This window comes from Piscinibacter gummiphilus (genome assembly GCF_032681285.1).
In the GTDB taxonomy this organism is placed as follows: domain Bacteria; phylum Pseudomonadota; class Gammaproteobacteria; order Burkholderiales; family Burkholderiaceae_C; genus Rhizobacter; species Rhizobacter gummiphilus_A.
Genome location: NZ_CP136336.1, coordinates 5,024,722 through 5,077,751 on the forward strand (window position 1 = coordinate 5,024,722; position 53,030 = coordinate 5,077,751).

The 53,030-nt window shown below is 67.5% G+C and carries 63 protein-coding genes and 4 tRNA genes (2 of these 67 only partly in view); 16 read left to right on the top strand and 51 right to left on the bottom strand.

Annotation, left to right across the window (positions count from 1 at the left end; translation table 11 throughout):
• The 18 genes from rpoB to trpE all read right to left on the bottom strand — a co-directional run.
• Positions 1-82, bottom strand: the beginning of a protein-coding gene (rpoB, locus tag RXV79_RS23795) for a DNA-directed RNA polymerase subunit beta (RefSeq protein ID WP_316700568.1). It extends 4,043 nt beyond the left edge of the window; 82 of the gene's 4,125 nt are visible here — the first part of the coding sequence; it begins with the start codon at positions 80-82; its stop codon lies off the left edge, out of view.
• A gap of 311 nt (positions 83-393) precedes the next feature.
• A complete protein-coding gene (gene rplL, locus RXV79_RS23800) occupies positions 394-777 on the bottom strand; it encodes a 50S ribosomal protein L7/L12 (RefSeq protein ID WP_296726370.1) in 384 nt (127 codons plus the stop codon).
• Positions 778-820: 43 nt separating this feature from the next.
• A complete protein-coding gene (rplJ, locus tag RXV79_RS23805) occupies positions 821-1,327 on the bottom strand; it encodes a 50S ribosomal protein L10 (RefSeq protein ID WP_201810282.1) in 507 nt (168 codons plus the stop codon).
• 280 nt (positions 1,328-1,607) lie between these two features.
• Positions 1,608-2,318, bottom strand: a complete 711-nt coding sequence (rplA, locus tag RXV79_RS23810; RefSeq protein WP_296726366.1) for a 50S ribosomal protein L1 — start codon at positions 2,316-2,318, stop codon at positions 1,608-1,610.
• A 2-nt stretch (positions 2,319-2,320) separates the two neighbouring features.
• On the bottom strand, positions 2,321-2,752 hold the full coding sequence (rplK, locus tag RXV79_RS23815) for a 50S ribosomal protein L11 (RefSeq protein ID WP_296726360.1): 432 nt from the start codon (positions 2,750-2,752) through the stop codon (positions 2,321-2,323).
• 145 nt (positions 2,753-2,897) lie between these two features.
• Positions 2,898-3,488 (bottom strand): transcription termination/antitermination protein NusG, encoded by a 591-nt coding sequence (nusG, locus tag RXV79_RS23820; RefSeq protein ID WP_201810271.1) that lies wholly within the window; start codon positions 3,486-3,488, stop codon positions 2,898-2,900.
• Positions 3,489-3,492: 4 nt separating this feature from the next.
• Entirely contained in the window at positions 3,493-3,876 is a 384-nt protein-coding gene (gene secE, locus RXV79_RS23825) for a preprotein translocase subunit SecE (protein WP_316700572.1), read from the bottom strand.
• Positions 3,877-3,952: 76 nt separating this feature from the next.
• Positions 3,953-4,028, bottom strand: a tRNA-Trp gene (locus RXV79_RS23830).
• Between the two features lie 16 nt (positions 4,029-4,044).
• Positions 4,045-5,235, bottom strand: a complete 1,191-nt coding sequence (gene tuf, locus RXV79_RS23835; protein ID WP_316700562.1) for an elongation factor Tu — start codon at positions 5,233-5,235, stop codon at positions 4,045-4,047.
• A gap of 46 nt (positions 5,236-5,281) precedes the next feature.
• Positions 5,282-5,356: transfer RNA gene (locus tag RXV79_RS23840), tRNA-Thr, on the bottom strand.
• A 69-nt stretch (positions 5,357-5,425) separates the two neighbouring features.
• A tRNA-Gly gene (locus RXV79_RS23845) sits at positions 5,426-5,499 on the bottom strand.
• 63 nt (positions 5,500-5,562) lie between these two features.
• Positions 5,563-5,648 (bottom strand) — tRNA-Tyr (locus RXV79_RS23850).
• A 44-nt stretch (positions 5,649-5,692) separates the two neighbouring features.
• Positions 5,693-6,358 carry a uracil-DNA glycosylase gene (locus RXV79_RS23855; RefSeq protein WP_316700574.1) on the bottom strand — a complete coding sequence of 222 codons (666 nt, stop codon included), beginning with the start codon at positions 6,356-6,358 and terminating at the stop codon, positions 5,693-5,695.
• A complete protein-coding gene (gene trpC, locus RXV79_RS23860; protein WP_316700575.1) occupies positions 6,355-7,143 on the bottom strand; it encodes an indole-3-glycerol phosphate synthase TrpC in 789 nt (262 codons plus the stop codon). The genes RXV79_RS23855 and trpC overlap by 4 nt, the downstream gene beginning before the upstream one ends.
• The gene (trpD, locus tag RXV79_RS23865; protein WP_316700576.1) at positions 7,140-8,171 is read right to left on the bottom strand and encodes an anthranilate phosphoribosyltransferase; all 1,032 of its coding nucleotides are present in this window, start codon (positions 8,169-8,171) and stop codon (positions 7,140-7,142) included. Before trpD ends, trpC begins: the two co-directional genes overlap by 4 nt.
• Positions 8,172-8,183: 12 nt before the next feature.
• Complete coding sequence (ltaE, locus tag RXV79_RS23870; protein ID WP_316700577.1) at positions 8,184-9,194, bottom strand: low-specificity L-threonine aldolase; 1,011 nt, start codon at positions 9,192-9,194, stop codon at positions 8,184-8,186.
• Positions 9,195-9,201: 7 nt separating this feature from the next.
• On the bottom strand, positions 9,202-9,786 hold the full coding sequence (locus tag RXV79_RS23875; RefSeq protein WP_316700578.1) for an aminodeoxychorismate/anthranilate synthase component II: 585 nt from the start codon (positions 9,784-9,786) through the stop codon (positions 9,202-9,204).
• Position 9,787: 1 nt separating this feature from the next.
• Positions 9,788-11,272, bottom strand: a complete 1,485-nt coding sequence (gene trpE / locus RXV79_RS23880; RefSeq protein ID WP_316700579.1) for an anthranilate synthase component I — start codon at positions 11,270-11,272, stop codon at positions 9,788-9,790.
• Positions 11,273-11,643: 371 nt separating this feature from the next.
• Here trpE and RXV79_RS23885 point away from each other — a divergent pair, with 371 nt between their 5' ends.
• On the top strand, positions 11,644-12,234 hold the full coding sequence (locus RXV79_RS23885; protein WP_316704194.1) for a chalcone isomerase family protein: 591 nt from the start codon (positions 11,644-11,646) through the stop codon (positions 12,232-12,234).
• A gap of 1 nt (position 12,235) precedes the next feature.
• Here RXV79_RS23885 and gph read toward each other — a convergent pair whose 3' ends face one another.
• Positions 12,236-12,895 (bottom strand): phosphoglycolate phosphatase, encoded by a 660-nt coding sequence (gene gph, locus RXV79_RS23890; protein ID WP_316700580.1) that lies wholly within the window; start codon positions 12,893-12,895, stop codon positions 12,236-12,238.
• A gap of 6 nt (positions 12,896-12,901) precedes the next feature.
• Complete coding sequence (gene rpe, locus RXV79_RS23895; protein WP_316700581.1) at positions 12,902-13,588, bottom strand: ribulose-phosphate 3-epimerase; 687 nt, start codon at positions 13,586-13,588, stop codon at positions 12,902-12,904.
• A 35-nt stretch (positions 13,589-13,623) separates the two neighbouring features.
• Here rpe and apaG point away from each other — a divergent pair, with 35 nt between their 5' ends.
• Positions 13,624-13,998 carry a Co2+/Mg2+ efflux protein ApaG gene (gene apaG, locus RXV79_RS23900; protein WP_296726333.1) on the top strand — a complete coding sequence of 125 codons (375 nt, stop codon included), beginning with the start codon at positions 13,624-13,626 and terminating at the stop codon, positions 13,996-13,998.
• An 8-nt stretch (positions 13,999-14,006) separates the two neighbouring features.
• Complete coding sequence (gene cysE / locus RXV79_RS23905) at positions 14,007-14,804, top strand: serine O-acetyltransferase (RefSeq protein ID WP_316700583.1); 798 nt, start codon at positions 14,007-14,009, stop codon at positions 14,802-14,804.
• Between the two features lie 15 nt (positions 14,805-14,819).
• Here cysE and RXV79_RS23910 read toward each other — a convergent pair whose 3' ends face one another.
• Positions 14,820-14,954: a hypothetical protein gene (locus tag RXV79_RS23910; protein ID WP_316700584.1), complete on the bottom strand. Its 135-nt coding sequence runs from the start codon at positions 14,952-14,954 to the stop codon at positions 14,820-14,822.
• Between the two features lies 1 nt (position 14,955).
• On the opposite strand from RXV79_RS23910, the gene RXV79_RS23915 reads away from it, so the two are divergent.
• Positions 14,956-16,098 carry a murein transglycosylase A gene (locus RXV79_RS23915; RefSeq protein WP_413816711.1) on the top strand — a complete coding sequence of 381 codons (1,143 nt, stop codon included), beginning with the start codon at positions 14,956-14,958 and terminating at the stop codon, positions 16,096-16,098.
• A gap of 7 nt (positions 16,099-16,105) precedes the next feature.
• Here RXV79_RS23915 and RXV79_RS23920 read toward each other — a convergent pair whose 3' ends face one another.
• The 10 genes from RXV79_RS23920 to RXV79_RS23965 form a co-directional block, all read right to left on the bottom strand.
• A complete protein-coding gene (locus RXV79_RS23920; protein WP_316700586.1) occupies positions 16,106-16,519 on the bottom strand; it encodes a globin family protein in 414 nt (137 codons plus the stop codon).
• Positions 16,520-16,626: 107 nt separating this feature from the next.
• Positions 16,627-16,749: a hypothetical protein gene (locus RXV79_RS23925; RefSeq protein WP_296726320.1), complete on the bottom strand. Its 123-nt coding sequence runs from the start codon at positions 16,747-16,749 to the stop codon at positions 16,627-16,629.
• Between the two features lie 120 nt (positions 16,750-16,869).
• Positions 16,870-17,079, bottom strand: coding sequence for a DUF3606 domain-containing protein (locus RXV79_RS23930; protein ID WP_316700587.1), 210 nt, complete (start codon positions 17,077-17,079; stop codon positions 16,870-16,872).
• Positions 17,080-17,211: 132 nt separating this feature from the next.
• Positions 17,212-18,324 (bottom strand): GGDEF domain-containing protein, encoded by a 1,113-nt coding sequence (locus RXV79_RS23935; RefSeq protein WP_316700588.1) that lies wholly within the window; start codon positions 18,322-18,324, stop codon positions 17,212-17,214.
• Between the two features lie 112 nt (positions 18,325-18,436).
• The gene (locus tag RXV79_RS23940) at positions 18,437-18,844 is read right to left on the bottom strand and encodes a YbaN family protein (RefSeq protein WP_316700589.1); all 408 of its coding nucleotides are present in this window, start codon (positions 18,842-18,844) and stop codon (positions 18,437-18,439) included.
• Positions 18,845-18,903: 59 nt separating this feature from the next.
• Entirely contained in the window at positions 18,904-19,371 is a 468-nt protein-coding gene (locus tag RXV79_RS23945; protein WP_316700590.1) for a nuclear transport factor 2 family protein, read from the bottom strand.
• Positions 19,372-19,373: 2 nt separating this feature from the next.
• Positions 19,374-19,817, bottom strand: a complete 444-nt coding sequence (gene cynS, locus RXV79_RS23950) for a cyanase (protein ID WP_316700591.1) — start codon at positions 19,815-19,817, stop codon at positions 19,374-19,376.
• Between the two features lie 22 nt (positions 19,818-19,839).
• Positions 19,840-20,715: an ABC transporter ATP-binding protein gene (locus RXV79_RS23955; RefSeq protein ID WP_316700592.1), complete on the bottom strand. Its 876-nt coding sequence runs from the start codon at positions 20,713-20,715 to the stop codon at positions 19,840-19,842.
• The gene (gene ntrB / locus RXV79_RS23960; RefSeq protein WP_316700593.1) at positions 20,705-21,586 is read right to left on the bottom strand and encodes a nitrate ABC transporter permease; all 882 of its coding nucleotides are present in this window, start codon (positions 21,584-21,586) and stop codon (positions 20,705-20,707) included. The genes RXV79_RS23955 and ntrB overlap by 11 nt, the downstream gene beginning before the upstream one ends.
• A complete protein-coding gene (locus tag RXV79_RS23965; RefSeq protein WP_316700594.1) occupies positions 21,583-22,989 on the bottom strand; it encodes a CmpA/NrtA family ABC transporter substrate-binding protein in 1,407 nt (468 codons plus the stop codon). Before RXV79_RS23965 ends, ntrB begins: the two co-directional genes overlap by 4 nt.
• Positions 22,990-23,176: 187 nt before the next feature.
• On the opposite strand from RXV79_RS23965, the gene RXV79_RS23970 reads away from it, so the two are divergent.
• Entirely contained in the window at positions 23,177-23,953 is a 777-nt protein-coding gene (locus tag RXV79_RS23970; protein WP_316700595.1) for an SGNH/GDSL hydrolase family protein, read from the top strand.
• Here the strand turns inward: RXV79_RS23970 and RXV79_RS23975 are convergent.
• The 4 genes from RXV79_RS23975 to RXV79_RS23990 all read right to left on the bottom strand — a co-directional run bounded on the left by RXV79_RS23975 (position 23,950) and on the right by RXV79_RS23990 (position 28,231).
• On the bottom strand, positions 23,950-24,549 hold the full coding sequence (locus RXV79_RS23975; protein ID WP_316700597.1) for a M15 family metallopeptidase: 600 nt from the start codon (positions 24,547-24,549) through the stop codon (positions 23,950-23,952). The two genes, RXV79_RS23970 and RXV79_RS23975, sit on opposite strands and share 4 nt — an antisense overlap.
• 75 nt (positions 24,550-24,624) lie before the next feature.
• The gene (locus RXV79_RS23980; RefSeq protein ID WP_316700598.1) at positions 24,625-26,295 is read right to left on the bottom strand and encodes a YncE family protein; all 1,671 of its coding nucleotides are present in this window, start codon (positions 26,293-26,295) and stop codon (positions 24,625-24,627) included.
• Between the two features lie 212 nt (positions 26,296-26,507).
• Positions 26,508-27,314 (bottom strand): tetratricopeptide repeat protein, encoded by an 807-nt coding sequence (locus tag RXV79_RS23985; protein ID WP_316700599.1) that lies wholly within the window; start codon positions 27,312-27,314, stop codon positions 26,508-26,510.
• The gene (locus tag RXV79_RS23990; protein ID WP_316700601.1) at positions 27,311-28,231 is read right to left on the bottom strand and encodes a non-homologous end joining protein Ku; all 921 of its coding nucleotides are present in this window, start codon (positions 28,229-28,231) and stop codon (positions 27,311-27,313) included. Before RXV79_RS23990 ends, RXV79_RS23985 begins: the two co-directional genes overlap by 4 nt.
• Positions 28,232-28,352: 121 nt before the next feature.
• Here RXV79_RS23990 and RXV79_RS23995 point away from each other — a divergent pair, with 121 nt between their 5' ends.
• From RXV79_RS23995 to RXV79_RS24010, 4 genes are all read left to right on the top strand, one after another.
• On the top strand, positions 28,353-28,814 hold the full coding sequence (locus RXV79_RS23995; RefSeq protein WP_316700603.1) for a DM13 domain-containing protein: 462 nt from the start codon (positions 28,353-28,355) through the stop codon (positions 28,812-28,814).
• Between the two features lie 110 nt (positions 28,815-28,924).
• Positions 28,925-29,404 (top strand): Spy/CpxP family protein refolding chaperone, encoded by a 480-nt coding sequence (locus tag RXV79_RS24000; protein WP_316700604.1) that lies wholly within the window; start codon positions 28,925-28,927, stop codon positions 29,402-29,404.
• 28 nt (positions 29,405-29,432) lie between these two features.
• A complete protein-coding gene (locus RXV79_RS24005; protein ID WP_316700605.1) occupies positions 29,433-30,122 on the top strand; it encodes a response regulator transcription factor in 690 nt (229 codons plus the stop codon).
• 17 nt (positions 30,123-30,139) lie between these two features.
• Positions 30,140-31,414, top strand: a complete 1,275-nt coding sequence (locus RXV79_RS24010; protein ID WP_316700606.1) for a HAMP domain-containing sensor histidine kinase — start codon at positions 30,140-30,142, stop codon at positions 31,412-31,414.
• 253 nt (positions 31,415-31,667) lie between these two features.
• On the opposite strand, the gene RXV79_RS24015 is transcribed toward RXV79_RS24010, so the two are convergent.
• The 5 genes from RXV79_RS24015 to RXV79_RS24035 all read right to left on the bottom strand — a co-directional run bounded on the left by RXV79_RS24015 (position 31,668) and on the right by RXV79_RS24035 (position 35,734).
• On the bottom strand, positions 31,668-32,399 hold the full coding sequence (locus tag RXV79_RS24015; protein ID WP_316700607.1) for a sterol desaturase family protein: 732 nt from the start codon (positions 32,397-32,399) through the stop codon (positions 31,668-31,670).
• A 15-nt stretch (positions 32,400-32,414) separates the two neighbouring features.
• Positions 32,415-32,717 (bottom strand): Mpo1-like protein, encoded by a 303-nt coding sequence (locus RXV79_RS24020; protein ID WP_316700608.1) that lies wholly within the window; start codon positions 32,715-32,717, stop codon positions 32,415-32,417.
• 22 nt (positions 32,718-32,739) lie between these two features.
• Complete coding sequence (locus RXV79_RS24025) at positions 32,740-34,284, bottom strand: methyl-accepting chemotaxis protein (RefSeq protein ID WP_316700609.1); 1,545 nt, start codon at positions 34,282-34,284, stop codon at positions 32,740-32,742.
• 142 nt (positions 34,285-34,426) lie between these two features.
• Positions 34,427-34,750: a thioredoxin family protein gene (locus RXV79_RS24030; RefSeq protein WP_316700610.1), complete on the bottom strand. Its 324-nt coding sequence runs from the start codon at positions 34,748-34,750 to the stop codon at positions 34,427-34,429.
• Between the two features lie 30 nt (positions 34,751-34,780).
• Complete coding sequence (locus tag RXV79_RS24035; RefSeq protein WP_316700611.1) at positions 34,781-35,734, bottom strand: LysR family transcriptional regulator; 954 nt, start codon at positions 35,732-35,734, stop codon at positions 34,781-34,783.
• Positions 35,735-35,820: 86 nt separating this feature from the next.
• Here RXV79_RS24035 and RXV79_RS24040 point away from each other — a divergent pair, with 86 nt between their 5' ends.
• The 3 genes from RXV79_RS24040 (at position 35,821) to RXV79_RS24050 (ending at position 37,977) form a co-directional block, all read left to right on the top strand.
• Positions 35,821-36,189: a nuclear transport factor 2 family protein gene (locus RXV79_RS24040; RefSeq protein WP_316700612.1), complete on the top strand. Its 369-nt coding sequence runs from the start codon at positions 35,821-35,823 to the stop codon at positions 36,187-36,189.
• The gene (locus RXV79_RS24045) at positions 36,186-37,217 is read left to right on the top strand and encodes a zinc-dependent alcohol dehydrogenase family protein (RefSeq protein ID WP_316700613.1); all 1,032 of its coding nucleotides are present in this window, start codon (positions 36,186-36,188) and stop codon (positions 37,215-37,217) included. Before RXV79_RS24040 ends, RXV79_RS24045 begins: the two co-directional genes overlap by 4 nt.
• Before the next feature lie 85 nt (positions 37,218-37,302).
• Entirely contained in the window at positions 37,303-37,977 is a 675-nt protein-coding gene (locus RXV79_RS24050) for a L,D-transpeptidase (protein ID WP_316700614.1), read from the top strand.
• Positions 37,978-37,981: 4 nt separating this feature from the next.
• Here the strand turns inward: RXV79_RS24050 and RXV79_RS24055 are convergent, their stop codons facing one another.
• Positions 37,982-39,028 carry an aldo/keto reductase gene (locus RXV79_RS24055; RefSeq protein ID WP_316700615.1) on the bottom strand — a complete coding sequence of 349 codons (1,047 nt, stop codon included), beginning with the start codon at positions 39,026-39,028 and terminating at the stop codon, positions 37,982-37,984.
• 86 nt (positions 39,029-39,114) lie between these two features.
• Entirely contained in the window at positions 39,115-39,570 is a 456-nt protein-coding gene (locus RXV79_RS24060; RefSeq protein WP_316700616.1) for an Lrp/AsnC family transcriptional regulator, read from the bottom strand.
• A 108-nt stretch (positions 39,571-39,678) separates the two neighbouring features.
• Here RXV79_RS24060 and RXV79_RS24065 point away from each other — a divergent pair, with 108 nt between their 5' ends.
• Positions 39,679-40,212 (top strand): RBBP9/YdeN family alpha/beta hydrolase, encoded by a 534-nt coding sequence (locus tag RXV79_RS24065; RefSeq protein WP_316700617.1) that lies wholly within the window; start codon positions 39,679-39,681, stop codon positions 40,210-40,212.
• Here RXV79_RS24065 and RXV79_RS24070 read toward each other — a convergent pair.
• On the bottom strand, positions 40,170-41,183 hold the full coding sequence (locus tag RXV79_RS24070) for an NAD-dependent epimerase/dehydratase family protein (RefSeq protein WP_316700618.1): 1,014 nt from the start codon (positions 41,181-41,183) through the stop codon (positions 40,170-40,172). The two genes, RXV79_RS24065 and RXV79_RS24070, sit on opposite strands and share 43 nt — an antisense overlap.
• 98 nt (positions 41,184-41,281) lie before the next feature.
• Between RXV79_RS24070 and RXV79_RS24075 the strand changes: the two genes are divergently transcribed.
• On the top strand, positions 41,282-42,184 hold the full coding sequence (locus RXV79_RS24075; RefSeq protein ID WP_316700620.1) for a LysR family transcriptional regulator: 903 nt from the start codon (positions 41,282-41,284) through the stop codon (positions 42,182-42,184).
• Between the two features lie 3 nt (positions 42,185-42,187).
• On the opposite strand, the gene RXV79_RS24080 is transcribed toward RXV79_RS24075, so the two are convergent.
• Both RXV79_RS24080 and RXV79_RS24085 read right to left on the bottom strand, forming a co-directional pair.
• Entirely contained in the window at positions 42,188-42,877 is a 690-nt protein-coding gene (locus RXV79_RS24080; protein WP_316700621.1) for a Bax inhibitor-1/YccA family protein, read from the bottom strand.
• Positions 42,878-42,917: 40 nt separating this feature from the next.
• Positions 42,918-43,664, bottom strand: a complete 747-nt coding sequence (locus RXV79_RS24085) for a TerC family protein (RefSeq protein WP_316700622.1) — start codon at positions 43,662-43,664, stop codon at positions 42,918-42,920.
• Between the two features lie 75 nt (positions 43,665-43,739).
• Between RXV79_RS24085 and nhaR the strand changes: the two genes are divergently transcribed.
• Positions 43,740-44,630: a transcriptional activator NhaR gene (gene nhaR / locus RXV79_RS24090; RefSeq protein ID WP_316700623.1), complete on the top strand. Its 891-nt coding sequence runs from the start codon at positions 43,740-43,742 to the stop codon at positions 44,628-44,630.
• A gap of 1 nt (position 44,631) precedes the next feature.
• Here the strand turns inward: nhaR and RXV79_RS24095 are convergent, their stop codons facing one another.
• The 6 genes from RXV79_RS24095 to RXV79_RS24120 all read right to left on the bottom strand — a co-directional run bounded on the left by RXV79_RS24095 (position 44,632) and on the right by RXV79_RS24120 (position 50,363).
• Entirely contained in the window at positions 44,632-45,276 is a 645-nt protein-coding gene (locus tag RXV79_RS24095; RefSeq protein WP_316700624.1) for a response regulator, read from the bottom strand.
• Entirely contained in the window at positions 45,273-46,478 is a 1,206-nt protein-coding gene (locus tag RXV79_RS24100; RefSeq protein ID WP_316700625.1) for a sensor histidine kinase, read from the bottom strand. The genes RXV79_RS24095 and RXV79_RS24100 overlap by 4 nt, the downstream gene beginning before the upstream one ends.
• A gap of 66 nt (positions 46,479-46,544) precedes the next feature.
• Complete coding sequence (locus RXV79_RS24105) at positions 46,545-47,804, bottom strand: NRAMP family divalent metal transporter (protein ID WP_316700626.1); 1,260 nt, start codon at positions 47,802-47,804, stop codon at positions 46,545-46,547.
• Positions 47,805-47,815: 11 nt separating this feature from the next.
• On the bottom strand, positions 47,816-48,703 hold the full coding sequence (locus RXV79_RS24110) for an EamA family transporter (protein WP_316700627.1): 888 nt from the start codon (positions 48,701-48,703) through the stop codon (positions 47,816-47,818).
• Positions 48,700-49,803 carry a diguanylate cyclase gene (locus tag RXV79_RS24115; RefSeq protein ID WP_316700628.1) on the bottom strand — a complete coding sequence of 368 codons (1,104 nt, stop codon included), beginning with the start codon at positions 49,801-49,803 and terminating at the stop codon, positions 48,700-48,702. The genes RXV79_RS24110 and RXV79_RS24115 overlap by 4 nt, the downstream gene beginning before the upstream one ends.
• Positions 49,803-50,363: an Lrp/AsnC family transcriptional regulator gene (locus RXV79_RS24120; RefSeq protein ID WP_316700629.1), complete on the bottom strand. Its 561-nt coding sequence runs from the start codon at positions 50,361-50,363 to the stop codon at positions 49,803-49,805. The genes RXV79_RS24115 and RXV79_RS24120 overlap by 1 nt, the downstream gene beginning before the upstream one ends.
• Before the next feature lie 172 nt (positions 50,364-50,535).
• Here RXV79_RS24120 and RXV79_RS24125 point away from each other — a divergent pair, with 172 nt between their 5' ends.
• Positions 50,536-53,030, top strand: partial view of an indolepyruvate ferredoxin oxidoreductase family protein gene (locus tag RXV79_RS24125; RefSeq protein ID WP_316700630.1) — the 5' portion only. The gene runs 1,069 nt beyond the window's last position; the window shows 2,495 of its 3,564 coding nt (coding positions 1-2,495); the start codon lies at positions 50,536-50,538; its stop codon lies beyond the right edge, outside the window.

Consider the following 53,030-nt stretch of genomic DNA (forward strand, 5'->3'; position numbering starts at 1 on the left):
TGAGGACACTCTCTCGCTTGCCGAAGCTCTTGCGGATACGCTTGCGCTCGGTGTAGCTGTACGGGGTTGCTTGTTGCGCCATAGGTGATTTCTCACTCCATCTCAGGAAACCTGCCTGGCCTAGGCAGATCACCGTCGGCGACTGTCAACTCGAACATTGCGTTCGACGCTTGGTGGCTGGCCACTACCAGCCGCTGGCGGACAACCCCGGCATTGCACCGGGGCCCGACCAAACCTGTTCTCTGCAGTCGGTTCAGAGAACACTTGGAAAGCCCTCGATTGTCAACCGGGGGCTTTACAGGTGTTCTCCAAGGGGTCATCCAGTGGATGTGCCCTTGAAGCGCAAAAGGCTGGGGGCCGAAAACGGCTCCCAGCCCCTTTGCCGGGACTCGATTACTTGAGTTCGGCCTTGGCGCCGGCTTCCACCAGCTTCTTGACGGCGGCTTCGGCGTCGGCCTTGGCAGCGCCTTCCTTGACGGGCTTCGGAGCGCCGTCGACCAGGTCCTTGGCTTCCTTGAGGCCCAGGCCGGTGATTTCGCGCACGGCCTTGATGACGGACACCTTGTTGGCGCCGGCTTCGAGCAGCATGACGTTGAATTCGGTCTTCTCTTCAGCGGCCGGAGCGGCAGCGCCGCCGGCAGCACCACCGCCACCGCCAACAGCCATCGAAGCGGCGGACACGCCGAACTTCTCTTCGATTGCCTTGACCAGGTCATTGAGTTCCATGACCGACATGCTGTCGAGGGCGGTCAGGAATGCGTCTTTGTCGAATGCCATGATGATTTCCTAGATAGATCAGTTGAATAGAGATGCGAGCCGATCAGGCGGCCGGGGCGGCAGCTTCTTCGCGCTTCTTGGCCAGGGCGGCCAGGACGGCAGCGGTGCGCTGAACCGGCGACTTGAGCAAGCCGGCGATCTGCGACAGCAGCACTTCCTTGCTCGGGACCGATGCCAGGGCCTTCAGGCCTTCGGCGTCGAGTGCCTTGCCAGCGTAAGCGCCGGCCTTCAGGACCAGCTTGTCGTTGCCCTTGGCAAAGTCGGCGATGACTTTGGCCGCGGCGACGGCGTCTTCGGAAAAACCGTAGATCAGCGGACCGACCATGGCGTCCGACGCCACTTCGAACGGGGTGCCAGCGACGGCACGGCGAGCCAGGGTGTTCTTCAGCACGTGAAGGTACACGCCCTTTTCGCGCGCCTGCTTGCGCAGCACGTCGAGGTGAGCGACGGTGAGGCCACGGTACTCGGCCAGCGCCAGCGTCTGCGACTTGGCCGCCTGGGCCGCCACATCCGCCACCACGGTGGCTTTCTCGTTGCGATTGAGACTCAAGGTCTGCTCCTCACACAAACGTGTTCTTTGGCGTTGCCGCCTCCAAACACACCACAATGCAGCGACCTCTCTATCCAGAAAACCGGGGTTTTCTTTCCAGCGGGGACCGCCATCTGCGCGGGCGTCGGACCGGGCTCATCACCCGGATCGTCGATTAAGCAGCGTGTGCTGCGCCTGCGGTCTTCGATGACCCGGCCCACCTTTCGCCATTGCTGGCAAGGGCAAGCCGGCCCACCAAACTCTTCAAGACCGCGCCAGACTCAGCGCGATCTCGTGTTTCTCAAGCCTGCGTCGGTGCGGCGTTGATGGTCGCCACGTCCACACGGGCGCCCACGCCCATGGTCGACGAGATCGCCACCTTGCGCAGGTAGATGCCCTTGGACGTGGCCGGCTTGGCCTTGTTCAGGGCTTCGATCAGCGCGCGCAGGTTGCCGGCCAGCTTGTCGGAGTCGAACGAGCGACGGCCGATCGTGCCGTGCACGATGCCGGCCTTGTCGACGCGGAACTGCACCTGACCGGCCTTGGCGTTCTTCACCGCGGTGGCGACGTCAGGCGTCACGGTGCCGACCTTCGGGTTCGGCATCAGGCCGCGCGGGCCCAGCACCTGGCCGAGGGTACCGACGATGCGCATCGTGTCGGGCGAGGCGATCACGACGTCGAAGTCCATGTTGCCGGCCTTGATGCGCTCGGCGAGGTCGTCCATGCCGACGATGTCGGCACCGGCGGCCTTGGCTTCTTCAGCCTTGGCGCCTTGGGCGAACACGGCGACGCGCTTGGTCTTGCCGGTGCCGTTGGGCAGCACGACGGCGCCACGCACGACCTGGTCGGACTTCTTGGCGTCGATGCCGAGTTGCACGGCCACGTCGATGGATTCATCGAACTTGGCGGTGGCGCATTCCTTCACGATCGCGAGCGCGTTGTCGAGGGCGTACAGCTTGGTGCTCTCGACCTTGCCGGCGAGCGCCTTCTGGCGTTTGGTCAACTTGGCCATGCTCAGACTCCTTCCACCGTCACGCCCATCGAGCGGGCGGTACCAGCGATCGTGCGGACAGCGGCGTCGAGGTCGGCGCCGGTCAGGTCCTTGACCTTGACCTTGGCAATCTCTTCAGCCTGTGCGCGGGTCAGCTTGCCAACCTTGTCGGTGTGCGGCTTGGCCGAACCCTTGTCGAGCTTGAGCGCCTTCTTGATCAACACCGCTGCGGGCGGGCTCTTCAAGACGAAGGTGAAGGACTTGTCTGCAAATGCGGTGATCACCACCGGCAGCGCCAGACCCGGCTCCATGCCTTGCGTCTGGGCGTTGAACGCCTTGCAGAACTCCATGATGTTCAGACCGCGCTGACCCAGCGCCGGACCGATCGGGGGGGACGGGTTGGCTTTGCCCGCCGGAACTTGCAGCTTGATGAAGCCGACAATTTTCTTGGCCATCTTTCTCTCCAATCAGGCCCACAGAACTGCATGGGCCTTGAGTGCAAACGCCAAGGACTGGTTACCTTGGCTCCTCGTGCCGGTGTCTCGTCACCAGCAGCAACGGAATGGCTTCAGCGCCGGAGCGCCAAGCCGCCATTCAGGCTCAGATCTTTTCGACTTGGGAGAAGTCGAGCTCGACCGGCGTCGCACGACCGAAGATGGTGACCGACACGCGCACCTTGGACTTGTCGTAGTTGACATCTTCCACGGCGCCGTTGAAGTCGGTGAACGGGCCTTCCTTGACCCGCACCAGCTCGCCGACCGACCACTCCACCTTGGGGCGCGGCTTTTCGACGCCTTCTTGCATCTGGGTGACGATCTTCATCACCTCGGCTTCGGAGATCGGGGCCGGGCGGTTCTTCGCACCACCCACGAAACCCGTGACCTTGCTGGTGTGCTTCACCAGGTGCCAGGTGTCGTCGGCCATCTCCATCTCGACCAGCACGTAGCCCGGGAAGAAGCGGCGCTCGGTGACGGCCTTCTTGCCGTTCTTGAGCTCGACGACTTCTTCCATCGGCACCAGGATGCGGCCAAACTTGTCTTGCATGCCCGAACGCTCGATGCGCTCGCGCAGATTGCGCTCGACGGCCTTTTCCATGCCCGAGTAGGCGTGGACGACGTACCAACGCTTGTTGGTCGCCGGCGCCAGCGAGGCCGCCGTCACTTCACCGCCCGTGGTGGGTTGTTCGCTCATCGGCTTACCTCTTCCATCCGAGAATCAGGTCGTACAGCACCCACTCGAGGGTCTTGTCGGTCAGCCACAGGAACAGGGCCATCACGACGACGAACGCAAACACGTAGAGGGTCATCTGGCCGGCCTCCTTGCGGGTCGGCCAGACCACCTTCTTCACCTCCTTGACGGAGTCTTGACCGAAAGCGATCAGCTGCTTGCCAGATTCGGAAGTGAAGAACGTCCCGACCGCCATCGCCAGCAACACGAGGAGCGCGACCACGCGCACCCACATGTCTTGCTTGCCGAGCAGGTAGAACGCGACCACCGCGCCTACGACGAGGAGGCCGGCCACAGCCAGCTTGGCCTTGTCGGCGCCGGTGGAAACAGTTTCGATTTGCGGATTGGCCATGTGATCGATCTAACGCGCGGGCAACGAGTGCCCTTTCAGCAGCAAAGCCCGCAGGGCTTTTGACTCCTTGCGGGCTTGGCAGGGGCAGTAGGAATCGAACCTACAACCTCTGGTTTTGGAGACCAGCGCTCTGCCAATTGAGCTATACCCCTGTGGCTTTTTCTGACCTTACTCCAGGATCTTGGCAACGACGCCCGAGCCGACGGTGCGGCCGCCTTCGCGGATGGCGAAGCGCAGGCCTTCTTCCATGGCGATCGGAGCGATCAGCTTGACGGTGATGCTGACGTTGTCGCCCGGCATGACCATTTCCTTGTCCTTCGGCAGCTCCACCGCGCCGGTCACGTCCGTCGTGCGGAAGTAGAACTGGGGACGGTAGTTGTTGAAGAACGGGGTGTGGCGGCCGCCCTCTTCCTTGCTGAGCACGTAGATCTCGGCAGTGAAGTGGGTGTGCGGCTTGATGGAGCCGGGCTTGCACAGCACTTGGCCGCGCTCGACTTCTTCGCGCTTGGTGCCGCGCAGCAGGATGCCGACGTTGTCGCCTGCCTGACCTTGGTCGAGCAGCTTACGGAACATTTCGACGCCGGTGCAGGTGGTCTTCTGGGTGGCCTTGATGCCGACGATCTCGATTTCTTCGCCGACCTTGATGACACCGCGCTCGACACGGCCGGTCACGACGGTGCCGCGGCCGGAGATGGAGAACACGTCTTCCACGGGCATGAGGAAGGCGCCGTCGATGGCGCGCTCAGGCGTGGGGATGTAGGTGTCCAGGGCTTCGGCGAGCTTCATGATGGCGCCTTCGCCGAGCTCGCCGGTGTCGCCTTCCATGGCGAGCTTGGCCGAACCCTTGACGATGGGGGTGTCGTCGCCGGGGAAGTCGTACTTGCTGAGCAGCTCACGCACTTCCATCTCGACGAGCTCGAGCAGCTCGGCGTCGTCGACCATGTCGCACTTGTTGAGGAAGACGATGATGTACTTCACGCCGACCTGACGGGCCAGCAGGATGTGCTCGCGGGTCTGGGGCATGGGGCCGTCAGCGGCCGAGCACACCAGAATCGCACCGTCCATCTGGGCGGCACCGGTGATCATGTTCTTCACGTAGTCGGCGTGCCCAGGGCAGTCGACGTGCGCGTAGTGACGGTTGGCGGTCTCGTACTCGACGTGGGCGGTGTTGATGGTGATGCCGCGCGCCTTCTCTTCGGGCGCCGCGTCAATCTGGTCGTACGCCTTGGCTTCGCCACCGAACTTCTTCGACAGCACCGTCGTGATCGCCGCCGTCAGCGTCGTCTTGCCATGGTCCACGTGACCAATCGTCCCCACGTTCACGTGCGGCTTGGTCCGTTCAAATTTGCCTTTTGCCATTTTTCGAGCTCCTAGCGGTCGAGAGAGACGATGCTGAAGAAAACTGTGGTGCCCATGACGCGGATCGAACGCGTGACCTCTCCCTTACCAAGGGAGTGCTCTACCACTGAGCCACATGGGCCGAACCAAACTTCGGTGCCAATCGACACTGGTTTGCGCTTTGAACCACGCAAACCACTGGCGACATCTATGGAGCGGGAGACGGGAATCGAACCCGCGTCATTAGCTTGGAAGGCTAGGGTTCTACCATTGAACTACTCCCGCTCGGGAGCCCCTTCAGGCGCCATGCCATCCGGGTTCAACACTCGTTTTGAAATCGGTTCGCTTTGGTGGAGGAGGCTGGATTCGAACCAGCGTAGGCGTAAGCCAACAGATTTACAGTCTGCCCCCTTTAGCCACTCGGGCACCCCTCCAAAGCGAACCCGGGACTATAGCATCAAATTTTGCGGATCCGCACTCACAGAGCCCACCAGTCGACGAGTTGCTGGGTGGCCACGAAGTGGCTGCCGTCGGCCATGAACTGCTTGTGGAGGTCGTAGGACGGATGGCGCGTGGTCAACACACGCGGCTGCACACCTGGTGGCAGTGCCTGGGCGAGGAAATCCTGAGCCTTGCCACCCCAAAGCAGGAATGTGGGCGGATTGCTCCGCCGGCTCAACGCCGACACGATTTCAGATGTAAGTGCAAGCCAACCAACCTTGAGATGACTGCCTGCGGCGCCGATCTCAACCGTCAGTGCCGGGTTCAAGAGCAACACGCCCTGCCGGGCCCAGCCGTCCAGTTTCCACACCGCAGGCGGCACCCAACCGGGTCGGTCTGCGGCCAACACTTCAAAGATGCGGGCCAGCGACCGTGGCCTGCCATGCCCGGCCGAAAAGGCAAGGCCATCGGCATGGCCAGCCGTGGGGTACGGGTCCTGGCCGAAGATCACGACCTTGGCCTCCTGGGGCGACACGAGGCGCAGGGCGCGGAACGGATCTTCCGGGCCGATCGGCCTGTCGGCGGAGACTTGCTTGATCCGCTCGATCAAGGCCTCCTGCTTGTCGACCGTCCAGCCAGGCAGCACCTCGCGCCACGCCTCGGGCACCGTGCCGAAGGCGGCGCGCAGGTCATCGGCGGTCATGCGAAGAGTTGCGCCAGCGCTGCACCCGGGTCGGCAGCGCGCATGAACGCTTCACCGACCAGGAAAGCGTGGACGTTGGCGTCGCGCATGCGGGCCACATCGGCTGCACCGAGGATGCCGCTTTCCGTTACGAGCAGCCGGTCGCGAGGCACGCGGGGCAGCAAGGACAGCGTCGTGTCCAGCGTCACCTCGAAGGTGCGCAGGTTCCGGTTGTTGACGCCGACGAGCGGCGTCTTCAATTTCAGCGCCCGGTCGAGTTCGGCGCCATCGTGCACCTCGACCAGCACCGCCATGCCCAGCGACAGCGCCTGCGCCTCCAGATCGGCCATCTGCGCGTCGTCGAGGCACGCCGCGATGAGGAGGATGCAGTCCGCCCCCATCGCCCGCGCCTCGTAGACCTGGTATGGGTCGACCATGAAATCCTTGCGCAACACCGGCAAGGCGCAGGCGGCACGCGCCTGCTGCAGATAGGCCGCCGAACCCTGGAAGAACTGAACATCGGTCAGCACGCTCAGGCAGGCCGCCCCGTGGCGTTCGTAGCTGGTGGCGATGTCGGCCGGCACGAAGTACTCGCGCAGCACGCCCTTGCTGGGGCTGGCCTTCTTCACCTCGGCGATCACTGCCGCCTGGCCCGCGGCCACCTTGCGCCGCAGGGCGGCAACGAAGTCGCGGACGTCCGTGCGCGCCTCGGCCTCGCGGCGCAGCGACGCCAGGTCGCGCTGGCGGCTGGCGGCGGCGATCTCCTCGCGCTTGACCGCCACGATCTTGTCGAGGATGTCGCTCATGATTTGAATTGCTGGGTGGCGGCCACGAACTGGCTCAGTTTCTTGGTGGCGGCGCCGGATGCCACCGCTTCGCGGGCGCGCCTGACGCCGTCGGCGATCGACGACACCACGTTCGCGCAGTACAAGGCCCCACCCGCGTTGAGCAGCACGATGTCGCGCAAGGGCCCGTCTTCATTGGCCAGCGCACGCTGGATGCACTGCACCGACTCGGCCTTGTCGGCCACGCGCAACACGCGGCTGTCGTATACGGGCATGCCGAAGTCGCTCGGGTGCACCACGTATTCGCGCACCTCGCCGTTCTTGAGTTCGCCGATCAGCGTCTCGCCCGAGAGAGAGATCTCGTCCATGCCGTTCATGCCGTAGACCACCATCACGTGGTCGGAGCCGAGGCGCTGCAGCACACGCACCTGGATGCCCACCAGATCGGCATGGAAGACCCCCATCAGCTGATTCGGCGCCTGTGCCGGGTTGGTCAGCGGCCCCAGGATGTTGAAGATCGTGCGCACGCCGAGCTCCTTGCGCACCGGCGCGGCATGCTTCATCGACGCGTGGTGGTTCGGAGCGAACATGAAGCCGATGCCGGTCTGCTCCAGACACTGCGCGACCTGGTCCGGCGTGAGGTTCACATTGGCGCCGAACGCCTCCAGTACGTCGGCGCTGCCGGTGCTCGAGGACACGCTGCGCCCGCCATGCTTGGCCACCCGCGCCCCCGCGGAGGCCGCCACGAACATGGCCGCGGTCGAAATGTTGAAGGTGTGCGCACCATCACCGCCGGTCCCGCACAGATCGACGAGGTGCGCCTTGTCGGCCACGGGCACCGGCGTCGCCAGTTCGCGCATCACCTGCGCGGCCGCGGCGATCTCGCCGATGGTTTCTTTCTTGACACGCAAGCCCATTGAGAGCGCCGCGATCATCACTGGCGACATCTCGCCGCTCATGATGCGGCGCATCAGCGTGAGCATCTCATCGTGGAAGATCTCGCGGTGATCGATGACGCGCGCCAGCGCTTCGGTGTTGGTGATGGTCATGGCGGTCAGGGCTCAAACGTTGAAGTAGTCGCGCACGGCGGCGACAGCGCGGTCCACGCCTTCGGCGTCGACGTCGAGGTGGGTCACGAAGCGCAGGCGGTACAGCCCGGTGGCCAGCACACCACGCGATTCGAGATGCGGCAGCAGGCCGGCAGCGCGATCGCCGGCGACATCGATGAAGACGATGTTGGTCTCCGGCCTTTCCACCGTGAGCCCTGCGATGCCTTGCAGCCCCTCGGCCAGACGGCGAGCCAGCGCGTGGTCGTCGGCCAGTCGCTCAACGTGGTGATCGAGCGCATAGAGGGCACCGGCGGCGATGACACCGGCTTGTCGCAGCCCGCCACCCAGCATCTTGCGCCAGCGTTGGGCGCTCTTGATCAGCGCTTTCGATCCGCACAGCGCAGAGCCAACCGGCGCACCGAGGCCTTTCGAGAAACACACCGAGAGCGAATCGAAGTGGCTCGCGATCTCACGCACGGGTACACCGAGCGCCGTCGCCGCATTGAAGACCCGAGCCCCGTCGAGGTGGGTGGCGAGGCCGCGGCGCCGCGCCAACGCCGTCGCCTCGGCCATGAAGGACATCGGCAAAGCCTTGCCGCCAAGCGTGTTCTCCAAACACAACAACCGGCTCTTCGCAAAGTGCGCATCGTCGGGCTTGATCGCTGCCTCGATGCTCGCCAGCGAGAGCGTGCCATCGGCCTCATGCTCCAGCGGTTGCGGCTGCACGCTGCCCAGCACCGCCGCACCGCCGGCCTCCCAGCGGTAGGTGTGGTGCATCTGGCCGACGATGTACTCGTCGCCACGCCCACAGTGGCTCATGATGGCCGCGAGGTTGCTTTGCGTGCCGCTCGTCATGTAGAGCGCTGCTTCCTTCCCGGTGAGGCTCGCGATCCTCTCCTGCAATGCGTTCACGGTCGGGTCGTCGCCGAACACGTCATCGCCCACCTCGGCGCGCGCCATCGCCTCGCGCATGGCGGGCGTGGGCCGGGTGACCGTGTCGCTGCGCAGGTCGACGACCTTCATGCGAACCTCAGTTCTTCAGCTCGAGGAAGTTCTTCAGCATCGCGTGCCCATGCTCGGTGAGGATGGACTCGGGATGGAACTGCACGCCTTCCAGCGGCGTCTTCGTGCCCGCGAGCGCGGTGTGACGCACCCCCATGATCTCGTCGTCCTGCGAGGTGGAGGTGATCTCCAGCTCCTTCGGCAAGGTGGCACGCTCGATCACCAGCGAGTGGTAGCGGATGACGGTGAACTTGTCGGGCAACCCAGCGTAGACGCCGCGCTTGTCGGTGCTGATGACATCGGTCTTGCCGTGCATCTGCGTCTTCGCCCGAACGATCTTGCCCTTGAGCGCCGCACCAATCGCCTGGTGACCGAGGCACACGCCGAGGATGGGCAGCTTCCCGGCGAAGTGCTGGATCGCGCTCACGCAGATGCCGGCCTCGGCCGGCGAGCACGGGCCCGGCGACAACACCAACTGATCGGGCTTCAGCTCGCTGATGCCCTCGAGCGTGATCTCGTCGTTGCGGAACACCCGCACGTCTTCGCCCAGCTCGGCGAAGTACTGCACCAGGTTGTAGGTGAAGCTGTCGTAGTTGTCGATCATGAGCAGCATGTCAGAAGCCCTCCTCGACGAGTTCGGCAGCACGAAGGAGCGCACGCGCCTTCGCTTCGGTTTCCTTCCATTCCAGCTCGGGCACCGAGTCGGCCACGACACCCGCCGCCGCCTGCACGTACAGCGTGTTGTCCTTGATGATGCCGGTGCGGATGGCGATGGCCACATCCATGTCGCCGGCAAAACTCAGGTAACCGCACGCGCCGCCGTAGATGCCACGCTTCACCGGCTCGAGCTCGTCGATGATCTCCATCGCCCGCACCTTGGGCGCGCCGGTCAGCGTGCCAGCCGGGAAGGTGGCCTTGAGCACATCGAGATTGCTCATCCCGTCTTTCAGGATGCCTTCGACATTGCTCACGATGTGCATCACGTGCGAGTAGCGCTCGATCACGAAGGCGTCGGTCACCTTCACGCTGCCGGTCTTGGCGATGCGGCCGATGTCGTTGCGCGCCAGGTCGATCAGCATGACGTGCTCGGCGCGCTCCTTCGGGTCGGCGCTGAGTTCGGCTTCGAGTGCCTTGTCCTGCTCGGGCGTGGCACCGCGAGGCCGCGTGCCGGCCAGCGGGCGGATCGTCACCTTCTGCCCTTCGGGCGTGTGCTCCTGGCGCACCAGGATCTCGGGGGAGGCGCCGACGATCTGGAAGTCGCCCATGTCATAGAAGTACATGTAGGGCGACGGGTTCAGCGAGCGCAACGCGCGGTAGAGGCTGAGCGGTGACTCCGTGTAGCGCTTCTTCAGCCGCTGGCCGATCTGCACCTGCATCATGTCGCCGGCCGCGATGTACTCCTTCGACTTGAGCACCGCGGCGAGGTAGTCCTCTTTCGCGAACTCGCGCTCCACCGCATGCGAGGTGCCGCGCTTCACCGGCGGCGCGGTCACGCTGTACTTGAGCTTGTCGGAGAGCTCGGCCAGGCGCCGCTTGCTGCGGAAGTAGGCCTCGGGCTGCGACGGGTCGGCGTAGACGATGAGGTAGAGCCGGCCCGACAGGTTGTCGATCACGGCCAGCTCTTCGCACTGCAGCAGCAGCACATCGGGCGTGTCGACGCCCCCGGGCTTCTCGGTCTTGGCGAGCTTCGGCTCGATGTAGCGCACCGCGTCGTAGCCGAAGTAGCCGGCCAGGCCACCGCAGAAGCGTGGCAGGCCCGGGCGCAGCGCCACCTTGAAACGCTTCTGGTACTCGGCGATGAAATCGAGCGGGTTGCCTTCGTGCGTCTCGACCACCTTGCCGTCGGTGACGACTTCGGTGCGAAAGCCCGTGGCGCGCAGCAGCGTGCGAGCCGGCAGCCCGATGAACGAATAACGCCCGAAGCGCTCGCCCCCCACCACCGATTCGAGCAGGAAGCTGTGCTTTCCGCTGCCCGAGGCATAGGCCAGCTTGAGGTAGAGCGAGAGGGGAGTTTCGAGGTCCGCGAAGGCTTCGGCCATCAGCGGAATGCGGTTGAAGCCTTCTGAGGCAAGGCTCTTGAATTCGAGTTCGGTGATCACCTTCTGGGCCCTCCAATGGCCCGGCGGGGCAAGACTGCAGCCCGCATGTGACGAGGTTCAGACGGACGGTGCCCGCGCGGGGCAGCCGGTGGAGCCGAAGGCGGAGCGTTTCACGACAACACGCTCAAGGCCGGCGGCAAACGCAACCTACGGAAGCTGGCGACGCCAGGGCCAAGCTCCCCGGTCGTGCGACCCTTTGGTTTGTTTGCGCGCGATGAACATCCAAAAAGTGTAGCAGGCAGGGTGAGCCCGGCCCCCGAATCGCGGGTTTCCGTGAACTCGGCCCCTGGCAACTCTCGGTCGGTTTGCGACAATCCCATGTTCCGCACGACCGTGCGATAAACGCCAGGAGACCCGCCTTGATTCGCAACATGATCATCGCCGCCGTTCTGTCGCTGACCGCCGCCGCCAGCGCTCTCGCCGACACCACCCAGGTCGCCGGGGTGAAGTACGACAACGGGCTCCAGGTGGGCAACACCCCGCTCGTGCTCAATGGCGCCGGCGTGCGCTACAAGGCCGTGTTCAAGGTCTACACCGCGGGCCTGTACCTCACGCGCAAGGCGAACAGCCCCGAAGCCGTGCTCAGCGCGCCGGGCCCGAAACGCATGCACATCGTGATGCTGCGCGAGATCAACGCATCGGAACTGGGCAAGCTCTTCACCCGCGGCATGGAAGACAACGCGCCGAAGGACGAATTCTCCAAGTCGGTGGCCGGCACGCTCAAGATGAGCGAGATCTTCTTCCGCATCAAGAAGCTGAACGCCGGCGATTCGTTCTCGGTGGATTGGGTGCCGGGTGTCGGCACCACCATCATCGTCAACGGCAAGCCCGCCGCCGATCCGATCAAGGAGCCCGAGTTCTTCTCTGCGCTGGTCAAGATCTGGCTGGGCCAGTCGCCCGCCGATTCGAACCTGAAAGACGCGCTGCTGGGCAAGCCGGCCGCGCTGCCGCCCAACAGCTGATTCAGGCCAGGGCGTCCAGCCGGTCGATCACGCCGTCGGCATCGACCGCGTGAACCGGCTCGCCATGGTTGTAGCCGTAACTCACCAGCACCACCGGGCAGCCGGCGGCGCGCGCCGCACGCGCGTCATTGCTCGAATCGCCCACCATCAACACGCGTGAGGGCGGCACCCCCAGCGCCTCGCAGGTCTTGAGCAGCGGCAAGGGGTCGGGCTTCTTGCGCTCGAACGCATCGCCACCGAAGACCTGGGCGAAGTAGCCATCGAGGCCTTTCTTTTCCAGCAGCGGCCGCGCAAACGCGGTCGGCTTGTTGGTCAGGCACGCCAGCACGAGGCCCCGTGCGCGCAGGGCGTGGAGCCCTTCGCGCACGCCGGGGTAGACGGCCGCATGCTCGCCGTTGATGCGCAGGTAGTGGTGCTGGTAGCGCGCCCATGCGGCGCCGAACGCCGAGGCTTCGCTGCCCACATGCGCCAGCGTGCTGCGGATCAGGTGTTCGGACCCTTTGCCGACCGTCTGCTCGATGAACGCACGGTCCACGCGCGACAGCGACAGGTCGTCGAGCATGGCGTTGAGGGCGACGTCGAAGTCCCCCAGCGTGTCGATCATCGTGCCGTCGAGGTCGACGATGGCCGCATCAAAATTCTCCAGCGCGTGCGACACCATCCGGGTTCAGCGACCGAGCTGCGCGCGCATCGCGTCGATCACACGCTTGTAGTCGGGCTTGCCGAAGATCGCGCTGCCGGCCACGAAGGTGTCGGCGCCGGCATCGGCCACCTGGCGGATGTTGTCGACCTTGATGCCGCCGTCGACCTCGAGGCGGATGTCGCGCCCGCTCTTCTCGATGATCCTGCGTGCCTGCTCGACCTTCGTCAGCGCGCTCGAAATGAAGCTCTGCCCGCCGAAGCCGGGGTTCACGCTCATGATGAGGATGAGGTCGACCTTGTCGATCACCCACTCCAGCACATCGAGCGGCTCGGCCGGGTTGAACACGAGGCCGGCCTGCTTGCCCTCGGCCTTGATGAGCTGCAGCGTGCGGTCCACGTGCGTGCTGGCGTCGGGGTGGAAGCTCACGAGGTCGGCGCCGGCCTTGCAGAAGGCCTGCGCGAGCGAGTCGACCGGCTGCACCATCAGATGCACGTCGATCGGCACCGCAGTGCCATCAGCCTTCACCGAATGCTTGCGCAGCGCCTCGCAGATCATCGGCCCGAAGGTCAGGTTGGGCACGTAGTGGTTGTCCATCACGTCGAAATGGATCCAGTCGGCGCCGGCCGCGATCACATTGCGCACCTCCTCGCCCAGACGGGCGAAATCGGCAGAAAGAATGCTGGGGGCGATGCGGTAGGTGGGCGTGCTCATCCGCGGGATTTTAGGAGGCTCCCTAGAATCGACCGATGGCCAAGCCCGAATTCACCTGCAGCGTCAGCGTGCGCCCCCTGCCCGAACAGGCAGACCCCGAGCAAGGCGTTCACGCCTATGCGTACACGATCCAGATCGTCAACACCGGAGACATCACCGCGCAGCTCATCGCGCGCCATTGGGTGATCACCGATGCGCGCGGCCACGTCGAGGAAGTGCGCGGCCTGGCCGTCGTCGGCCAGCAGCCGCTGCTCAAGCCGGGCGAGCGTTTCGAGTACACGAGCTGGACACGCATCCACACGCCGCAAGGCAGCATGCGCGGCACCTTCTTCTGCATGACCGAAGACGCGCGGCCCTTCGACGCGGCCGTGCCCGAGTTCTCGCTCTCGGTCCCATCGACCTTGCATTGAGCACGGGCATGAACGCTCCGGCCGACCCGATCTGGCAGGCACTGCGCGCCGATGCCACTCAGCTCGCACACGCCGAGCCGGTGCTCGCGCGGCTGTTGCGCGCCGTGATCCTCGACCAACCCTCGCTGGAAGCTGCGCTGGCGGAGCTGCTCGCGCACAAGCTCGCATCGGCCGAGCTTCCCGTCGACGACCTGCGGACGCTCGTGCGCGACGCGCTGCAGGCCGAACCGCAGATCGGCCAGCTCGCGCGTGCCGACCTCGCCGCCATCAGCGAGCGCGATCCGGCCGCCGGCTCGAGCGTCAACCCCGTCCTCAACCACAAGGGCTTCCACGCGCTGCAGACCCATCGCATCGCGCACTGGTACTGGGGCCGCAACCGAAGGGCCCTCGCGCAGTGCCTGCAGGGTCGCGCATCGGAAGTGTTCGCCGTCGACATCCACCCCGCAGCCGTGGTCGGTGCCGGCGTCTTCATCGACCACGCCACCGGCGTGGTGATCGGCGAAACGGCGGTGGTCGGCGACAACGTCTCCATCCTGCAAGGCGTGACGCTCGGCGGCACCGGCAAGGAGACAGGCGACCGCCACCCGAAGATCGGCCGCGGCGTGCTGCTCAGTGCCGGGGCCAAGGTGCTCGGCAACATCCGCGTCGGCGACGGCGCCAAGGTGGGTGCCGGCAGCGTAGTGCTCGACGAGGTGCCGCCGCACAAGACGGTGGTGGGCGTGCCGGCGCGCGTGGTGGGCACGCCACGTGCTGATCAGCCGGCGCTCGACATGGACCAGCACATCGATCTCGACGGCGGCGGCTGAACCCGCGCGCGTCTTTCAGCTCTCATCGCCGTCGGCCTCGTCGCCACGCTCCTGGCGTTCACCGCCCTTGCGCCCCGAGAACATGGTCCACCACACGATCAGCACCAGCACCGCGAGCGCCGCCAGCGCTTCGAGCAACAACAAACCCATGATGACGATCCCGTTCGGCTTTCGCCGTTTTGCAGCGGCGGCGATTCTAGGAGTGCTCACCGCCTGTGCGAGCGGGCCCGTCAGCCCGCCGCCCCCGGTCGTGGCACCGCCCGCGGTCGACAAGCCGAGCGCCGCACCGCCCGTGGTGATGCAGCGGAGCCGCTCACGCTGGGTGAAGGCCGACTGGTCGGAGCTGCCGGGCTGGGAAGCCGACGCCCTGATGGAGTGGTGGCCGGCGCTGCAACGCGGCTGCGACAAGCCGCCGCTCGAATGGGCGCGCATCTGCATCGACGCGCGCAACGTGACCCCGGCTTCCAACGCGTCGGCCCGCGCCTGGGTCCAGCAGCGCATGCAGCCCTGGCGCGTCGAGTCCGTCGACAGCGCCGCCGAAGGGCTGATCACCGGCTACTTCGAGCCGCTGGTTGAAGCACGGCGCGTGGCGGGTGGCAGCTTCCGCATCCCCTTGCACGGCGCGCCGGCCGACCTCGCCACGCGCAAGCCCTATTGGACGCGGCAGCAGATCGCCACCCAGCCCGCCGCACAGGCCGCGCTGCGCGGCAACGCCATCGCCTACGTCGCCGACCCACTCGACGCCCTGGTGCTGCAGATCCAGGGTTCGGGGCGGTTGCAACTCACCGAGGCGAATGGCCAGCGCAAGTTGCTGCGCGTGGCCTACGCCGGGCACAACGACCACCCTTACCGCTCCGTCGGCAAGTGGCTCATCGACCAGGGTGAGCTGCGCACCGGCGAAGCCTCCTGGCCCGCCATCAAGGCCTGGGCCCGCGCCAACCCGAAGCGGCTCGACGAGATGCTGTGGAGCAACCCGCGCTACGTGTTCTTCCGCGAAGAAGCGCTGCCCGACCCGGCGCTCGGCCCCAAGGGCGCGCAAAACGTGCCGCTCACCCCCGGCCGCTCCATCGCCGTCGACGCACAGAGCGTGCCCTACGGCACCCCCGTGTGGCTCGACACCACCGAGCCGCTCGCGAGCACGCCGCTGCGCCGCCTGGTGATGGCGCAAGACACCGGCAGCGCCATCGTCGGCGCGGTGCGGGCCGACTACTTCTGGGGCTGGGGCGACACCGCCGAGCAGCAGGCCGGCCGCATGAAGCAGACCCTGCGCATGTGGGCGCTGCTGCCCAAGTGAACGCCGGTCAGGCAGCGACGCGCGCCGCTTCCTTCATGGTGCGCGACAACACGCCGTAGACGTCGATCCAGGCCTCGCGCACCTCGGGTGTGAAGGCCACGCCGATGCCTTGCTGCAGCGTGGCGAGCAGTGCCGTGCCCACGGTGTCGTAATGCTCGTCGCGCACGCCGTAGTCGGCATGGCGCCGGCCCAGGGTCTGCAAGGCCGGCAGCAGCAGCTGCGGCTGCCCCAGCAGGCCGACCGCCACGCCGATCATCTTCATCAGCTTCTCGCCCTGCACCAGCAGGTCGCCCTTGAAGAGCGGCTTGAGGGATGGGTCGAGCCGGAAGAGGTTGGCGTAGAAGAGCTCGGCGGCCCGGGGGGCGATGGGCTCGACCAGGTCCCAGCTTTCCTTCACCAGTTGGTTGGTGTACTCGTCCATGGCCATCCTCCAAACAGTGCGTGGCGACACGTGCCGGCATCTTCAATGCAAGCCGCTTGCCGCCCCGGGCCGGTGCGCCCGCGGAGGAGGACGAGAAAGCTAATCGCTCAGATCAGCGTGCGTGCCAGGGTCGCCACGAGGATGGCGCCGGCCGCAAACATCACCAGCGCCCAGTTCGGCAGAAAACCGTGGGGCGCGTGGTGGTGGCGATGACGTTGTTTGTCAGTCATGTGAATTCCAGCTGCAAAACCGACATACCCGGTCGGTTGGCGAACACTTCAAACGTGGTTGAAGCGCCCGAGCGGCTGAAAAGCGAGCTTCGTGCCAGCGTCTGCCTGCTTCAGCGGGCTTCAGTGGCGGGCACGGCCGGCCGGGCGGCCGTAGAGCTCGATGTAGTGCGCCACGGCATCGCCGTTGTTGCCCACCAGCCTCACGGCGTGGTGGATCTGGTGGTCGGGCACGTCGAGCAGCCAGGACCAGCGCGCGACCTCGAGCGGGTCGGTCAGGTCGACATGAGGTTGCGTCGGGCCTTCGAGAGACGGGCTGTGATCGGGTTGCATGGCAAGACGGGTCCAGCGTTCAGGAGATGCCTGATTTATCGGCCACTGCCCGGGGATTCTTGAGCCGGCACGAGGGCCCGATGTGGGCATCCGCTCGCACGGCGCGAGCACATTTCCCGTCTTGTGCCTCTTTCAGGCCACGACCGTGCGGTTGCGGCCCGCGGTCTTGGCGCGGTACATGGCGCGGTCGGCGCGCTCGATGATGGCGTCGGTGCGGTCGTCGACCGTGCACACGCCGATGCCTGCGGAAAACGTCACGGTCAGCTTGGGGGCGATGTGCTCGAAGCTGCGCGCGGCCAGCTGGCCCCGCATGCGCTCCACACAGATGAGCGCGTCTTCGGCTGTCGTGTTGGGCAGCATGAGGAGGAACTCCTCGCCGCCCCAGCGCGCCAGGGCGTCGCCCGTGCGCAGGCCGTGGGTGATGACGTCGGCGAAGATCTGCAGGACTTGGTCGCCGGCCTGGTGGCCGCAGCCGTCGTTGATGCGCTTGAAGTGGTCGATGTCCATCAGCACCATGCTGATCGGCATACGGTTGCGCTGCTGGCGCCCGCGCTCGGCCACGAGCAGGGTGGTCATGTGGCGGCGATTCGACAGGCCGGTGAGCTCGTCCTGCGTGGCCAGCAGGCGGTTTTGCTGCAGGGCGTTTTCGAGTTGCACCTTCTGCTGGCGCAGCTTGTTGCGGATGGCGCTGAGCGTGCCGGTGAGCCAGCCGATGATCGGCAGCATCAACACGATGAGCAGGAAGTTGAGCAGCTCGATGCGGGGCGGGAAACGCACCGGATCCCAGAACGCACCGGCCGTCATCGTGATGCCGAGGGCCGTCACCCCGAGCGTGGCCATGCGGCGCGCCTGGCGCGGCGTGAGTGCAAAGATGCCGAACACCTGGCCGATCATCACCGTCATGAGGATCGCGCCGCGAAACGGCCCGGCCACGACGTAACACGCACAGGCGGCCAGCACGCAGAAGAAGCCTTGCGCCTGCGTCAGCGCCGGGTCGGAGGCGAAGCGCAGGTTGGCGCCGCTGCGGATGAGCGCGAGGAAGACTGCCGACACGCCCAGCACCGTGACCGCGAGCGCCGCCGCCGGCCGCGGCTCGACGAGCCCCAGCAGCACGCCGAGGCCCACGATCACGCTGAGAGCTGCATAAATGCCGCTCGCCACCAGCGCCTGCGTCATGCGCACGCGCTGATTCCGGTCGGTGCCCAGCAGGGCATCGGCCCAGGAGGTGAAAACGGCTCGATTCATGTCGGGATCGTTATCGGCAGCACCGTCAGATTGTTCAACGGTACGCCTGTGCCGCGCCGTGTGAAAGCACACGTTGTCGGAAGGGTCCCCCCTGAACCGGGGTCGCCCCCGCTCACCGGTCGGCAGGCGGGGCGGCGGGGGTGGTGGGCAGGCTCCAGAGCCAAAGCGCCACGCAGGTGCAGACGATGGCGGGCGCCCACCGCCAGGGCGAGTGCACCACGAACCAGGAACCGGTGGCGCTGGCGGCCATCATCACCGTGGCGAGCTGCTTGGCGCGCAGCGGCACCGCGCGGTTGCGCCGCCAGGCATGCACCATCGGCCCGAAGCGGGGGTGGCTGACCAGCCAGGCCTCCATGCGCTTGCTGCCCCGCGAGAAACAGAACGCCGCCAGCAGCACGAACGGCGTGGTCGGCAGCAGCGGCAGGAAGATGCCGATGAATCCGACCACCAGGCTGACCAACCCGGCCAGCATCCACAGCAGGCGCTGACTTTGGGTGCTCAGGTGGTGCAGGGGCCGCATGGCCCCGCATCGTAGGCCAGTGCCGCGGGCTTCGCTTGCTCTCTTTGGGAGCCCTGGGATCAGAGCCCGAGTTCGCTCAGCCCCGCGTGCTCGTCCGGCCGGCGGCCGAGTGGCCAGTGGAAGAGCCGCTGCTCGGGGCGAATGGGCAGGTCGTTGATGCTGGCGTGCCGCCAGGCCATCAGCCCTTGGGGGGTGAATTCCCAGTTCTCGTTGCCATAGCTGCGATACCACTGAGCCGAGTCGTCGTGCCACTCGTAGGCGAAGCGCACCGCGATGCGCGCGCCGTCGAAAGCCCACAACTCCTTGATCAGCCGGTAGTCGAGCTCGCGCGCCCATTTGCGCGACAGGAATGCATGCACCTCCTCACGGCCCACCGGGAACTCGGCGCGGTTGCGCCAGCGTGTGTCCGGCGTGTAGACGCCCACCACGCGGTCGGGGTCGCGCGAGTTCCATGCGTCCTCGGCGAGGCGCACCTTCTGCCGTGCGGTCTCGGCGGTGAACGGCGGAAGCGGGGGCCGGCTTTCCATGCTCAGTACGTCTTATAGGGAAGGAACTTGCCCGACATGTTGATCGACACGCGGTCACCCTTCGGGTCGGCCTCGCGGGTCAGGTCCATCTTGAAATCGATCGCGCTCATGATCCCGTCGCCGAACTCTTCATGGATCAGTTCCTTGAAGGTCGTGCCGTAGACGCTCACCAGCTCGTAGAAGCGGTAGATCAGCGGATCGGTCGGCACGCTCGTCGGCAGCGAGCCCTTGTAGGGCACGACCTGCAGCCACTTCTGCTCGGCGTCGGTGAGGCCGAAGATCTCGCCGACGATGCCGGCCTGCTTCGCATCCAGCGTCATCTGCCCGAGACAGGCGGCGGTGACCCACTCCTTGCTGAGGCCCACCTTCTGGGCCACGTCCGACCACTTGAGGCCTTTGGCGACCTTGGTGGCGACGATCTTTTCGGTGACATCGAGACGGCTCATCTTCTGCTCCTTCGTTGAGAGATCAAGCCACGCGATGCAGGGGCATGCGCGGCGGGGGTTCGGGAAGCGGTTCCTGCAGGCCCGGGCTCACCTCGGGCGGCTGCACCGGCGCCTTGCCGTGCGACAGCTCCTTCGAGCGCGCCACGAGAAAGTCGACCAGGTGGTTGCGGATGCGGTAGTACTGCGGGTCGTGGTGCAGCGTGGCGCGCGCGCGGTCGCGCGGCATGGTGTTCTTCACGATCTCGGCCACACGCGCTTGCGGGCCGTTGCTCATCAGCAGGATGCGGTCGGCGAGCAGGATGGCCTCGTCGACGTCGTGCGTGATCATGAAGACGGTCTGGTGCGTCTCGGCGCAGATGCGCAGCAGCTCGTCTTGAATGGTGCCGCGTGTGAGTGCATCGAGCGCACCGAATGGCTCGTCGAGCAGCAGCATGCGCGGCTGGATGGCGAACGCCCTCGCGATGCCCACACGCTGTTTCATGCCGCCGGAGAGTGCCGAGGGCTTCTTGTCGATGGCGGCCGACAGGCCCACCATCGCCACGTACTTCTCCACGTGCTCGTTGACCTGCGAGCGGTTCCACAGGGGCCACTTGCTGCGCACCGCGAAGGCGATGTTGGCCCGCACCGTGAGCCAGGGCATCAGCGCATGGCCCTGGAACACCACGCCGCGCTCCAGGCTCGGGCCGGCGATCTCGCGGTTGTCCATGAACACATGGCCCTCGCTCGCCTGCTCCAGGCCCGCGAGCACGTTGAGGATGGTCGTCTTGCCGCAGCCGCTGTGGCCGATGATGCAGACGAACTCGCCCTGGCGGATCTCGAAGTTGACGCTGTCGAAGACGGTGCTGTCGCCGTAGCGCTTGGCCAGCCCTTCGATCTTCAGAAAGCTTTCAGTCGACATAGGTCACCGCTTTCTGCAACTTGGCGAACATCAGGTCGAGCAACATGCCGACCACGCCGATGGTCAGGATCGCGAAGAGCACGTTGGGCAGCGAGAGGTTGTTCCACTCGTTCCACACGAAATAGCCGATGCCCGTGCCGCCCACCAGCATCTCGGCCGCCACGATCACGAGCCAGGCGATGCCCATGCTGATGCGCATGCCGGTGAGGATGGTCGGCGCGGCCGCCGGCAGGATCACCTCGAACGCGCGGCGCAGCGGCGTCACCTCCAGCGTGCGCGCCACGTTGAGCCACTCGCGCCGCACGCTCGCCACGCCGAAGGCGGTGTTGATCAGCATCGGCCACACCGAGCAGATGAAGATCACGAAGATGCCGCTGATCGACGAGTCCTTGATCGTGTAGAGCGCGAGCGGCATCCACGCGAGCGGCGAGATGGGCTTCAGCACCTGGATGAACGGGTCGAGCGCGCGGTAGACGAGCGGACTCATGCCGATCACGAAGCCGAGCGGGATCGCCACCAGCGCGGCCAGCAGGTAGCCCAGGCCCACCCGCGCCAGCGAGTAACCGAGTTGCAGCGCGATGCCCTTGTCGTTGGGCCCGTTGTCGTAGAACGGTTGCGACAGGTGCTTCGCGATCGTGCTGCCCATCTGCGCAAGCGTCGGGAAGCCCGACTTCGCGGTGGGTGCGCCAGTGGCCGCCGGGTCCTTGCCCATCAGCTTGGCGTATTCGATCTGCTCGGGCGTCAGCGCCGGCGCGGCGGCCGCAACCGGCGCGCTGCTGAGCGTGGCCACATGCCACACAGCCAGCAGCACGAGCAGGAGCAGGGCCGAGAGCAGGCCTGCGCGCAAGCCCAGCGAGCGTGCAGCGTTCATGCGTTCGGGGTGCGCTTGATGGCGAAGCCGTTGACGTAGGCATCGGCCTTCTCCGGGTCGAACACCTTCCCCATCACGGTGATCTTCGGATACGCCCCGTCAGGCACCTTCATGTCCAGCGCCTTCATCTGCTTCTTCGCGTCGGTGAGCAGGAAGACCTTCTCCGCGATCTGCTTGTAGTTGACCTCGCCCTTCACATAGCCCCAGCGCTTCATCTGCGTCAGCATCCACACCGCCATGCTCTGCCAGGGGATGGGATCGAAGTCGGCGCGGTCGGGCACGTTCTTCACGTTGCCCAGGCCATCGGCGAACTTGCCGGTGAGCACCTGCGTGAGCACCGTCTCCGGCTGGTTGAGGTAGGCCTGCGGTGCGATCACCTTGGCGATCAGCTCACGGTTGCGCGCCTCGCGGGCCATCGCGGCCGACGTCAGCACCGCGCGGTACAGCGCGGCGAAGGTGTTGGGGTTCTTCTGGATGAACTCGGTGCTGGTGCCGAAGGCGCAGCACGGGTGGCCGTTCCACAGATCCTTGGTCAGCAGGTGGATGAAGCCCACCTCCTCGAACACCGCGCGCTGGTTGAACGGGTCGGGCCCGAGGTAGCCGTCGATGTTGCCGGCGCGCAGATTGGCCACCATCTCGGGCGGCGGCACCACGCGGATCTGGATGTCGCGATCCGGGTCCAACCCCGCTTCGGCCACGTAGTAGCGCAGCAGGAAGTTGTGCATCGAGTACTCGAAGGGCACCGCGAACTTGAAGCCCTTCCAGTCCTTCGGGTCGCGCTTGTCCTTGTGCCTGACGTGCAGCGTGATCGCCTGGCCGTTGGTGTTCTGGATGGTCGCCACGTTCATCGGCGTAGGGTTGCTGCCCACGCCCAGCGAGATCGCGAGCGGCATCGGCGAGAGGAAGTGCGTGGCGTCGTACTCCTTGTTGAGCATCTTGTCGCGGATGAGCGCCCAGCCGGCCGTCTTCACGACCTGCACGTCCAGGCCCTGCTTCGAATAGAAGCCGAGCGGGTGCGCCATGATGAGCGGCGTGGCGCAGGTGATGGGGATGAAGCCGATCTTGAGATCGCGCTTCTCCAATGCGCCTTTCTCCTGGGCCATCGCCTGCAGCGACGCCACCGGCAGCACGCTGCCGATCGCCGCCATCGCCGTGCCCTTGCCCACTGCGCGCAGGAAGCGCCGACGCATCGCGTCGTGCGGGAAGAGTGCCTTCACGAGCGAGGCCTCGATGAAGTCGTTCGAATACGCCTCGAACTCGGCCGTCTCGCTGCGCCGCTTCAGTTCGGCAACGGCCGCCTCGGCACCCCGGTGCTCCTCGGCCGACGCGTGCTGGCCGCAGGCGCAGCGCATCATGAGAGGACGGTCGGCGTCGTAGGGGTCGAAACGGTTGTCGGTGCGCATGGCGGGCCTTCGATGAACGGTGACGTCATGCTAGGAATCGGGCCCGCTTCGGGCCATCGCGGCAACCGGGTTTGTGGTGTAGGGCTGGCACTACAAACCGGTGCCGCAGGTGTAGGAGCGCGACTACCGCAGGTTTCGCCGGAAGCCGGTGCACAGGCGGCACCGCGAGCGCCATGATCGAGGGGACATGCGCACCCTGCCCCGTTCCCGCCCCTCGCATTACCACCCCACGAGGCTGCTCGCCTGGGGCGCGGCCGCCGCGGTCCTGCTGCTGGCCGGTTGCACCGTCACGCGGCTGCACACCGCGGTGGAGCTGGCCCGCGAGAGCGAGCCCCTGCAGCACCACGTTGACGCCGCGCCCGTGCGGCTGCTGATCGTGGGCGACAGCACCGCCGTGGGCACCGGCGCCAGTTCACCCGACAAGAGCCTCGCCGGCCTGCTGGCCCAGGCCTACCCCGGCCTGCACATCGAGAACCGCGGCCGTGACGGCGCGACGCTCGCCGAAGTGCCGCACCAGCTCGAGGCCAGCGACGCCCGCTTCGACATCGTGCTCATGCTCGCGGGCGGCAACGACGTGATCCGCCTGCGCAATCTCGACAACACCCCCAGCCACCTCGACCGTATCGTGCAACTCGCCAAGGCGCGTGCCGACACGGTGGTGCTGATGCCGGCCGGCAACGTGGGCAACGCGCCCTTCTTCTTCCCGCCTCTCTCGTGGTGGATGGCCTCACGCTCGCGTGAGCTGCATGCGCTGGTGCGCGACGCCGCACAACGGCAAGGCGTGGGCTACGTGCGGCTCTTCAAGGAGCGGGCGGACGACCCGTTTGCGCAGCACAAGGCCTTGAACGCGAAGGACGGGCTGCACCCGAGCGACGGCGGCTACCAGGTCTGGTTCCAGGAGCTGCTGGCGCAGTCGACGCTCGCGCAGCGGCTGGCGCCTGCGCGCAGCACACCGGGCAGCTAGTCGACCCGCACGAAAGTCTGCCGCACGACGCTGCGGTCGAGCATGTCGAAGTGCCACCACTCGTTGTCGACGCCGTTGAAGCCGCCCGCCGCCATCACCCGGCGCAGCAGCTCGCGGTTCGTGACCTGCGTGGGCGTGAGCGCCCCGCTGGCGAGGTGCTCGGCTTCGAGCTTGGGGTGCGAAAGCTCGTCCATCTCGTCGAAGCCGCTGCCCATGTCAAGCTCGTCGCCGTTCGCATCGATGATCGTCACGTCGAGCGCCATGCCGAAGGAGTGGATGGAGCCGCGCGCGGGGTCGGCCACGTACTGGCGCAGGCCGGTGCCGTCGAGGAACTCCCACAGCTCGACCTGCACGCGGTGCGGGCGCAGCGCATCCAGCACGAGGATTCTGTATCCGGGCGCGAGCTTGGTGAGTTCTGACACCGAACGCCCCAACCCCTCGGCCGCCAGCCGATGCAGCCATGCGCAATCGAGCTCACCGTAGAGGTCACGCCCCACGAAGTTGCGAGGGCCGACATAACGCAGGTCCACTGCCACGCCGCTGATGGACGACAGGGCACGGAAATCGGGGTGGGTTGCGATGTCTTCGCAGCGCATGGGCAGGGATCGATTCACACCCTTGCAAGCATATGCCGGAGAGAAATGCCCGGCTTTACGCCGGGGGGATGAGAACTATTGCAGCGCCACACTGTTGAACAGTACGACGGAATCTGCGGGTGACGACCAATACGTGGCGTTGGTGCGGATCGCGACTTGCCCTGCCGGACCGGCCACGAGTTCGGAGGGTGACGCGCCTGCCAGCGAGAAGCCATACACGGGGGTGCCGAGGATCACCTGTGTCGTCGCGTCGACAACGGCCAGCCGTGAATTCGCGGTGGCTGAAAACGCTGAGGACTCTGTGCACACCAAGCGATTCGGCACATTGAGCACCCGGCACGTCCCCTCGACCCCGACCTGGCCCAGTTGCGCCAGATCCGTGCTGCGGTAGAGCGTGCGGTCGAGCAAGAGCCCATGCGGCGACCACTCCAGCGTGCGAGTGCCGAAGTTGCCACCGGCCGACACCACCTGCACCTGCTGCAGACCATCGGCCACCACGGACATACGCCGCAACCCGAACTCGGTGCTTTCGTTGTTAAAGCCGTAGACCGAACTGCCGTCGGCACCGAAGGTGATGAGATTGCTGCCAGTGTGGTCGCCGGTCATGCGAGGCTGCAACACGCCACCGCGGACAAGCACCACCCCACCGTGCCGAGGCGACACGCCGGTGCGCATCAGAGACACGGCGATCACATCCGCATCTGACGGCGAGACGGCGAGCTTCTCCGTCAGCATCTGCCCGTAATAGGGCGACGATGGCAAACGGACTCGCCACGCCTCGGAGAAATCTGGCAGGTTGAGCTTGACCACCTCACCCGTTCCGTTAAGGCCCACATACAACGCGTTTCCGCTGGGATGCATGACCAAGGCAGCGGGCTGGGATCCCACACTGCGGCCGGCATAGGTCACCGCGCCCGTCGTCGGCTCGATGATTGCAATCTGGTTGCCATAGACCGGCACACTGCCGGGCACGCTGGCGTAGTAGCGGTTCCGTGTGGCATCGAACACCAGTGCCGCATGAAGCAAGGGAACGCGGACGAAGTTGCCTGTGTTCCCGAACACGTCAACACCAGCGACCGTCCCGGCGGTCAGGACCAGGGTGTACGGCTGCTCGATTTGCGCCCCGGATGCATCGACCATGGAGCGCTCGGCGCGAATCAGCCCTACCCGCGGCGCCCACCAGGCTTCCTCCATCGACACGGAAGTCTGTATCTCGTAGCGCATGTTCGACGGCTGCAAGGTGACCAGCCACTCGTTGTGAAAGCGCGCCACATCAGTGAAGACGCTTCCGTTTGGCAATGTGATCCTCTCGAAGCCGACGAACACCTGACGCAACTCGATGCGAAAGCTGTCCGTCACCCCGTCTCCATCGAAATCCTCGCCAGCGCTACCCTGGCGGACATGCGAGCGCCGTGCCCCGGCCTGGTAGAAGGGCTCCGCGTATTCCAGAAGGTCGCCCACGATCTGATTCACCACCGCCGGTGCGTCAGCCATTGGCTGCACCGCGACGATGCCTTCGCTGGTGCGACGGTACACCGTGAAGTTGGATTCGCCCTGTGCCGTCTCCGTCACCCGGACATCGGTTCCCGATTCGCTTGACACCGTGCGCGTGAGCGTCTCACCCTGCGCTCCCCCATCCTGCCGCCGTTCGTATGTCCAGCTGTCGCCGGCCGCGGCCGGAAAATAGTTGCTGCTGCGACGGTCGATGCGAACTCCCGTTGGCAGGTTGTCCTCGGACAAGGTCACGAGGGCTGCCCTGGTCTGCGGTGTGGTGGATGGAGTCGTGACGGAGTCGCCACCTCCCCCTCCGCAGGCCGACAAGACAACCAGCAGGCATGACACACCCCACAGGTGCGCTCTGTTCTTCATTGAATCCTCCCTGGAAACTAGACACTCGGCCGCTCTTGTGGCGCAAGGAAACGCTCTGGCGACCGCCGGTTCGGGAGTATCGCAGCGACCTACGTCAACCGCCGGTACTCATTCAGGTGTCGCAAGGCGCGATGTGGCCGCCCGGTTCGCTCATGCAAGCAGGCGAGGTTGTAGTGCGCGTCGGCGAGTTCGGGCCGTAAGGTAAGCGCACGCTCGTAGGCGGCGATGGCCTCGTCGTGCCGCTGCTGGTCTTCGAGCGCGATGCCACGGTTGAAATGCAGATCGGCGTTGTCGGGCAAATGCAGGAGCGCCTCGTCGAGCGTCTGCACAGCGTCGTCGCAGCGACCCTGTTCGCACATCAGCGCGCTGAGGTTGAGCCACGCCGGCGCATGCACGGGGTCGGCCGCCAGGGCCAGGCGGTAGGCCTTCTCGGCCGCCGCGGCGTCGTGCGCTTCGAGGGCCACGCCTTCGGCGAACCAGTCGACCGTCTCCTGCGGCAGCGGCTGGACGACCGGCGCCGCCGCGCGGTCGAAATCCATGAGCAGCTGGCCGCTCTCGGCCTCCCACTGCAACGGTCCCTCGCGCACGACGACCTGGCGGTCGATGGCCGTCAGGCGCACGCCGCTCAGTGGCAGCGGGCCCAGCCCGCCCTTCACCCGCGCCAAGGCACGCAGCAGCTTGCGCGACGGCACCTGCGCCGTGCGCAGCCGGTGCGCGGTGCGCAACAGCACCACATCCTGGAAGGTGAAGCGCCACGCATGGCGCGGGCCACGGGTGGGCGTGACGACGCCGGCCTCGATCAGACCGTTCACCACATGGGCCGGCAGGCCGAGCAGGGCCTGCACCTTGCGCAGGCTCAGCGTGGCCTGGCGGTCGTCCGCACCCGAGGGGCTCACTTCCTTGCGCGAGCGCGGGCCGGGGCGGCTGCGGGGGCGGGGCTCGCCGCGGCGCGCCGGGGTGGCTTGCGCTCCTTCAGCGTGGCGGTGTCGGCCGCCGCGGTGGCCTTGGCCGGCGCAGCCTTCGCGCTGCCCTTCTTCGCCAGGCTCGCGCGCAGCGCATCCATGATGTCGATCACCTGCCCGCCACTTGTGCCCGGCGCTTCATCGGGGCGATGCGCGGCGACGATCTTCTTGCCGGCGATCTTCTTGTCGATGGCAGCGAGGATCCGCGCCTTCTCTTCATCCTGGAACTGCGCCGGGTCGTAGTTGTCGGCCGAGATCTGCTCGATGAGCTGGGTGGCCAGCTGCACCTCGGCGTCGGAGACGCTCACGGTCTCGATGTCGAGCTCGCCGAGGCTGCGCACCTCGTCGGCGTAGAGCAGCTGCTGCAACACCAGGCCTTCTTCTGCAGGGCGCACCTGCACCACGTACTGCTTGCCCTTCCAGGCCATGCGGGCGAGCGCCACACGTTTGGTCTTGCGCATGGCCTGCATCAGCAGCGAATAAGGCTTCGCGCCGCGCTTGTCGGGCCCGAGGTAGTAGGCGCGGTCGTAGTAGATGGGGTCGATGGCCTTGTCTGGCACGAAGGCCACGATGTCGACCACGTGGCTGGCTTCGGCCTCCAGGGCCTTCAGCTCCTCGGGTTCGAAGATCACGAAGTGGTCTTTCTCGAACTCGTAGCCCTTGACCATCGCCGCGCGCTCGACCACCTCGCCGGTCTTGACCGAGACATACTGCTGCTTCACGCGCGAGCCGTCCTTCGTCAGCAGGTTGAAGCCGACGCTGGCCGAACTCTCGGTGGCCGAAAACAGCTTCACCGGGATCGAGACGAGCCCGAAGCCGAGGGTGAGCGATGCGAGCGAGCGTGCAGCCATGGTGGACCGCAGGCTACGCCGGCCGCCGGGCTCGCGCCGTCGGGCACCGGATCGACCGGCTGTAGGACGACGCCGACCCGCCGCGCTGTAAGGTTCACCGCCACACCACGACTTCGCCGCCATGAAGAAAGCCTTGCTCCTGACCGCGACACACCTGGTGGCATTGGCCGTGGGGTTTGCGGCCGGCGTCTACCTGCTGCCCATCCTCACGGCGGCGCCGCCATCGCCGGTGACCCTGGACGCGCGCGAGGCGCTCTTCCAAGGCCAGTTCCGCCGCGACCTGAAAGACAGCGACCTCCTGCATTGGGGCGAAGGCCAGGTGCGGCTTGACGCACGCCGCATCGCCTTCGACGGCAAGCTCGCCCCCGGCCCCGACTACAAGCTCTACCTGTCGCCGCAGTTCGTCGAGACCGAGGCCGACTTCAAGCGGCTCAAACCCACCATGCTGCGCGTGGGCGACGTGCGCAACTTCGAGCGCTTCGAGTTGCCGCTGCCACCGAGCACCGACCTCACCCGCTACGACACGGTCGTGATCTGGTGCGAGACCTTCAGTCAGTTCATCACCGCGGCGCGCTACCGCTGATCACGAGGCGCTGAAAAGAAACGAAACACAACGATGCGGGCGCGAAAGGACACCCACGCGCCGCCGCCCGACCATGCCCTCATGTTCAACACGTCTCGAAAGGACACGACATGAGAACCTGGCTCAAGCGCTCCCTGATCGGCATCTTCGGCGTCTCGCTGCTCGCGGGGGGCCTGGCCGCCTGCTCGCACCAGCGCCACTACGGCTACTTCGGTGACCGCACCACCGAAGCCGAGCGCGCTGAGAAACGTGCCCACATGGTCGACAAGGCGAGCCGCAAGCTCGACCTCGACGCCGCCCAGAAGGCCAAGCTCACCGTGCTGGCCGACACGCTGGAAGCGCAGCGCCAGTCGATGAAGGCAAGCGGCGGCGAGCCGCGTGCCGAGTTGAAGGCGGTGATCGCCGGCGCGCAGTTCGACCGCGCCAAGGCGCAGTCGCTGGTCGACGCCAAGACCACTGCGATGCGCAGCGCCTCGCCGGCCGTCATCAACGCCGCCGCCGACTTCTACGACAGCCTCAAGCCCGAGCAGCAGCAGAAGCTGCGCGAGGCGCTCGACCGCTTCGGCCACCACCGTGGGTGGCGCGGATGAACCGGCGCCTTGTGTCAGCATCGCGCCCATGCACCGCATCCTGCTGATCGATGACGATGAAGACCTGGCCGCCCCGCTCGCGACCTACCTGCAACGTTTCGACCTCGCGCTCGACCATGCGGCACGCCCCACGCTGGGCCTCGCGCGGCTGGCCGAGCAACGCTACGACGCGGTGATCCTCGACGTCATGCTGCCCGAGATGGACGGCTTCGAGGTCTGCCGCCGCATCCGCCACGACAGCGACATCCCGGTGCTGATGCTCACCGCCCGTGGCGACGTGACCGACCGCGTGGTGGGCCTCGAACTCGGCGCCGACGACTACCTGCCCAAGCCCTTCGAGCCGCGCGAGCTGGCCGCGCGCTTGCAGACGATCCTGCGCCGCTCGCGCAACGGCGGGTCGGGCGATGCCCAGAAGCCGCAGAAGCTCGACTTCGAGGGCCTGAGCATCGACCTGCAGCGCCGCGAGGTGCACCGCGAGGGCGAGCTGCTCGAGCTCACCGGCACCGAGTTCGAACTGCTGGTGATGCTGGCCCGCGAGCCGGGCCGTGTCTTCACACGCGACGAGATCCTCAACAAGCTGCGCGGGCGCGAAGCCGATCTCTTCACCCGCGCGGTCGACATCCTGGTGAGCCGCCTGCGCAAGAAGCTCGAGCCGCTGCCGCTCATCAAGACGCTGCGCAACGCGGGCTACACCTTCGCCGGGGTGCCACGGGCATGAGGTGGCGGCGCAGACACGTGCAAGCCCATCCGCGCTGGCACCAGCGCTTCCGCCATTCGCTGAAGTGGCGCCTCGTGGCACTCTTCCTCGTGCTGGCGGCCGGCACGGTGATGGTGTTCATGGGCGGCACGCGCGCAGCGCTGTCGGGCGGCTTCGAACTCTTCGTCAAGCCGCTGCTCACCGACTACGTCGACCGCCTGGCCGCCGACATCGGCTCGCCACCCGACCTGGCGCGGGCGCAGGCGCTGGTCGAGAAACTGCCGATCTCGGTGCGCATCGACGGGCCCACCGTGCAGTGGGACTCGCACCCGGGCAAGTACGCCGAGTGGAAGCGCCAGGTGAAGGACGACGACTGGGGCCGGCGCCTGCTCACCCGCAGCACCGCCGACGGCCACCGCATCACCTTCGGCATGGGCACCAACGTCTGGCACGAGCGCCACCCGGTGCGCGCGCTGCTGCCGCTCGCCGGCCTGCTGCTGCTCACGCTCCTGGCGTATGCCACCGTGCGCCGGCTCTTCCGCCCGCTCGACGACATCCGCCGGGGCGCGCAGCGCTACGGGGAAGGCAACTTCAGCGCGCCCATTCCGATCCGCCGCCGCGACGAGCTGGGCGACCTCGCGCAGCAGGTCAACGACATGGCCACCGGCCTGCAGGGCATGCTGCACAGCCAGCGCGCGCTGCTGCTGGCCATCAGCCACGAGCTGCGCTCGCCGCTCACCCGCGCACGCCTCAACGCCGAACTCTCCGGCGACACCCCGGAGCGCGCCGCGCTGCTGCGCGACCTCGCGCTGATGGGCACGCTGATCGCCGACCTGCTGGAAGGCGAGCGTCTCGCCGCCGGCCCTTCGGCCCTGCAGCGCACGCCCACCGACCTCAACACCTTGGTGCGTGAGGTCGCGGCCGGCTTCGACGGCCAGCCCTTGCAGCTGACGCTCGCCGACGAGCTGCCCGCCGTGCCGCTCGACCGCCCTCGCGCGACGATGCTGGTGCGCAACGTGATCGACAACGCGCTGCGCCACGGCTCGTCGGATGGGCCGGCGATGGTGAGCACGCATGTCGATGGCGAGTGGGCCGTGCTCACCGTGCGCGACCACGGCCCCGGCGTGCCCGACGACCAGCTTGCGCGCCTCACCGAGCCCTTCTATCGGCCCGATGTGGCCCGCACCCGGGCCGCGGGCGGCGTCGGCCTGGGGCTGTACCTGTGCCGCCTCGTCGCACAGTCGCATGGCGGCACGCTCGTGTTGCGCAACGCCCATCCCGGCCTCGAAGCGGTGGTGCGCTGGCCCACCTGACGCCCGGTGCGCCGCTTGAGCCAGGTCAATAGCCTTGAAAAAGCCCCGTTATTCGTCACATCGCCGAAACACGAACCCCCTACACTGAAGCTCTTCTCTGATGCAAGACCGGCCGCACCATTGGGCGGAACCACGGGAACCCGTCACCCAGCACAGAGCAAAACCGTCATGGCCGCAGCCGCTTCGAGCGGTGAGCCCCCATGCCCGGAAGACGAGCCCGCCGCCAGCAATGGTCGCGGGCTTTTTCTTTTGTTCAGCGGCCCAGCGTGTTCAAGAGCCGGTCGAGCCAGGGCGAGGTGAAGCCGTAGTTCACGCGGCTACGCTCGTGGTGGAGCTGGTGGAACTTGGGGTCGGACACCAGGCGCTTGAGCCAGTGGTCGTCGGCATGCATCGGCATCAGCTCGTGGTTGCAGTGGATGCAGGAGGTGAACACGATGCCCATCATGTGCAGCAGCGCGATGGTGCCCACGCCCACCGGCACGAGCGCCATGAAGCCGACGAAAGTGCCGCCGATCACCGCAGCCTCCAGCGGGTGCACGCTGTAGCCCGACCAAGGCGTGACCCGCACCGACCAGTGGTGCACGCTGTGGAAGCGCATCAGCCACGGGTGGTGCAGCAGGCGGTGCGTGCCGTAGGCGTAGACATTGTTGAAAAGCACGAAGGCGCCGAGCTGCCACGCGGCCTGCCACAGCGTCTCGGGCCAGATGCCATGGGCGAGCGGCCGGTAGGCCAGCGAGACGGCCGCCAGCACCGCGCAGGTCATCAAGCCATTGCGCAACTCGGTGCGGATCTGCTTCGGCTTGAGCGGCTGGTTGTCGATCACGTGGCCGATGTCGAGTGCAGGGAATAGGCGGAAGGTCATCCACGACGCGACGCTGCCGCCCACGAGGTAGAGGGCCAGGTGGAAGGCGAGCACCGCGGCCAGCGCGAGCGGCCAGTCGGCGGCGAGCCACCAGGCGAAGGGAGCGTCGAAGAGCGCGCGCATCGGCGGTGACGAGCCTCAGCGCGGCAGGCGGCCGCGCGCCATGTCGGCAAACATGCGCAGGTTGGCGAGCGCCGTGCGCAGCGGGTACTTGAACTCGACCGCGTGAGAGGGCTCGATCAGGCCGTGGCCGACGGCGATGGCCACGAGCGCCGCGGCTGGCGCACCGAGCAGCCACCACAGCGGGCCGACCCACAGCGCGTAGAGCGCGAGCGCCGCACCGATCAGCCAGCCGAGCAGGTGGATGCGGCGGTTCCACGGCCGCTGGTGGGCCGTGAGGTAGATCGCATAGAACTCGTCGAAGCTCTTGAAGTCCGGCATGCGCGGATTCTGGCCTAGCTGTTCAGCAGAACACGCCCACCGCTTCGGCCAGCCGCTCGGCCTGCACCTTGAGGCTTTCGGAGGCGGCGGCGCTCTCTTCCACCAGCGCGGCGTTCTGTTGCGTGATCTGGTCGAGGTGGGCCACGGCCGAGTCGACCTGGCCGATGCCCTTGCTCTGCTCCTGTGTGGCGGTGCCGATCTCGACCATGAGGTCGGACACACGCTTCACCTGCGCCACGATGTCGTCCATCGTGCGGCCGGCATCGTCGACGATGCGCGAGCCCGACTCGACCTTGTCGACGCTCGTGCCGATCAGCGCCTTGATCTCGCGCGCAGCATCGGCGCTGCGCTGCGCGAGGCTGCGCACCTCGCCGGCCACCACCGCGAAGCCGCGGCCCTGCTCGCCGGCACGCGCCGCCACCACCGCCGCGTTGAGCGCGAGGATGTTGGTCTGGAAGGCGATGCCGTCGATCACGCTGATGATGTCGGCGATTTTGCGAGAGCTGTTGGTGATGTCGTTCATCGTGCTCACCACCTCGGCGACCGCCTGGCCGCCACGCGCCGCGGCGTCGCGTGCGCTGCCGGACAGGTTGGTGGCCTGGTTCGCGATGTCGGCGTTGCTCTGCACGGTGGCGGTCATCTGCGACATCGACGAGGCCGTCTGCTGCACGCTCGCGGCCGACTGCTCGGTGCGGGTGCTCAGGTCCTGGTTGCCCTGGGCGATCTCGCTGGTGGCGGTCTGGATGTTGAGCACCTGGCCGCTCACGTCGTCGATGATCCAGCGGAACATCAGGCCGATCTGGCCGACGGTGCGCAGGGTCATGCCGATCTCGTCGACGCGGTCCATGTGCTCGACCTGCTGGCTCTGGCCGCTGGCGATCTTGAGCGCCTGCTCGCGCAGCTGCTCCAGCGGGCGTGCGACCTGGCGCTCGAGCCACCACGAGGCGCCGGCGCCGAGCAGCGCGGCCAGCCCGGCCAGCGGAGCCACGAGCGCCGCCCCGGCGCCCAGACCCCAGGCCCCCAGCGTGAGCGCCGGCACCACGCCGGCAAACGCGGCACGGATGCGCCAACGCACCGGCAGCGTCTTGAACAGCGAGCGAAAGGCCATCGCGCCGGAGTGCACGAGGATCCCCTTGTGGAAGCGGCGGCTGCCCGCGCGACCCTCGCGGAAGTCCCTGTAGAGCGCCTCGGCGGCGGCCACTTCTGCGCGCGCGGGCTTGGTGCGCACCGACATGAAGCCGGTGACATGCCCATCGCGCACGACCGGCATGGCGTTGGCGCGCACCCAGTAGTGGTCGCTGTTCTTGCGACGGTTCTTCACCAAGGCCGTCCACGGCTCGCCGTTCTTGAGCGTGGCCCACATGTCGGCAAAGGCCTCGGGCGGCATGTCGGAGTGGCGCACCACGTTGTGGGGGCGGCCTTGCAGCTCTTCACGCGAATAGCCGCTCGCCTCGATGAAAGCGGCGTTGGCATATCGGATGTGGCTCTGCGAGTCGGTTGTCGACATCAACGTGGCGTCGTCGGCGATGTCGTACTCATGGCCCGTGACGGGCTGGTGCTTTGACATGGGTAGCTCCTGTGGCGTTCGCGAACGCTCAAGCCCCCCATGAACCCGCGTCCTTGATTCCATTTCGATCGAATGGTGGCGCGCTTGATGGCACGACCCTTGACACGGATCAAAAAAAAAACGGCCGGAGCCGCTCTGCACCTCAAGGCTGTTCGAGCGTGCTCAGTGCCTGCTGCACAGCGCCACTGTCGCTTGGCCGCACAAGGCGAGCTACCTCCTGCCCGTCGCGCAGGAAGACGAGCGTGGGCCACAGCTTGACGCGGAACGAGCGGCCGAGCGGCCGGCCGGGGCCGTCCTCGACCTTCAGGTGCCGCACGCCCGGGTGCTGGGCCAGCGCCGCCTCGACCAGTGGCTCGGCGGCCTTGCAGAAGCCGCACCAGTTGGTGCCGAAATCGAGCACCACGGCGCCCTGGAGCGCGTCGACCTCGGAACGGGCGGGCTGGGCTTCGATGTAGGGCTGGGTCATGTCGTCTCGTCTCCAAGGAAGAATGGAACGTCAGGCCGCACGCGAGCGCGTGGCCGGCAACTTGAGCGTGCGCGGCGCCGCGTGGCTCAGCACGCGCCACAGGCGCAGCGCATTCGCCTCGGCTTCCTGGCGCCACACCAGCCGCCAGGGCCGCCGCAGCGGGCCGCTGGCCAGGCGGCGCGCCACCAGGTCGCCGCGCTGCAGGTGCGGCTCGGCGATCCACTCCGACAGCACGGCAATCCCCATGCCTGCACGGGCGAAATCGACCACCGCCTCGGTGAGCGGCAGCACCTGGTACTGGAGCGCCGGGCCACGCGGCGCGTGCAACGGCTTGTGCAACCAGCCCATGTCGCGCGTGGGCAGGCGCGAGGTGAGCAGCGTCTCGCCCACCAGGTCGGCCCGCTGGAGCGTGGGCTGCGCCGCCAGCCGGTGCCGTGCCGACATCACGAACAGCACCTCGTCGGCGAATAGAGGCTTGTCGACCAGCCGCCGGCTGCGCGGCGTGGGCGCCTCGCTGACGAGGGCCACGTCGATCTCGCCGGCCTGCAGCGCGGCGATGGGGTCGCGTGTGCTGTCGAGCGCGATCTGCAGGTCGAGCCCGGGCAGGCCGGCCTTCATCGCGGCCAGCGCGCTGGGCATCCAGTGGTAGGCGGTGTAGCACTCGCAGACGAGGCGCAGCGGCTCGGCAGCGGCTTCGGGCGTGCGCACGCGCGACTCGAGGGCATGCAACTCGTTGAGCAGCGGGGCCGCGCCGTCGAGCAGGGCCGCACCCGCCGCAGTGGGCTCGAGACCCCGCGGCGTGCGCTCGAAAAGCCGCACGCCGAGCCGCCCTTCCGCCGCCAGCAGTGCGCGGCTCACCGCCGGCTGCGTGAGGTGCAGCAGCTCCGCGGCGCCGGCCGTGGTGCGGGCGGTGGCCAGGGCCAGCACGAGACGCAGGTCGCGGCTGTCGAGGCGGGTGGAGGGTGGCAGCTCGATGCGCTTCATGCATCGAGTGTATGACCCGAATGCGTTGGACGCATGCACCGCGCATGCCCAGACTGGCGCCTTGTCCTTTCTCCGGAACATTCACCATGAACGATTTCGCACCCGGCAGCACTGGCGACGTGCTGCACCGATTCAATCAGGCCTTCCTCGACCACACGCCAGAGGTGCTGCCGGCGCTCATTGCCGACCGCTGCCGCATCGAGCGCATCCAGGCCACCGCCGAGGGCGAGTGGATCGAAGGCGGGGCCGCCTGCCGCGCCCTGTGGCAGGCGCAGGCCGCCGACCGCGGCGGCCAGTTCCGGCTCGAAGGCACGACGGTGCTGGGCGATGTCGGCCTCGTCTTCTGGACCTATGCGCACGGGCCGGGGCTCTCACAGCATTCGCGCGGGCTCAACGTCATGCGCGTGCAGAACGGCCAGGTCGTCGAGGGGCGCGGCTACGCGAAGAAGGCATGAAGCGCTGGCACATGACGATGGGCGGCGGGCTCGACGGGCTGCGCCTGCGCGAGTTCGAGATGCCGGCACCCGGTCCGGGCGAGGTGCTGGTGAAGCTGCACGCGGTGTCGCTCAACTACCGCGAGCTGTCGATCCTGCTCAAGGGCCGCTACCCGTTGCCGGTGAAACCCGACGTGGTGGCCTGTTCCGACGGGGCCGGCGAGGTGATCGAGGCCGGGCCCGGCGTCGGCCACTGGAAGGCCGGCATGCGCGTGGTCGCGTCGATCTTTCCGCACTGGCACGACGGACCGTTTGCACTCGCCCGCGCCGCGCAGCTCGGCGGTTCGATCGACGGCATGCTGGCGCCCTACGTGCTGCTGCCCGAAGCGGCGCTGGTGCCGGTGCCCGAGCACCTGTCGTTCGAGGAAGCCGCCGCCCTGCCCTGCGCCGGGGTCACCGCGTGGAACGCGCTGCACGGCGGCGGCCGCCCCCTGCAACCCGGCGACACGGTGCTCACGCTCGGCTCCGGCGGGGTGTCGCTCTGGGCCATGCAACTCGCCAAGGCCGGCGGCGCGCGCGTGATCGCCACCACCTCGAGTGCGGACAAGGCCGAACGCCTGCGCACGCTCGGTGCCGACGCGGTGCTGAACTACCACGAGACGCCCGCCTGGGCCGAGGCGGTGCGCGCCCTGACCGCGGGGGCCGGTGTGCAGCGGGTGGTCGAGGTGGGCGGGGGCGCCACGCTCGCGCTGTCCTTGCGCGCGGTGGCGTTCAGCGGCGAGGTGGCCTTCATCGGCACCCTGGCCGACGGTCCCGCCACGCTCGATGCCAACGCCCTCTTCGCCTCGGGTGCCACGCTGCGGGTGATTGCCGCGGGCAGCACCGCGCAGCTTGCACAGATGGCCCGCGCGGTGGCGGTCAACCGGCTGCGGCCACCCCTCGGCCAGGTGTTCGGCTTCGACGACGCGCGCGCAGCGTTTGCGCATTACGCACGCGAGCACGAACGGGGCGCGGGCTTCGGGAAGGTGGTGATCCGGGTTGCGGCCTGAACGCAGTCGCAACGAGGTGTGACGCTCGCGTTTCTTGCGGCATTGTTCATACCGCCACAAGGCGACCGCTCCCTACAGTCATGCGGTGCAAGTCATCCAGCAGTTCATCGCACTCGCCGTCTCGGCCCTCGTGAGCGTGGCGGCGCAGGCCGTCACCCCCGACACCGCCACCCCCTCTGGGGGCCCACTTGCCGTCGACGCCCCCGCCCTGACGGCCGATGCCCGCCTCGTGCGCGACTGGGCACTCGACAGCGGCGACACGCAGCGCCAGCCCTTCGCCGTGGTCGACAAGAAGGCCGCCCGCCTCTACGCCTTCGACGCCGATGGCCGGCTGCTCGGCGCGACCCGTGTGCTGCTCGGCCAGGGCTTGGGCGACCACTCGGTGCCCGGCGTGGCCGACATCGACGATCTCAACCGCATTCCCCTCGCAGACCGCACCACGCCGGCCGGCCGCTTTGCGTCGCAACCGGGCCGCAACCTGAGCGGCGAGGCCATCGTGTGGTTCGACTACCAGGCGGCGCTGGCCATCCACCGCGTGCGCCCCGGCGCCTCGCAGGCGCAACGCATGGCACGCCTCGGCACCCCCGGCGCCGACGACAAACGCGCCTCGCTCGGCTGCGTGGTGGTGCCGCCGGCGTTCTACGACACGGTGATCGCACCTTCGCTCGGCCGCCAGCGCGGCGTGGTCTACGTGCTGCCCGAGCGGCAGCCGGTGCAGGCCTTCTTCGGCCCCGGCGCCACGGTGGCGGGCGGGCGCTGACCCATCAGTCGCCGCGGCCGGCCAGCCGCAGCTGCTTGCGCCGGAAATCGCCCTGGCGCTCGAACATCCAACCCGGGTATTCGGGCGGCAGGCGACTCACTTCATCCAGCGCACGCAACTCGTCGGCGCTCAGACGCAGCTTCACCGCGGCCAGGTTGTCGGCGAGCTGATCGGGGCGCTTGGCGCCGACGATCACGCTCGTGACCTGCGGCTGGTGCAAGAGCCACGCGAGCGCCACCTGCGCGACCGACACCTCGTGCTCCTCGGCGATCGGCCGCATGGCCTCGATGCAGGCGTCGGCCCGCGGGCGCAGCACCGGCGGGAAGTCGAAGCCGCTGCGCCGGCTGCCCGCCTCGGCCTCCCCGCTCGCGAACTTGCCGCTCAGAAGGCCACCCGCCAGCGGGCTCCACACCATCAGGCCCAGGCCTTCGCTCTTGAGCATGGGCACGATCTCGCGCTCCAGGTCGCGGCCGGCGAGCGTGTAGTAGGCCTGCAGCGATTCGAAGCGCGCGAGCCCGAGCCGCTCGCTGATGCCCAGCGCCTTGGCGATCTGCCACGCGGCCCAGTTCGACACGCCGACGTAGCGCACACGCCCATCCCGCACCAGCGTGTCGAGCGCGCGCACCGTCTCTTCGATCGGCGTGGCGGGGTCGAAGCCGTGGATCTGATAGAGGTCGATGTGCTCGAGCTGCAGGCGCTTCAGGCTCGCCTTCACGCCGTCGAGGATGTGGCCGCGCGAGTTGCCGCGGGCATTGGGCGTGGCGCCGGTCTCGCCGAAGACCTTGGTCGCGACGATCACGCTCTCGCGCGGCACCTTCAGGTTCTTCAGCGCCTGGCCGGTGATCTGCTCCGACACCCCGCCGGCATAGACATCGGCGGTGTCGATGAAGTTGACGCCGGCATCGAGCGCCTGGCCAACCAGGCGCTCGGCCTCGGCCTGCTGCAGCGTGCCGATCTTGCCCCACAAGTCGGTGCTGCCGCCGAAGGTCATGGTGCCGAGGCACAGCTCGGAAACGAAGAGGCCGGTGCGGCCGAGCGGCAGGTGGCGCATGGTGAGGCTCCAGGTGAGAGGAGCCTTGCAGCATAGGCAGCGCGCTCACCCCTGCGCGCAACGAGGCTTCTGCTCAGCCGGTCACCTTACCCGAGCGTAGGCGGCTTCGAGACCGGGTGCGAGAGCACGAGCGAGGTGCTCACGCTGCCGTGCGCGGCGAGCGCATCCACCACCCGCTCCAGGTCCTGCGGGCCGGCAAAGGCACAGCGCACGATGAAGCAGTCTTCGCCCGTCACGCGCACCGCATCGAGCACCTCGGGCATCGACTGGAAGAGCGCCACGTAGCGCTGGATGTGCGCATGCGTGGTGCGCACCCTGACCACCGCCTGCAGCGCCAGGCCGACCATCGCGAGGTTGATGCGCGCACCGTAGCCGGCGATCACGCCCGCGTCTTCGAGCTTCTTCACCCGCTCGCTGATCGCCGGCTGAGACAGCCCGATGCGCCGGCCGAGCGCGGCCAGCGGCTGGCGCGCGTCGTCCTGCAGCGCCTGAAGGATCTGGTGGTCTTTCTTGTCGAGCTTGAACGGCGCGGCAGCGGTCATGGCGATGAAGCAAAGGTTTGGCGGGGCAAGTTCCGATGAGTGGCGATGGCGCGCATCGCACCCGCTGCCTATCGTAGGCGGCATCGTCACTCCCGTTTCGTTCATCACATGCGACCCGTCCTCCTCGTGCCTGGCATCCAGAACTCGGGCCCCACCCATTGGCAATCGTTGTGGGAAGCGCAGCACGCGGGCGTCACGCGCGTGCCGCAGCGCGACTGGGATCACCCCGTGTGCGACGAGTGGGTCGCCTCGCTCGACACCGCCGTGCGCGCCGCCGCTCAGCCGCCCATCGTCGTGGCCCACAGCCTGGGCTGCCTGGTGGCGGCGCACTGGGCCGCACGCCACGGCGCGGCGGTGCACGCGCTACTGCTCGTCGCCGTGCCCGACCCGCTGGGGCCGGCCTTCCCCGCCGAAGCGCACGGCTTCGCGCCGCTGCCGGTGGCGCTGCCCGGCCGCCGTGTGCGCATGGTCACGAGCCGGGACGACCCGTATGCGCCCGGCGAACACGGCGCCACCGTCGCCGCACGCTGGCAGGCCGAGCACGTCGACCTCGGCGCGCGCGGCCACCTCAACGCGCAGAGCGGCCTCGGCGACTGGCCTCAGGCGTGGGCCTGGGTCGAGGCCTGGCGCGCGGAAGGCTGAGCGGGCGGCAGGCAGCCCAATCCGATCAGGGTCTCGCGCACGGCGTCGTCGAGCGGCGTGTGGGGCTCGGCGCCGAGCACGGCGACCAGCGCCTCGTTGCGCAACTGCAGCGGCTGCTGCCAGAGGTAGCGCATCTCCTTCAACTCGCGAAAGATGCGCACCACCGGCGCAAGCAGCGTCACCACCGGCCACGGGAAGCGCGCGATGCGGGGCGCGCGGCCGGTCTCGGCGAGCACCACACGCTGCACCGACTCGGCCATCTGCGCGCCGGTCGCGTCCCAATGCCCGGCCATGTGGAACCGCGCGAAGGCCGGCAGCGTGGCCTCGCGCTCCAGCAGCAAGACCATGGTGCGCGCCACGTCGGGCAGGTAGGCCCAGGCGTGGCCGGCCGCGCCAGGCTGCACTGCCGCACGCACCGGCTGGCCGCGTTTGACGACCCCCTGCGAGAACCAGCTGTTGCCCGCCTGCGGGCCGAAGAAGTCACCCGCCCGCACGACCAGGCTGCGCACGCCGTCGCGGGCCGCCGCTTCGAGCCGCTGCTCGAGGGCGACGCGCACCGCGCCCTTGCGCGTGTGGGGGTGCTGGGGCGCGTCTTCCGCGACGAGCGGGAACACCTCGGTGCCGTAGTTGTAGACCGTGCCCGGCAGCACGATGCGCGCCCCGGTGACGCGCGCCGCGGCGATGGTGTTGGCCATCATCGGCAGCACCAGCTCGCCCCAGCGCTGGTAGGCCGGCGGGTTGACCGCGTGCACGATGGCCGAGGCGCCCTGCGCGGCGCGCAGCACATCGGCCGCGTTCATCGCGTCGCCCTCCAGCCACTCGATGCCGTCGTCGCGGCCGGTCACGCGGTTGAGCTGGCGCACCAGCCCCTTCACCCGCCAGCCCGCGCGGCGCAGCTGCCGTGCCACCTCGCCGCCGATGCCCCCGGTCGCGCCCAGCACCAGCGCCGTCTTTCCGTGTTGCGTGTCCATCGTCTTGCTCCTCGTGGGTGTTGCGATGGACAGCAGTGTGGGCAGCAACCCGCTCAAAAGGAATTGCCGAACATCGTGGTGCAGCCATACATTTCTGCATGGCCCAGGACACCCCCGGCTGGGAACTCTTCCGCACCTTCCTCGGCGTGCTGCAAGCCGGCTCGCTCTCGGCCGCCGCGCGTGAGCTGGGCCTCACGCAGCCCACTGCGGGCCGGCACGTGGCGGCGCTGGAGAAGGCGCTCTCGCTCACGCTTTTCACGCGCTCGCAGACGGGCCTCCTGCCCACCGACGCCGCCCGCGCGCTGCAGCCCTATGCGGAAAGCATGGCGGCCACCGCCGCGGCCTTGCAGCGCGAAGCCAGCAGCCAGGCCGACAGCCTCGAGCGGGTGCGTGGCGCGGTGCGCATCACCGCCAGCGAAGTGATCGGCGTGGAGGTGCTGCCCCCGATCCTGGCCCGGCTTCGGCAGCAGCAGCCCGGGCTCGTGGTCGAACTGGTCATCAGCAACCGCCTGCAGGACCTGCTCCACCGCGAGGCCGACATCGCGGTGCGCATGACCCCGCCTCACCACGAAGCGTTGATCGCTCAGCGCCTCGGCGGCATCGAACTCGGCATGCACGCCCACCGCGACTACCTCGCCCGGCGCGGCACGCCGCGCACCGAAGCCGAGCTGCTGGGGCACGACCTGATCGGCTTCGACACCGAGACGCCGTTCATCCGCGCGCTCGCCCGATCGATCGGGGCGGTGAAGCGCGACGCCTTCGCGCTGCGCACCGACAACGACCTGGCGCAACTCGCGGCCATCCGCGCCGGTCACGGCATCGGCTTCTGCCAGGTCGGATTGGCAAAACGGCATGGCGCGCTGGTGCGCGTCATGCCGAAACGGTTTGCCTTCAAGCTGGACACCTGGCTCGCGATGCACGAAGACCTGCGGGCGAGCCCGCGTTGCCAGGTGACCTTCCAGGCCCTGGCCGAAGGGCTCAGGGCCTACATCGAGGGCTGACGCTTACTCGTCGCGCCCGCCGAAGATGCCGAACAGCGCCAGCAGCGACTGGAACACGTTGTACAGGCTCAGGTACACGCCCAGCGTGGCGGTGATGTAGTTCGTCTCATGCCCGTCTTGCACACGCTTGAGGTCGTGCAGGATGAAGGCCGAGAAGATGCCGATGGCGAGCACCGACAGCGTGATCATCAGCGCAGGCGACTTCAGGAAGATGTTGGCAATGCCTGCCACCAGCAACATGATCGCGCCGATGAAGAGCCACTTGCCCATGCTGGACAGGTCGCGCTTGATCACCGACGACAGCATCGCCATGCCGAGGAAGATCGCGCCCGTGCCGGCGAAGGCCATCATGATGAGACCGGCGCCGTTGGCGAGGCCGAGCACCATGCCGACCATGCGCGACAGCATCAGGCCCATGAAGAAGGTGAAGCCGAGCAGGATGGGCACGCCGGCCGACGAGTTCTTCGTCTTCTCGATGGCGAACATGAAGCCGAAGGCACCGCCCAGGAAGACCACCAGGCTCACCATCGGCGACATGGCCGCGGCGATGCCGGTGGCCACGCCAATCCAGGCGCCGAGCACCGTGGGCACCATCGAGAGCGCGAGCAGCCAGTAGGTGTTGCGCAGGACCTTGTTGCGCTCCTGCGGCGAGGTGACGGCCTGGCCGTAGACCTGTTGAATGTCGTAGTTCATGACGACTCCTTTGCTAGTTAAGAAAACAGCGGAAGACTCATCACGCAGCCAGCGCCCGCCGCTTGTTCCGGGCGCGGATGTTCAAAGCTTCGACAGCCAGCGAGAAGGCCATCGCGGCGTAGATGTAACCCTTGGGCACGTGCACGTCGAAGGCCTCGGCGGTGAGCGCCATGCCCACCATCACCAGGAAGGCCAGCGCCAGCACCTTGACCGACGGATGGCGGTCGACGAATTCGCCGATCGGCTTGGCCGCGAAGAGCATCACGGCCACGGCGGCGATCACGGCCGCCACCATCACGCCGATCTCGTCGACCATGCCCACCGCCGTGATCACCGAGTCGAGGGAGAACACGATGTCGATGATGGCGATCTGGCCGATGATGGCCCAGAACAGCTTGCCGCCCACCGACTTGATGACAGCGTCGTCGGTCTTGGGCGGGCCATCCTGCTCGCGCGCCTCGACCTCGATGAAGATCTCGTGCGTGGCCTTGTAGAGCAGGAAGAGGCCACCCAGCAGCAGCACGATGTCGCGCCCGCTGATGCCTTGGCCGGCCACGGTGAAGAGGTCGGCGGTGAGGCTCATCACCCAGCTCAGCGAGAAGAGCAGCGCCAGGCGGCTCAGCATCGCGAAGCCGAGGCCGAGCCGGCGCGCCATGTCGCGCTGTTGCGCCGGCAGGCGGCCCACCAGGATCGAGATGAAGATGATGTTGTCGACCCCGAGCACGATCTCGAGGGCGGTGAGCATCGCGAACGCGATCCAGAGGTTGGGGTCGAGAAGGAATTCCATCGCTTGGAATCTAGGCGTTCCGACACTTCGCGTAAAGTCGCGATTTTGGAAGCATGACTTCTAGAAAACGGAAGCATGAACTTCAAACACCTCTATTACTTCTGGGCCACCGCCAAGGCGGGCGGGGTGATGCGCGCCGGCGAGCAGCTGCACACCACCCCGCAGACGCTCTCGACCCAGATCAAGCTGCTCGAAGAACGGCTCGGTTGCGCGCTCTTCCGCAAGAAGGGCCGCCACCTGGAGCTGACCGAAGAGGGCCGCACCGCGCTCGGCTATGCCGACCAGATCTTCGCGCTGAGCACCGAGCTCGAAGCCGCCATCGGCCGCGCCGGCACGGCGGGCGCGGTGCTGCCCTTCCGCGTGGGCATCGCCGATCAGGTGCCCAAAGCCATTGCCTACCGGCTGATCGAGCCGGCGCTGCGCGTGCCCAACACCCGCCTCATCGGCCACGAGGGCAAGCTGCAAGACCTTTTGGGCCAGCTCTCGGTGCACCGGCTCGACCTCGTGCTCGCCGACGAGCCGATGGGCAAGTCGGTGAGCGTGAAAGCCTACAACCATCCGCTCGGCACGACCGCCATGAGCTTCTTCGCGGCGCCTGCCCTCAAGCGCTCGCTGAAAGGCGCGTTTCCCAAATGCCTCGACGGCGCGCCCTTTCTCTCGCAAGGCTCTTCGTCGGCGATGCGACAGCGGCTCGATCTGTGGCTGGCCGAGCAGGGACTGCACCCGCGCGTGGTCGGTGAGTTCGACGACGCCGCCCTGATGAAGGCCTTCGGGCGCGAAGGCCAGGGTGTCTTCATGTCGCCCACGGTGCTCGACGACGAGACCTGCGAGCAATACGGCGTGAAAGTGCTGGGCCGCACCGAGGCGCTGGTGGAAGAGTTCTACGCGATCTCGGTGGAGCGGCGCATCACGCACCCCTGCGTGGTGGCAATCACCGAAGCAGCGCGCGGGCGCTTCCTCGCGTAGGTCAGACCTGCGTCAGCTCCTGGCGCACTGCGTACAACGCCAGCTCGACGTCGTTGCGCACGCCCGTCTTCTCGAGGATGCGTGCGCGGTAGGTGCTGACGGTGTTGGACGACAGCGCCAGCTGTTCGGCGATCTCGCCCACGCTGCGGCCCTGGCTCAGCAGTCGGAACACCTGGTACTCGCGGTGCGACAGGCGCTCGTGCAGCGGCTTGTCTTCGGTGTGGCCGGCGCCAATGGCACTCGCCAGGTGCTCGGCCACGGTCGGCGTGATGAACATGCCGCCCGCCGCCACCTTGCGGATGGCCGAGATCATCTGCTCGGAGTCGGCGCTCTTGTTGAGATAGCCCACCGCGCCGAGCTTCATGCTGCGCACCGCGTACTGCTTGTCGGGGTAGGTGCTGAGCATCAGCACCGGGAGCTTCGGGTATTCGCTCTTCATCTGGCGCAGCACGTCGAGGCCGTCGCGGTGGGGCATCGCGATGTCCATGAGCACCACGTCGATGCCACCTTGCCGCACACGCGCGAGCGCTTCCGGGCCGTTGGCCGCTTCGAACGCGACCTCGATGTCGGGCGCATCGGCAAGCACCTGGCGGATGCCCTGGCGCACGATCAGGTGGTCGTCACAGATCAGCACGTGGATGGTCATGGGGCCTCCGTCGGCAAGGGCATGGTCAGGCGCACATACGTGCCCACGCCCGGCACGCTGTCGATGGTGAGCTGCCCGCCGAAGTGCCCGGCACGCTCGCGCATGCCCATCACGCCATAGCTGCGCGGGGCGTCGAGCGCTTCGCGGGTGGCGCCCACGCCATCGTCGCGCACCTCGAGGTGCAGCACGGGCGCTGGCGGGCCATCGACATACAGGCGGATGTGCACCCAGCGCGCACGCGCATGCCGCGCCACGTTGCTCAGCATCTCCTGGAAGATGCGGAAGACCGCGATCGCCCAGCGCTCGCCCTGCGGGCCCGTGGGCGCCTCGACGCCGTGGTGCACATGCACCTGCAACTCATGCTGCAGCTCGGTGGCCTCGATGAACTCCTGCGCCTGCCATTCAAGCGCCGCCCAGAGGCCCTGGTGGTCGAGGATGCTCGGGCGCAGGTCGGTGATGATGCGGCCGAGGTTGTCGACGGCGCGGTCGATCAGCGTGCCCATGCCCTCGCACTTGGCCGCCAGCGGCGGGCGGTCGTCGACACGCTTGTGCAGCCAGTTCACGTCCATCTTCAACGCGACCAGCAGCGAGCCCAGCTCGTCGTGGATCTCGCGGGCGATGCGGGTGCGCTCTTCTTCTCGCACCGTCTCCAGGTAGGCCGAGAGCTCGCGCAACTGGCCGAGCGCGTGGGTCAACGCGTGCGTGCGCTCTTCGACCCGCCGCTCCAGCTCTTCATGCGCCTGGCGCAGCTCGACCTCGGCCCGCTTGCGCTCGGTGATGTCGACGATGGTGACCACCGCGCCCTGCACCACGCCACCGTCGATTACCGGGTGCGACGAGTACTCGGCGCTGAAGGCGCTGCCATCGGCCCGCCACAGCACTTCGCTGTCGATGCGGCAGGGCAGGCCGCGCCGGAAGGCGTTGAAGATCGGGCAGTCGCACTCGGGGTAGTGGCGCCCGTCGGCATGCGTGTGGTGGATGAGCTCGTGCATGTTGCGGCCATGCACTTGCTCGGTGCGGTAGCCCAGCATCTCGGCCGCCGCGCGGTTGACGAAGGTGCACCGGCCGTCCATGTCGATGCCGAAGATGCCCTCGCCGGTGGATTCGAGCAGCAGTTGCAGGCGCTCGCTCCAGGCTGCATTCGGCTGCAGCGCGTGAGGCGCCACGACGGGCAGCAAGGAACGGCTCAACTCGGACAACATGCACAACCTCGGGGGGCACGAACTCCCCACCGCAGTGCAAGGGTCGTGCCACACCTCGAAGAAGGCTCAGCGCAGGAAATCGCGCCCCATCATGAAGACCGCGGCGCTCATCAACGCCACCGAGGCCCAGCCGAGAAAGCGTGTCTTGCGGCGCACCGGCAGCGGCCCCATCACCTCACGCTTGCCCGACAGCACCATCATCGCCACCATGATCGGCACCGAGACCACGCCATTGACGACAGCGCTCCAGTACAGCGCTTTCATCGGGTCGACGGAGGTGAAGTCGAGCCCAGTGCCCACCAGCGTGGCCACGGTGATGATGGCGTAGAACTTCTTGGCCTCGTACCAGCGGCGCTCCAGCCCCTCGTCCCACCCGAAGGCCTCGGCCACGGCGTAAGCGGCAGACGACGCGAGCACCGGCACGGCCAGCAGGCCGGTGGCGATGATGCCGACAGCAAAGAGCACGAAGGCGAGGTCGCCGGCGAGCGGGCGCAGGGCCTGCGCCGCCTGAGCGGCCGTCTCTACGCTGGTGATGCCGGCGGTGTGCAGGACCACGGCGCCCATCAACATCACGCAGAAGGCGATGCCGTTGGAGAACACCATGCCGATGAGGGTGTCGAGCCGCACTCGCCGCAGCGCCCGCAGCACCGCGCCTGGCGCTTCGTTGCCGGCGACGATGCCATGCAAGCGCATCTCCTCGACCTCTTGCGAGGCCTGCCAGAAGAACAGGTAAGGCGAGATCGTGGTGCCCAGGATGGCCACGATCGTCATCCAGAAGGCCGAACTCGCCTCCAGCCGCGGCACCACCAGGTCATGCACCACGCGCGCCCACGGCACCTGCACGGTGAACACTGCCAGCACATAAACGAAGAGGCTGAGCGTGAGCCACTTCAGGAGCGGCGCGAGGCGGCGGTACGGCACGAACACCTGCAGCAACACCGTGAGCACGCCGAACACCGCCGCATGGAAGTGCTCGCCGCCGCCCACCACCATCTGCAGTGCCTCGCCCATCGCGGCGATGTCGGCGGCGATGTTGATGGTGTTGGCGGCGAGCAGCAGCGCCACGATCAGCAGCACGAACCATCGCGGCGCATGCAACCGCAGGTTGGCCGCGATGCCACGGCCCGACTGGCGGCCGATGCGCGCACTCACCAGTTGGATGGCCACCATGAACGGAAGCGAAAGGAACACCGTCCACAGGATGCCGGTGCCGAACTGCGCACCGGCCTGGGTGTAGGTGGCGATGCCGGAGGGGTCGTCGTCGGCGGCGCCCGTCACCACCCCTGGCCCCACATGGCGCAAGAACGAGGGCAGCCCGAGACGCATGTGCGCCTTCTTCAGGCCACCCGGGCCCGCCAGCGCGGCCACATCACGTTGAGCGCCAAGCCACACAGCACCAGGGCCGCGGCCAGCAACTTCCAGCCCGGCAGTGATTCGCCCAGCCACCAGCTCGATGCGGCCATACCGAACACCGGCACCAAGAGCGCCATCGGCGTGATGCTCGCCGCGGGGTGGCGCGAGAGCAGCCATCCCCAGGCCGCGTAGCCAAAGAGCGTGTTGCCGACCGACTGCCACACGACCGCGGCCCAGGTCGCCGCATCGGCGTTCACCACGCCGGCCTCGATGGCCGGCCAGCCTTCCACCCACAACGAGAGCGCGAGCAGCGGCGGCACGGCCGCAGCGCTCGACCACACCACATACGCCAGCATGTTCACCTGGCCTGCGCGCTTGCTCACGATGTTGGCGCAGGCCCAGGAGAAGGCGGCTGCCAGCACCATGAGGAGCCCGGCCACCGTGGCATCACCGCCCGTGTGCGCGCCGATCACGCCGATGCCCGCGGCGCCGAGCGCGAGCGCGAGCCACTGGTAGCCCTGCACCCGCTCGCGCGCCAGGCGCATCGCCAGCACGATGGTGAAGAAGACTTGCGTCTGGATCACGAGCGAGGCGAGGCCCGGCGAGATGCTGCTGCGCATCGCGATGTAGAGCACGCCGAACTGGCCCACGCCGATCAGCACGCCGTAGGCGGCGAGGTTGCGCCACGGCACCGCCGGCTTGCGCAGCAGCAGCACCACGGGAAAGAACGCGATGGCGTAGCGCAGCGTCGCGAAGAGCAGCGGCGGCAGGTGTGCGAGCGCCGCCTTGATGACCACGAAGTTGGTGCCCCACACCGCCACCACGGCGAGTGCCAGCAGCAGGTGCCGCCACGGCGGGTGCGCCGTGGTCAAGCGACCACCACGCGGTTCTGGCCCGAGGCCTTGGCGTTGATGAGCGCGTGCTCGGCACGCTGCACGGTGTCGGCCACCGTCTCGCCCGCGCGGTGCTCGGCCACGCCGGCCGAGAAGCTCAGGTGCAGGGCACCCTCGCCCGGCGCGTCGATCGCGATCGCCTTGATGCGCTCTCGCAACCGCTCCAGGCTCGTGCGGCCGAGCGAGGCGCGGGTGTTGCTGAGCATCAGCAGGAACTGCTTGCCGTCCCAGCGCGAGAGCAGGTCGGAGATGCGGATCACGTTCAGCGCCTCGTTGGCGAAGCGGCGCAGCAGCTCGTCGGCGAAGGCGTGGCCGTGCCGGTCGTTGATTTCGCGGAAGCCGTCGATGTCGATCACCGCGAGGCAGAACGACTGCCCCGAGCGCACGCCGCGCTGGCGCTCCTGCTCCATCAGCTCGACCATGTGGCGGCGGTTGATGAGGCCGGTGAGTTCGTCGCGCGTGGCGAGTTCCTGGATGCGCGCGAGCGCGATCGCGATGTCCTTCTTCTGTCGGCGCAGGCGGTCGCGCAGACGGCTCAGCTGCCCGGCCAGCACCGCGACCGCCGGCACCATGATCGCGATCATGATGAAGTGGCCCCACTCCACGGCCGGCTCGTAGACCGCGGGGTTGCGCCAGGCCATCGTGGCCATCGTCACGCCGAACACCGCCACCGCGAAGAAGCTCGTGCGCAGCACGGTGGCCGGTGCCAGCGAATACATGCTGAACATGAACACGACCATCAGGATCGGGAAGGCGCCGCCGCGCCCCTTGCCGGCGATGGCATACGCCACCGCCGCGCACAGGATGGCGAACACCATCTGTGGCACCGTGAGCGAGGGCTCGGCATAGCGCAGGTTCTGGCCGCTGCGGATGGTGATGAAGAACACCACGAAGCCGCCGATCAGCACCAGCGTCCACCACGCGGTGGGCTCCATCGGCGCGAGCCCGGCCCACACCAGGTACTGCATGTTGAGCACGCTGCCCAGCACCAGCAGCATCGCCGTGCCGCACTGCACGAGGCGCAGGCGCTGCTTGGGTTCGGTGCCGAAGAGCCAGTCGGCCAGGCGAGACGATGACATCAACGCGAACGGGGCTTGCCGGCGTGCAGATGAGAAAGCGGCAAGGCCGCCCCGGCCTTCACTTCGCCCAGCGAGAAGCTGGTGTGGATGTCTTTGACGTTCGGCAGGTTGAGCAGGGTGTCGATCGAAAAGCGGGAGAACGCATCGAGGTCGGTGGCCATGACTTGCAGCTCGAAAGTGCCGGTGCCTGAAATGTAGTGGCAGGCGATCACCTCGGGCAATTTGCGGATCGCGTCTTCCAGCGCGCGGGTGGCCAGGCCGTTGTTGCGCTCGGCATCCACTCGCACGAAGGCCAGCACCCCGAGGCCGATCTTGCGGCGGTCGATCTCGGCCCGGTAGCCGGTGATGTAGCCCTGCTCTTCCAGCCACTTCACGCGCCGCCAGGTGGGCGCGGCCGACAGGCCGATGCGCGCGGCCAGCTCGGCATTCGACAGGCGGGCGTCGTGCTGCAGCTCGCGCAGGATCAGCACGTCGTAGCGGTCAAGCGCATCGCCGTGCGGTTCGGCGGGCTCGTCCGCGAGCTTGATGGTTTTCCCTGGGAACGGCTTTTTGAGCGGCATTTCGACTCCAGATGCCAGATCGGCGAAAGATTATTGCTGCAACACCCTTTCATCGAGCAAACAAAGAAAGGACTTCCAACGCCCGCTTCCCTACACTGCCGAGACCGCCCACCCTTCGAAGCAGACCGCGGTCACGAGCTGCGGTGCTGCCCACACACTGGAGCCCTGACGCATGAACGCACCGCTACCCGAATCGATCCGCAAGGCCCTGGAGAGCGTCTCGCTCGACGACAAATACGCGCTGCCCACGGGCAAGGCGTTCATGAGCGGGGTGCAGGCCCTGGTGCGGCTGCCCATGTTGCAGCGCACACGCGACGCGATGGCCGGGCTCAACACCGCAGGCTTCATCAGCGGGTACCGGGGCTCACCGCTCGGCGGCTACGACCAGGCGCTGTGGGCCGCGAAGAAACATCTGCAGGCGCAGAACATCGTCTTCCAGCCCGGCGTGAACGAGGAGCTGGGGGCGACCGCCGTCTGGGGCACGCAGCAGCTCGACCTCTACCCGCAAAGCAAGAAGTTCGACGGCGTCTTCGGCCTCTGGTACGGCAAGGGCCCGGGCGTCGACCGCTGCTCCGACGTCTTCAAGCACGCCAACATGGCCGGCACCGCCAAGCACGGTGGGGTGATCGCCCTCGCCGGCGACGACCACATCGCCAAGAGCAGCACCGCCGCGCACCAGAGCGACCACATCTTCAAGGCCTGCGGGCTGCCGGTGTTCTTCCCGTCCAGCGTGCAGGACATCCTCGACATGGGCCTGCATGCGTTTGCGATGAGCCGCTTCTCGGGCGTGTGGGCCGGCATGAAGACGATCCAGGAGATCGTCGAATCGTCGGCCAGCATCAGCGTCGACCCCGACCGCGTGCAGATCGTGCTGCCCGAAGACTTCGTGATGCCGCCGGGCGGCCTGCACATCCGCTGGCCCGACCCGCCGCTGGAGCAGGAAGCGCGGCTCATGGATCACAAGTGGTATGCCGCGCTCGCCTACGTGCGGGCCAACAAGCTCAACCACAACGTCATCAGCGGCCCGCACGATCGCTTCGGCCTGATCGCCAGCGGCAAGGCCTACAACGACACCCGCCAGGCGCTGCACGACCTCGGCCTCTCCGACGACGACTGCCGCCGCCTCGGCATCCGCCTGCACAAGGTCAACGTGGTGTGGCCGCTCGAAGCCACCATCACCCGCGACTTCGCGACCGGCCTGCAGGAGATCCTGGTCGTCGAAGAGAAGCGCCAGGTCATCGAGTACCAGCTCAAGGAAGAGCTTTACAACTGGCGCACCGACGTGCGCCCCAACGTGCTCGGCAAGTTCGACGAAGCCGAGGGCGACGCCACCGGCGGCGAGTGGTCGCAGCCCAACCCGAGCGCCAACTGGCTGCTGCGCGCCCAGGCCGACCTCACGCCCGCGATCATCGCCAAGGCGATCGGCAAGCGGCTCAAGAAGCTCGGCGTGGATGCCGACACCGCCGCCCGCATCGACGCCCGCCTCGCGCTCATCGACGCGAAAGAGAAGTCGCTGCAGGCCCTCAAGGCCGACAGCGGCGACCGCCAGCCCTTCTTCTGCAGCGGCTGCCCGCACAACACTTCCACCCGCGTGCCCGAGGGCTCGCGTGCCGTGGCCGGCATCGGCTGCCACTACATGGTGGTGTGGATGGACCGCAGCACCTCCACCTTCACGCAGATGGGCGGCGAAGGCGTGCCCTGGGTGGGCCAGGCACCGTTCACCACCGAGAACCACATCTTTGCCAACCTCGGCGACGGCACCTACTTCCACAGCGGCCTGCTCGCCATCCGCCAGAGCATCGCGGCGGGCGTGAACATCACCTACAAGGTCCTCTACAACGATGCGGTGGCGATGACCGGCGGCCAGCGTGTGGGCGAACGGCCCGAGGGCCACTCGGTGCTGCAGATCATGCAGAGCCTGAAGGCCGAGGGCGTGGCCGCGCTCAGCATCGTGACCGACGACCCGGCCAAGTACGACGGCGTGACGCTCTCGCCCGGCGTGCAGGTCTTCCACCGCGACGAGCTCGACCGCCTGCAACGCGAGTACCGCGAGCTCAAGGGCGTGACGGCCATCATCTACGACCAGACCTGCGCCACCGAGAAGCGCCGCCGTCGCAAGCGCGGCACGATGGTCGAGCCCGACACCCGCGTCGTCATCAACGATCTGGTGTGCGAAGGCTGCGGTGACTGCTCCGTGCAGAGCAACTGCCTGAGCGTGGAGCCGGTCGAGACCGAGTTCGGCCGCAAGCGCCGCATCAACCAGAACACCTGCAACAAGGACTACTCCTGCGTGAAGGGCTTCTGCCCTAGCTTCGTCACGGTGCAGGGCGGGCAGCTGAAGTCGGCGAAGAAGACCGAGGTCTCACGCCCTGACCCATCGAAGATTGGCGTGCCCGAGCCCACGCTGCCCGACACCCACCACGCCTTCGGCATCGTCGTTGCGGGCGTCGGTGGCACAGGCGTCATCACCATCGGCCAGCTGCTCGGCATGGCCGCGCACCTCGAAGGCAAGGGCATCGTCACGCAAGACGCGGCCGGCCTCGCGCAAAAAGGTGGCAGCACCTGGAGCCACATCCAGATCGCCGACAGCATGGACGCGATCTACACCACCAAGGTCGGCACCGCCGAGGCCGACCTCGTGCTCGCGTGCGACCCCATCGTCGGCGC

Coding starts and splice junctions, on each gene's coding strand:
- rplK (WP_296726360.1), bottom strand. CDS start 2,752: ATGGCCAAGAAAATTGTCGGCTTCATCAAGCTGCAAGTTCCGGCGGGC.
- RXV79_RS23915 (WP_413816711.1), top strand. CDS start 14,956: ATGACGATCCCGTTCGGCTTTCGCCGTTTTGCAGCGGCGGCGATTCTA.
- gph (WP_316700580.1), bottom strand. CDS start 12,895: ATGGTGTCGCACGCGCTGGAGAATTTTGATGCGGCCATCGTCGACCTC.
- rplA (WP_296726366.1), bottom strand. CDS start 2,318: ATGGCCAAGTTGACCAAACGCCAGAAGGCGCTCGCCGGCAAGGTCGAG.
- RXV79_RS24100 (WP_316700625.1), bottom strand. CDS start 46,478: ATGTTGTCCGAGTTGAGCCGTTCCTTGCTGCCCGTCGTGGCGCCTCAC.
- RXV79_RS24065 (WP_316700617.1), top strand. CDS start 39,679: ATGCGACCCGTCCTCCTCGTGCCTGGCATCCAGAACTCGGGCCCCACC.
- RXV79_RS23930 (WP_316700587.1), bottom strand. CDS start 17,079: ATGCAACCCGATCACAGCCCGTCTCTCGAAGGCCCGACGCAACCTCAT.
- RXV79_RS24115 (WP_316700628.1), bottom strand. CDS start 49,803: ATGTCATCGTCTCGCCTGGCCGACTGGCTCTTCGGCACCGAACCCAAG.
- RXV79_RS24005 (WP_316700605.1), top strand. CDS start 29,433: ATGCACCGCATCCTGCTGATCGATGACGATGAAGACCTGGCCGCCCCG.
- ltaE (WP_316700577.1), bottom strand. CDS start 9,194: ATGAAGGTCGTCGACCTGCGCAGCGACACGGTCACCCGGCCCACGCCC.
- RXV79_RS24085 (WP_316700622.1), bottom strand. CDS start 43,664: ATGGAATTCCTTCTCGACCCCAACCTCTGGATCGCGTTCGCGATGCTC.
- RXV79_RS23970 (WP_316700595.1), top strand. CDS start 23,177: ATGCGCACCCTGCCCCGTTCCCGCCCCTCGCATTACCACCCCACGAGG.
- RXV79_RS23940 (WP_316700589.1), bottom strand. CDS start 18,844: ATGCGGCCCCTGCACCACCTGAGCACCCAAAGTCAGCGCCTGCTGTGG.
- cynS (WP_316700591.1), bottom strand. CDS start 19,817: ATGAGCCGTCTCGATGTCACCGAAAAGATCGTCGCCACCAAGGTCGCC.
- nusG (WP_201810271.1), bottom strand. CDS start 3,488: ATGAGCGAACAACCCACCACGGGCGGTGAAGTGACGGCGGCCTCGCTG.
- RXV79_RS23965 (WP_316700594.1), bottom strand. CDS start 22,989: ATGCGCACCGACAACCGTTTCGACCCCTACGACGCCGACCGTCCTCTC.
- RXV79_RS24070 (WP_316700618.1), bottom strand. CDS start 41,183: ATGGACACGCAACACGGAAAGACGGCGCTGGTGCTGGGCGCGACCGGG.
- RXV79_RS24020 (WP_316700608.1), bottom strand. CDS start 32,717: ATGCCGGACTTCAAGAGCTTCGACGAGTTCTATGCGATCTACCTCACG.
- RXV79_RS24000 (WP_316700604.1), top strand. CDS start 28,925: ATGAGAACCTGGCTCAAGCGCTCCCTGATCGGCATCTTCGGCGTCTCG.
- RXV79_RS24105 (WP_316700626.1), bottom strand. CDS start 47,804: ATGCGTCTCGGGCTGCCCTCGTTCTTGCGCCATGTGGGGCCAGGGGTG.
- cysE (WP_316700583.1), top strand. CDS start 14,007: ATGAACGCTCCGGCCGACCCGATCTGGCAGGCACTGCGCGCCGATGCC.
- RXV79_RS23990 (WP_316700601.1), bottom strand. CDS start 28,231: ATGGCTGCACGCTCGCTCGCATCGCTCACCCTCGGCTTCGGGCTCGTC.
- RXV79_RS24095 (WP_316700624.1), bottom strand. CDS start 45,276: ATGACCATCCACGTGCTGATCTGTGACGACCACCTGATCGTGCGCCAG.
- RXV79_RS23920 (WP_316700586.1), bottom strand. CDS start 16,519: ATGGACGAGTACACCAACCAACTGGTGAAGGAAAGCTGGGACCTGGTC.
- secE (WP_316700572.1), bottom strand. CDS start 3,876: ATGGCCAATCCGCAAATCGAAACTGTTTCCACCGGCGCCGACAAGGCC.
- RXV79_RS24045 (WP_316700613.1), top strand. CDS start 36,186: ATGAAGCGCTGGCACATGACGATGGGCGGCGGGCTCGACGGGCTGCGC.
- RXV79_RS23955 (WP_316700592.1), bottom strand. CDS start 20,715: ATGTCGACTGAAAGCTTTCTGAAGATCGAAGGGCTGGCCAAGCGCTAC.
- RXV79_RS24075 (WP_316700620.1), top strand. CDS start 41,282: ATGGCCCAGGACACCCCCGGCTGGGAACTCTTCCGCACCTTCCTCGGC.
- trpC (WP_316700575.1), bottom strand. CDS start 7,143: ATGAGCGACATCCTCGACAAGATCGTGGCGGTCAAGCGCGAGGAGATC.
- RXV79_RS23945 (WP_316700590.1), bottom strand. CDS start 19,371: ATGGAAAGCCGGCCCCCGCTTCCGCCGTTCACCGCCGAGACCGCACGG.
- ntrB (WP_316700593.1), bottom strand. CDS start 21,586: ATGAACGCTGCACGCTCGCTGGGCTTGCGCGCAGGCCTGCTCTCGGCC.
- RXV79_RS23910 (WP_316700584.1), bottom strand. CDS start 14,954: ATGGGTTTGTTGTTGCTCGAAGCGCTGGCGGCGCTCGCGGTGCTGGTG.
- RXV79_RS23975 (WP_316700597.1), bottom strand. CDS start 24,549: ATGCGCTGCGAAGACATCGCAACCCACCCCGATTTCCGTGCCCTGTCG.
- rplL (WP_296726370.1), bottom strand. CDS start 777: ATGGCATTCGACAAAGACGCATTCCTGACCGCCCTCGACAGCATGTCG.
- nhaR (WP_316700623.1), top strand. CDS start 43,740: ATGAACTTCAAACACCTCTATTACTTCTGGGCCACCGCCAAGGCGGGC.
- RXV79_RS24060 (WP_316700616.1), bottom strand. CDS start 39,570: ATGACCGCTGCCGCGCCGTTCAAGCTCGACAAGAAAGACCACCAGATC.
- RXV79_RS23995 (WP_316700603.1), top strand. CDS start 28,353: ATGAAGAAAGCCTTGCTCCTGACCGCGACACACCTGGTGGCATTGGCC.
- trpD (WP_316700576.1), bottom strand. CDS start 8,171: ATGACCATCACCAACACCGAAGCGCTGGCGCGCGTCATCGATCACCGC.
- RXV79_RS24055 (WP_316700615.1), bottom strand. CDS start 39,028: ATGCGCCACCTGCCGCTCGGCCGCACCGGCCTCTTCGTTTCCGAGCTG.
- RXV79_RS23855 (WP_316700574.1), bottom strand. CDS start 6,358: ATGACCGCCGATGACCTGCGCGCCGCCTTCGGCACGGTGCCCGAGGCG.
- RXV79_RS24030 (WP_316700610.1), bottom strand. CDS start 34,750: ATGACCCAGCCCTACATCGAAGCCCAGCCCGCCCGTTCCGAGGTCGAC.
- RXV79_RS23935 (WP_316700588.1), bottom strand. CDS start 18,324: ATGAATCGAGCCGTTTTCACCTCCTGGGCCGATGCCCTGCTGGGCACC.
- RXV79_RS24080 (WP_316700621.1), bottom strand. CDS start 42,877: ATGAACTACGACATTCAACAGGTCTACGGCCAGGCCGTCACCTCGCCG.
- RXV79_RS24025 (WP_316700609.1), bottom strand. CDS start 34,284: ATGTCAAAGCACCAGCCCGTCACGGGCCATGAGTACGACATCGCCGAC.
- apaG (WP_296726333.1), top strand. CDS start 13,624: ATGGCCAAGCCCGAATTCACCTGCAGCGTCAGCGTGCGCCCCCTGCCC.
- tuf (WP_316700562.1), bottom strand. CDS start 5,235: ATGGCAAAAGGCAAATTTGAACGGACCAAGCCGCACGTGAACGTGGGG.
- RXV79_RS23875 (WP_316700578.1), bottom strand. CDS start 9,786: ATGCTGCTCATGATCGACAACTACGACAGCTTCACCTACAACCTGGTG.
- RXV79_RS24040 (WP_316700612.1), top strand. CDS start 35,821: ATGAACGATTTCGCACCCGGCAGCACTGGCGACGTGCTGCACCGATTC.
- RXV79_RS23925 (WP_296726320.1), bottom strand. CDS start 16,749: ATGACTGACAAACAACGTCATCGCCACCACCACGCGCCCCACGGTTTT.
- RXV79_RS24015 (WP_316700607.1), bottom strand. CDS start 32,399: ATGCGCGCGCTCTTCGACGCTCCCTTCGCCTGGTGGCTCGCCGCCGAC.
- RXV79_RS24120 (WP_316700629.1), bottom strand. CDS start 50,363: ATGCCGCTCAAAAAGCCGTTCCCAGGGAAAACCATCAAGCTCGCGGAC.
- rpe (WP_316700581.1), bottom strand. CDS start 13,588: ATGAGCACGCCCACCTACCGCATCGCCCCCAGCATTCTTTCTGCCGAT.
- RXV79_RS24035 (WP_316700611.1), bottom strand. CDS start 35,734: ATGAAGCGCATCGAGCTGCCACCCTCCACCCGCCTCGACAGCCGCGAC.
- RXV79_RS23885 (WP_316704194.1), top strand. CDS start 11,644: ATGATCATCGCCGCCGTTCTGTCGCTGACCGCCGCCGCCAGCGCTCTC.